This window comes from Anaerospora hongkongensis (assembly GCF_004339805.1).
Classification (GTDB): domain Bacteria; phylum Bacillota; class Negativicutes; order Sporomusales; family DSM-15969; genus Anaerospora; species Anaerospora hongkongensis.
Genome location: NZ_SLUI01000010.1, coordinates 57,672 through 115,342, shown reverse-complemented (window position 1 = coordinate 115,342; position 57,671 = coordinate 57,672). Strand labels below are relative to the sequence as shown.

Sequence of the window (57,671 nt, the reverse complement as noted above, 5' to 3'; positions counted from 1 at the left end):
CTTTACGAATGCGGCCGACAAAAACCTCATTTCGGTCTGAAGTATATAATGGCATCGGATAGATCATTTCATCTGGGTTATCTTCAACAATAACCCCCGGAAAAGCTGCAAGAAGCTGTTTTGCATCTTCAACGGATAAAGGACCTTCAAGCTCAATATTAATAGATTCTGAATGGCTGCGGAAAACAGGAACACGGACAGTTGTTGCCGCTATGCCGATAGTAGAATCTCCGAGAATTTTATGTGTTTCATGAACCATTTTCATCTCTTCTTTTGTATAGCCATTTTCCAGAAAAACGTCAATTTGCGGTAAGAGATTAAAGGCAATCTGATAGTGTTTAGGCAAGCTTGCGCTAGGCAGGATATTGGCAACGATAGGACGGTTATCGATTGTTGCCTGCACCTGTTCATTTAACTCATCGATAGCCTCTTTACCTGCCCCGGAAACTGCCTGGTAGGTTGATACAATGATCCGTTTTATTTTTACCCGGTCATAAATAGGCTTTAATGCCATTGCCATGATGATTGTTGAGCAGTTTGGATTTGCTATAATGCCCTGATGATCATGAATTGCCTGAGGATTAACCTCTGGAACGACAAGCGGAACATTCGGATCCATACGGAATGCACTTGAATTATCAATAACAACTGCTCCCCGTTTCACTGCCTCAGGAGCAAGTGCTTTACTGGCTGCTCCACCGGCAAACAAGGCAATCTCCACATTCTCAAATGATTCAGGTTTTGCTTCTTCTACAACATACGTCTGTCCCATAAAGTCAATGGTTTTACCAGCGGAACGTGCTGATGCCAACAATTTTAAATTGGCGAAGGGAAATTCTCTTTCTTCAATCAATTTTAAGAATTCTTGCCCGACTGCTCCAGTAGCGCCTAAAATTGCTACATTATACTTTTTCATCATTACCACTCCATTCAGCATTTAATCCATTACATGTTCCAAACCACACACCAGGCCGCTTATTGTCAGCACTTTTTTACAGGCTAGTACAACGCCCGGCATAAAGGACTCACGGGAAATTGAATCATGACGTATGACAAGTGTCTGTCCCAGGCCGCCAAATATTACTTCCTGATGGGCTACATAACCTGGCAGGCGTACGCTGTGCAGGTGGATTCCAGCAAGATTTGCCCCTCTGGCTCCAGCTAACTTTTCTTCTTCATCAGGATGACCCTGCTGAAGAACTCCCCGCTTCTGAGCAATAAGCTCGGCTGTGCGCAAGGCAGTGCCCGATGGAGCATCCAGCTTTTGATCATGATGCAGTTCAATTATTTCAACATGGGGAAAATATTTAGCGGCGTCTTGCGATAATTTCATCATTAAAATAGCACCAACTGAAAAGTTTGGTGAAATAAGTGCATTGACTCCGTTTTTTGTACATAATTCACGGATTTCCGTTAGATTTTCTTCTGACAGGCCAGTAGTACCAACTACGGGACATACTCCGCTGTTCAAAGCAATCCGGATATTGTTCAGTACTGATTCCGGCCTAGTAAAATCAACCATGACTTGTGGTTTTGTTTCATTAATTATTGTTTGCAAATCGTTACCGATAATTACGCCAATTTTTCCAATACCAATCAAGTCACCAGCATCGGTTAAGTCAGATTTTACATCAACAGCCCCAACAAGCTGCAACTGATCATCTGTATGTACTGCCTTTAAAACCTCTCTACCCATTTTTCCATAAGCTCCACAAACCAATACGCGAATCACAAAAGCCACCTCCGAAAATTAAAATAAGGCAGTCGGTAGAGCTAATCTCACCGACTACCTTATATAGGCAGAAATAAAGGACATAGAAAAATACAGTGATTTCCCTTTATCCTAGTGAGATAGCGCTCCACCAAAGAACAACCTTCAGTGACAGTTTTAGCACCTATTCGATGTAAAACCAGTGTGAAAGACCGGCATCATTTCACACTTCGGCAATCAACCCTTTTCTTCCAGTTCATCGACACCACTCTTCCTGAAAGTACTCCTGTTGACCGCACCTCTACCTTAACCCTGTACAGGATGAGGTCTATTTATTTTACGTTCATTGTATAATAATGGTTACATGGAAGTCAACAAAGTTTTGAACTTTTTATTTGTATTTTACAGTTCATCTAAAAAATTCCTGTTTCCTCTTGCCGCATTCCCTGATTCCCAAAAAGCAAATTCTCTTAATAAAATAAGGCCGCCTATTATTTCAGGCAGCCTTTAATGCTAAGTGTTACGCCCGCATTTCCATGCGCAAACGGTCGGCAATCATTGCCATGAATTCCGAATTTGTCGGTTTGCCTTTTTCGAGTTTTACGGTGTAGCCGAATAGGCGGTTAATCATATCAATATTCCCTCTGTTCCAGGCAACTTCGATCGCATGACGAATTGCTCTTTCAACCCGGCTCGGAGTAGTGGAATATTTTTCGGCTATCATAGGATATAAAACTTTTGTAACTGCCCCAAGCAGCTCGACTTCTGATATAATCATCATAATAGCATCACGCAAATATTGATAGCCTTTAATATGTGCTGGTATCCCTATTTCTCGGATGATATTGGTAACTTCTACATCAACCGACTTTGCTTTGATCGCCTGCGCCGTAACCTGCGGACGCTGTGCGGTTATCATCCCGGCAAGCTGCCTGATTCGGCTAACTAAAACTTCCATATTAAATGGTTTTAGCACATAATAATCAGCACCTAATTCAACAACACGCTGCGTAATTGTTTCCTGACCAAAGGCAGTCAACATAATAATCTTAGGCCGTTTGCCACCGGCAGTATTAATCCGTTCTAATACACCAATGCCATCCAAATGGGGCATAATTATATCCAGAATAATGACGTCCGGCTTCTTTTCCTCGATGATCGATATGATTTGTTCGCCATTATAAGCAACCCCTACGACTTCAATATCAGGCTGCTGGCTGAGATATTCGTTCATGATTTCGGAGAATTCTTTATTATCATCCGCAAACGCCACTTTGATTCGTTCTTTGAGCACTTGAACATCCTCCCTGCATCGTTTTACAATTTTCAAATTCGACAAAGTTACGTCAATTCCTTCCTTTACTGGAAAAAAATCCAAATTTCTTCACATTGTATACTATATTTCACTTTGCTGTGAGAAATAGTACGTTTAACGGCAAAAAAGACCATTATTCCCACTCAATGCAGAGCGCGGTCGTAATGATCTTTCCTGTTTTTTAAGAAATCAACAGTTCTGCTTGTTTTTGATAGCTGAATAATTTATAAGCGGTTTGCTTATTTTTGGGAGGAATGAGCCCACTTTCCATTAGCATCCAATCAATGAACGTGCCATAGCCGCGAGTTGGATCATGAACAAAAACATGAGTAACTGCGCCGATCACTCTGCCATTTTGAATAATAGGACTTCCGCTCATCCCTTGAACGATTCCGCCTGTTTTATCCAATAGCCGCGGGTCGGTAACTTTAATAACCAGGCCTTTGCCTTCGGGGGCTTCTTGATAGTTAACTTTTTGTATTTCAATTGAAAACTTCTCGATGGTTTGACCATCAACAACAGTCAGTATTTCCGCCTCACCTGTTTGGATCTGACTCATAGACGCAACAGGCAAAGCTTCAGGATACAAGTTATTTTCGATCGGTGTATTCAAGTTTCCATAAATACCAAACGGGGTATTTTTTTTAATATCTCCCAACAACTGGCTTTCTTCAATGAAAACACCAATTTTTTCACCAGGCTGTCCTCTTTTGCCATGCTGAATTCCTGAGACGGTTGCTAAAACGATTTTTCCCTGATTACAGTCAATCGGCTGGTTAGTATCGCTGTCAGTGATTACATGTCCTAATGCACCATAATTTTGCGACTGGGGTTCAAAAAAGGTTAATGTACCAACGCCGGCCGCACTGTCGCGAACGTATAATCCTATCCGGTATCTTTTGGTATCCTTGCATAAAACAGGTGTTAAGCTGACATGCAGGCGATTATCGCCACGTTTAATTAATACATCAATAGGCTGTTTGTTCCTGCCGCTCTCGTCAATAAGCTCAGCCACTTGCGCATCACTTTGCACAGGATTGCCGTTAATGCTGAGCATCACATCTCCTACGACAATTCCACCGTCTTTAGCAGGCGTGACGTATTGATCATTGGTACTTAATACCGGCGATATACCTACCACTATAACGCCTTGAGAATGCAGCACTACTCCAATTGAATGACCGCCAGGAACAATTTTAAGCGATGGCAGCACATCTACTTCCACTGTGCGTACGGGAATCAAACCCAATAATTTAAAATCCACAGTTGCTTTGCCACGGTTGACTGATTCTAAAGAGACAGGACGGGAAAGCGAAAAAGCGGATAACGGTGATTGCAGACGAACGGCTTCATTTTTACCGTCGTCTACGGTGACTGTTAAGGGGAAATTGACCGTAAACAAGGCCGTTTCGCCCTCAATAACGCGCATGTGCGGAGGAAGGCCGTAAATATGACGGAATTGTGGAGAAAAAGCAAAGGCAACAATGAGTGTTGCAATGAACAGGCCTACTATTGATCGCCGGCAAATGCCTTTCATATTTGTGCCATCACTCCCTTTGGTTACTAATTTAATCCTTTGACTTGCTGTTGTTTTTTTTGATCGTAAATTAAAGATTCCCGAAAAAAAAGCGGATTATTCCGGAGTTATTAGCATAGATTGTCAAATATGGCTGCTAACGTTGATTTTACACGTAAATAAAGCGCAAGCTCACGCTTGCGCTTTATTTTTCCATATTTCTTTTTTTATTTTAGCTGCAGCGACCAATTGGGCGGTGTTTTCCAATGCAATTGGCGTGATGCTTTTACCTGCGATCATACGAGTGATTTCCATAATTTGTTCATCAGCGGACAGCTGATGAACCGTTGTATACGTCCGATCCCCCTCGGTCACCTTCGTAATATAAAAATGACCGTCGGCCATACAGGCCATCTGTGGTAAATGAGTTATGCACAGTACCTGCTTATTACAAGCTGCCATAGCTACTTTTTCAGCAACCATCTGAGCAGTTTGTCCGCCAATACCGGCATCAATTTCATCAAAAATCATGACATCAATATCATCACGACTAGCGCATACTGTTTTAATAGCAAGTGCAACCCGCGACAATTCGCCGCCTGATGCGATTTTATGCAATGCCTTCAGTTCTTCGCCTAAATTAGCGGAAAACAGCATTACCACTTGATTATTACCGGTCCCCGTATACTCATTTGTTCTGGTGATCTCAAAAAGCAGCCGGGCATTGGGAATTCCTAAATCCGCTAAATGGCCGCAGATTTCTTTTGATAATAGTTTACTTGCTTCACATCGCAGCCGATTCAGTTCATCAGCTGCTGCCTCTAATTGTTTGTGCTTTGTTATCCTGTCTTTTTCAAGTTCGGCAATTCTTTCACCAGCATTATCAATTAGCGCCAATTCTTCCAGTGCTTGTTTGTAATAGCTGACGATCTCTTCAATAGAAGCACCATATTTTTTCTTCAGCTTATAGATGATATCCAGACGATCTTGCAGTTTGGCAAGCCGCTGCGGATTAAACTCAAAATTATCACAATAACTGCTTATTTCCATCGCCGCTTCATCCAGTTGATAAAAGGCTTCCTGAATCATAGTCAGCGAAGCTGTTAACTTGGGATCATACCGGACAACAGTCTCGATTTCTTTTTTTACATCAACCAAAGCTGCAATAATGCCGGAACTTCCTTTACTGCCTGTATTTAATAGTGCATGAGCATGTTGAGCCGATTTGGCAATTTTTTCAGCATTCCCCAAAACCGTGACCTGTGCCTCCAGCTCCTCTTCTTCACCAACTTTAAGAGCAGCTGCAGCAATTTCCTGGGTTTGCCAGGTAAGCATATCGATACGCTGTTCCCGCTCGCGTGATCGTTCACTCAACTGGGCCAGCTCATCTGTTATACGAAGCCACTGCTTATAGACCTGCCGATAGCGGCCAAGCTGATCACTAATTCGTTCGTCAAACGCATCCAGTAATGCCATATGAGCCCCCGGACGAAGCAGCGCCTGGTTTTCATGCTGGCCATGCATATCGACAAGCAGCTCGCCAAACTGCCGCAAAACTGCAAGCGGAGTCTGGCAGCCATTCATCACAATTGTATTTTTTCCGTTTCGGCTTACGCGGCGGCTGATAATAAGAGTATCTTCCTCAAAAATAATACTTTGTTTTTCCATCAGGGCTTTGACGGCAGCGTTGGCAGCGATTTCAAAAACGACTTCAACACGAAAAAAGTCGCAGCCCGTACGAATTGCATCAACTGATGCTCTCCCGCCGAGAACAACACTAATCGCATCAATCAAAATTGATTTTCCCGCGCCTGTTTCACCTGTCAAAATGTTGAGTCCGGTAACAAATTCGATTTCTACCTGCTCAATTAAAGCAAAGTTGACAACTTGTAATGACTTTAGCATACAAATTCTCCTTTAAGATAGCCAAACTATTGCAATAACCGGTGAAATTTAGCCAGTACTTGAGGAGCTGCCTCTGGCGGCTTTACAACAATAAAAATTGTGTCGTCACCTGCGACCGTTCCCATAATTTCCGGCCAGCGAACATGGTCAATCGTTGAGGCCACGGCATTGGCTGCACCAGGCAGCGTACGGAGAACAACAATATTTTGACTATAGTCCATGCCTACGATTGAGTCTTGAAATATTCGTTCCATGCGTGACTGGGAAAAAATGAGATTTTGTTCAGGCGGTGCAGCATAACGATAACGGCCTTCTCCTGTCGGGACTTTAATCAACATCAATTCTTTAATATCACGGGAAACGGTGGCCTGTGTGACTTCTATCCCGTCTTTCCGAAGTGCCTCAGCTAATTCTTCCTGCGTTTCTACAACATGATTTTCTACTAACTCTTTAATCTTCGCGTGACGCAAAGCCTTCACGCACTTCACCCCTCTTTTTTTCCACTACGTATAAAACAGGCGGTTCGTTTACTTGATTGAGCATTTGCCAGCAGCCTACATGAAATTCCGATTGCGGCAAGCTGCTTACATGTTTAAAAACCTGATTATTTTCTTCTTTGCCTGGTGTATGTCCCGGATAAGCTACTATTGTAATAATACCATTTTTATTCAATAGTTGAATACTTTTGTTGATTGCCTCAATAGTGGTTTGTCCACGCGTTGTGACCGCATGATCAGCGCCAGGAAGATAACCAAGATTAAACGTTACAATATCAACCTTTTCCTTAACATATTGATCGATAGTACAGTGGCTGTCTAAAATACATTCTACTTTGGTAAGGCAGCGATTGTCGAGCAGCAATCGCCTGGTATTGTTAATTGCCTGTTCCTGTATATCGAAGGCCCAAATACGTGCATCCTCGCGGGAATGCTGCGCTAAAAAAAGCGTATCCCTGCCATTGCCGGCAGTTGCATCCACAATACACTTTGCCTGAGTTAAGCGCATCAAAACAGCTTGGTGCGCCATATTAAGTGCTCCTGCAAAACTCATATTCAATCATCTCGCCGCAGTTTGCTGTGAAGAGTCTCGTAAAAGCCATTATCCAAAAAACGTACCAGCCGTGCCCTGAGCGGCGAGCGACGCACTAAAATACTATCATCAGCCATTAAGCTATAGACCTTCTGCCCGTCAACAGTCAGTGCCACGTCATCATGAGTTGCTGCCTGAAAGCTGATTTTTACTATTTCTTCTTCAGAAATGATAAGTGAGCGTGCATTAAGAGAATGAGGACAAATCGGTGTTATAACAGTAACTTTTAGATTAGGACTAATAATAGGGCCGCCGGCAGATAAAGAATAGCCGGTTGATCCTGTCGAAGTAGCGACAATTAAGCCATCGGCAGGATACGTTTCCGTAAACTGTTCATCAATAAATAAATTTAAGCGAATAAGTCGGGAAAAACCACCTTTTGCCACAACGACGTCATTAAGAGCAGGCGGTAATGCTATCGCTTCCTGATCACGGGTTATTACCGTTTCGAGCATAAGCCGTTCTTCAATTCGATAGTCTCCGGTAAATAACTGGTCCAAACCGGCTTGAATCTTAGATACCTCAATATGCGTCAAAAAGCCAAGCTGTCCAAGGTTAATACCGCAAACCGGTATTTCAGCAGAAGCAACTTCTTTTGCAACGTTTAATAACGTGCCGTCACCGCCTAAGGTAAGTGCTAACGAAATTTTATGAGGCATCTCTTTCCGGCTGCAGGCTAACTCAGGGTAATGAAGTTCGATAGCCTCTTCTTCCGGTATTAGTACTTTTATGGCGTATTTCGCACAATGCTCTATAACATGCTTCAAAATGGTACTAACAGCTGCCTTCTTCGGGTTAGGATAAATACCGATTATTTGCACAGCAGTTCTCCCCTATCCTATAAGTTGGGAATGTGACTCTTCTACGATTTCATCTACTTTTGTATGTGTTATCGTTTCTTCTGTTCCTTGATTTGTTAATAAAACCAGGTATTCAATATTTCCTTCCGGCCCTTTTACCGGAGAATAGGTAAGATTAACAGGATATAGCCCAAGTTCTTGTGCTTCATCTAACACTTTTTTAATCACACTTTTATGTACCAGCGGGTCTTTTACAACGCCTTTCTTGCCTACCTTTTCCCGGCCGGCTTCGAACTGCGGTTTAATTAATGCAACCACTGTACCGCCTGGAGCGAGCAAACTCTTCACTACCGGCAATACTTTCGCTAACGAAATAAAGGCGACATCAATTGATACAAAATCCAAAACCTCCCCCAGAGACTCTACCGTCACATGGCGGATATTGGTACGTTCCATATTAATGACACGGTCATCCGTCCGCAGGGACCAGGCTAACTGACCATAACCAACATCAATTGCGTACACGCGTTTAGCGCCATTTTGTAAAGCACAGTCAGTAAAACCACCTGTAGATGCACCAATGTCGGCCATAACTTTTCCTTGCAAATCAAGGGAAAAGCTGGCAAGTGCTTTTTTTAACTTTAATCCGCCGCGGCTGACATAGCCAATACTGTCACCGCGAACAGTAATATCTGCCGTTACCGGTACAAGAGTGCCGGCCTTATCAACTTTTTGGCTATCCACATAAACCAGACCGGCCATGATACTGGCTTTTGCCCGCTCACGGCTGGCAACCAGCCCGCGGCTGACAAGCAACACATCCAAACGCTCTTTCATTAACGCACTCCAAACTGCTGGTGAAAAGAATACACAGATTCAGCAATACCTTCAGGCGTCATACCATACTTAGCCAACAGTTCGCTCCGTGACCCCTGTTCGATAAATTGGTCCGACCAGCCGAGTCTGAGGATCTTTACCCAATTAAGATTATTTGTGTTAATATATTCCAGCACTGCCGAGCCGAAACCACCCGCTAAGCTGTTATCCTCTACCGTCACAATAGCACCCGTTTCACGTGCCAGGCGGCGAATCAACTCGCCATCAAGCGGCTTAAGATAACGGGCGTTAATAACCCGGCAGGAAATCCCCTTTTGGGCTAATAACCCTGCAGCCTGCAAACAGGGGTCAACCATTGCACCGATGGCCAGCAGGGCCATCGTCCCCTCGTGAATCAGCTCTTCGGCTTTTCCTACTGGCAGGATCTCAAGCTCTTTCGTAATATCCGCGCCTGTGCCGCTTCCACGGGGATAGCGAATTGCAACAGGAGCATTCGTATGAACTGCGGTTGTCATCATATTGCGCAATTCTGCCTCATCTTTGGGAGCCATAACAATAATGTTGGGAATATGCCGCAAGAAAGAAAAATCGAAAACGCCATGATGCGTAGGACCGTCTTCCCCAACAATTCCTGCCCGGTCTAGTGCGAATATTACCGGCAGTTTTTGAAGGCATACATCATGTAAAACCTGATCATAGGCTCTCTGCAGAAAAGTAGAATAAAGCGCAACTACAGGTTTTTTACCCGCAGCAGCAAGTCCTGCAGCCATAGTTACGGCATGCTGCTCAGCAATGCCTACATCCCAGAAACGCTTAGGATATTGACTTGCAAATTTTTTCAAACCCGTACCTTCCGGCATTGCCGCTGTTATAGCAACAATATCAGGATCTGATTCGGCAAGCTTTATCAACGTGTCGCCAAAAACTCCCGTATAAGTGGGATTGCCATTACTTTTACTAATCGCCCCTGTTTCAACGCAAAAGGGACCAACCCCATGAAATTGGGCAGCATTGCACTCGGCCGGCTGGTAGCCTTTTCCCTTTTGAGTGATGACATGGATAAGAACAGGCCCGTCAATATTCTTGGTCTGCTGGAGTACCTCAATTAAAGAATTAATGTTATGTCCGTCAATTGGTCCTAAGTATGTAAAACCCAGCTCTTCAAAAAAAACGCCAGGTACAAGCAGATACTTTAGGCTGTCCTTCACTCTTTCGGCAGTTTTGGCAACACTGTCACCAATTGCCGGGATACGTCTAAGCAGATATTCTATATCATGCTTTACTTTCGAATACGTAGATGTTGTCCGCATCTTGGACAAATACTCTGATAAAGCACCTACATTCTTTGCGATCGACATTTCATTATCATTTAAAATAACAGTCATCCGCGTGCCCAAATGTCCGGCGTGATTCAGGGCCTCAAAAGCCTGACCGCCAGTTAAAGAACCATCGCCAATAATCGCCAGAACATGGCTTTTCTGCCCCGAGAGGTCTCTGGCCAACGCTAGTCCGAGCGCTGCCGAAAGGGAAGTACTCGAATGTCCTGTTCCAAAAGCATCATGCTGACTTTCATTGCGTTTGGGAAATCCGCTGATGCCGTTTAGCTGACGGATAGATCCAAATTTTGTGCGCCTGCCTGTAAGTATTTTATGAATGTAGGCCTGATGACCGACATCCCAGATAAATTTATCCTTAGGGCTGTCGAAGACTTTATGAAGTGCTAAGGTAAGCTCAACAACCCCTAAATTCGGCGCCAAATGGCCGCCATTTTTGGCGATTGTCTGAATAATTAAATGCCGTATTTCACCGGCTAGTTTCTCTAATTGTGAGAAGGATAATTTTTTTAAGTCTTGCGGCTGCTCTATCGTGTCCAGCACAGTGACCAAATGGGATCCCCTCTTTTCCAATCAAGCATCATCTTCTACAAACTGATACCTTATTTATAATATACACTAAACATATAAGCGATAAAAAATCCTAGTACAGCCCCGGCCAAAACTTCCAGCGGTGTGTGTCCCAGTAATTCCTTCAACCGTGTATCATGAACCGTATGATCGGTTTTTAGCTCTTTCATTAGTTTATTCAATACTTTTGCCTGTTTGCCTGCAGCACGCCTGACGCCTGCTGCATCGTACATGACAATACTGGCCAAAATTACAGCCACTGCAAATAAGGAAGACTCGACCCCGTCATGAAAGCCAATTGCTGCTGCCAAACTGACTACCAGCGAAGTATGGGAACTTGGCATTCCTCCGGCCCCAACCAGTCGCTCTGCCTTAAATTTTTCATGTTTCCAAAAAGCAGTAATTGTTTTTAAGATTTGAGCAATTGCCCATGCCGTGAATGCAGTCATAAGAATGACGTTTTTACCAATAGCTGCCCAGAATTCTGCCACTAAGATACACCTCAACTGTCCCGATTCAGCAAATGTTTGACTAAACTTCGTAATATGTCTGCTTCTGATCCAAAATCCTGCAAACTGGCCAAAGCCCGATCTACCGCCTGCTGCGCTAATTGATTGGCGCCTTCAAGGGAATATATCGTCACATAAGTAGCCTTATGATTGCGCACATCACTTCCCACGGGTTTGCCGATTTTTTCCTGGGTACCGACAACATCTAAAATATCATCCGTAATTTGAAACGCAAGACCAAATTGTTCTGCATATATGGTCAAATTCTCCAGCTGGGCGGCAGATGCACCTGCTAAAATGGCGCCTGAACGGATGGAAGCTCTAAATAACGCGCCTGTTTTCGCCTGATGCATAAATTGCAGCGTCTGAGCATCCAGTGTTTTACCCTCAGACAGCAAATCCACTGCCTGACCGCCGACCATACCAACTGCACCGGCAGCCCTTGCCACTTCTTTTGCCACTTCTAGTAATACAGCAGGCTGAACACCAGGCTGCGATAAGCAAACCTCAAACGCGGCCGTCAGCAGCGCATCACCTGCTAAGATAGCCATCCCCTCACCATATACAATATGATTCGTTGGCTTTCCACGACGGTAATCATCATCATCCATTGCCGGTAAGTCATCGTGAATCAGGGAATAGGTATGAATCATTTCCAGGCTGCACGCAGCCTGCAGATAATTACTGCCCGCTGCTCCTACCGCATCAGCAGCAGCCATCAATAATATGGGCCGAAGCCTTTTCCCGCCGGCGAAAAGACTGTAGCGCATAGAATCGAATAATACTTGCGCATAGGCATGTTCGGCTGGAACTAGCTGTTTTAACGAAGCATCCACTAGTTCTGCTTTTTCACTACAATACTGTTTTAACATTTACTCTTCTCCTCAGAAAACAGCAGCGGTTTTTCAACAAGTATCCCCTGCTCCTTTTGCAATATCTTATCAATTTGCTTTTCTGCTACAGTTAGTTTTGTAAGGCAAAGCTGAGAAAGCGCAACGCCTTGGGCAAACTTGTCCAAAGAATCTTCAAGCTTCAGTTCGCCTTTTTCCAACAGTTTTACAATTACTTCTAATTTTCCAAGAGCTTCTTCAAAACATACGTCTTTGATATCATTTAATTTAGCCTCCATAGCCATTAAGCCTCCTTTGTCGAGCAAACTCTAGCATATACTACCCCTTGGGCCAAAAGGATTTCCAGCTCTTGCTCACTGCTGATTTGACTCGCGTCGCGGACAATCTGTCCTTCACTGGTACGCGTTATACTGAAGCCTCTGGCCAGTACGGCAAGGGGGTTGAGCAGAGCCAGCTTTTCTGCTTGAATAGAAAATGAATGGTTCTTAGCGGTTAACTGCTGCTCCATGGTTTGTATAAGACGCTGACGCAGCAAATCCACCTGCTGCTGCTTATCGGCAAGTAAATTCATCGGTCGCTGTAAGGCAGCACTTTGCCTGCACTCCATAACCTTGCGCCGCTTCTCTTTAACAATTGCTTGCATATGTGTCCCCATTAGACTTTCTAGGGTCTGTATATACCTGCGCAGTTCATAGATATCGGGCACAACGATTTCGGCTGCCTGGGAAGGGGTTGCCGCCCTCCGGTCAGCAGCAAAGTCCGCCAAAGTAAAATCTGTTTCATGACCAACTGCGGATATTACCGGAATTTGCGAAGCTGCAATTGCCCGAACTACCCTCTCATCATTAAAGGCCCATAATTCTTCTAAAGATCCGCCGCCGCGGCCGACAATTAATACATCTACCTGCCCATACAGATTAAACGCTTGAAGAGCGTCAACGATCTGTCCAGGTGCTTCTCCTCCCTGGACCTGAACGGGAAACAGCACCAACGCAATTCCGGGATGCCGTCTCTTTGCAACTGTGATAATATCGCGTACCGCAGCCCCTGTTGGTGAAGTGATAATGCCTACTGCACGCGGCAAAACGGGAATAGGCCTTTTGCGCATTTCCTCAAAAAGCCCTTCAGCAGTTAATTTTTCTTTAAGCTGCTCATAGGCCAGGCTTAGTTCGCCAACTCCCTCTGGAACCATCTGATCAGCATATAATTGATATTGACCATCACGTTCAAACACGGTAACTGTGCCGCCGACAACCACTTTCATACCGTCCCGCGGCTCATATTTTAAAAACTGGCTCCTGCTGCGAAACATAACTGCTTTAATCGTAGCATCGCTGTCTTTCAAAGTAAAATAACAATGCCCCGAATAGTGGCGTTTAAAATTTGAAATTTCACCACGCACATAAATAGAATTCAGGGTACGGTCTCTGTCTAAAATATGTTTTATGTAACGCGTAACATCCCCGATTGAGAAAATCTGCATAAATTCACCTTAAATTAACAGTTATATTCTAATGATATACTAAATAGCAAAAAAAAAATAGAGGCTGATAAAAAAGCCCCTAGTACCTTTGCAGCTCTAAAACCGTAGGATGATGGCGAGGCTATTTTTCGCAAACCAAGGCAAAGAAGCGCGGCATACCGGACGTATGCTGACTGACGACAACGAAGGGTTGCGAAAAATAGACCGTCAGCATTCACTGGAGCAGGGCTGACAAGGTACTAGTACCTGCGGCCAAAGTAGCGTTGTGCTGAGTAACCGCTGATGGTGCCCACCACAAACCAGAAGACATATCCCGGTGGTACTATATGACCAACTATAACTCCAATTACTGCCCCAATAAGGGTATACAGCAGCATGGCAGTCACCTCCGGCATTTGCATTTGGTATATACTATGCAAACTCAAATCCGGCTGCTACAACTGCCGGGAGGCAAAATATGCCGCACCTACGGCATTGTCTGAACTATAGGCTGGCTGGGGAATATAGAGTTGGACTTGCTTATTACTCAGTTTATCCTGCAAATAGCGACGGATGAATAAATTGGCTGTCACGCCGCCCACAATCAGTACCTGTTGCAGCTGGGTCACAGTAACAGCTTGGCTGATCAACTGATAAATCGATTCGGCAATACACAGTTCCACTCCTGCAGCTACCGCCGCCCCGGCTTCTCCTTTAGCAATCAGCCGCTGTGCGTGGGATTCTGGTCCTGAAAAACTAACGTGTAAGTTTTCAGCAGCAACCGGAATAACACTGGCCTCTCCACGACCGGTACCAGCAAGTTTTTCCAAGTGAGGCCCGGCAGGAAAGGGAAGCCCCAGTGCAACTCCCACCCGGTCAATAAACTGCCCGGCATGCAAATCCCGGCTTTCTCCCAGAATGGTTATTTGGGGGTTAGTTTTTCCGCCAATAACTTTTACAATTTCCGTTGTTCCGCCAGACAAATGTAATGCTAAAAAATCATCCGCCAGCGGTCCGGCAGATGACCAAAGTCCAGCATATATATGATTCTCCTGATGACTAATACGATGAACCGGTGTCTTTACCGCCATGCCGATTACCTGAGCATAACCTTGTCCCACTAAAAATGCTGGCATATAAGAATCAGCTGTTGGACGCGGCTGGCAGGAAACACCAATCGCCGAAAACTCATACGAATCCGGCAATTCGGCAATGGCCTGTTCCAGTAGAACCGGTAAGTTCCTAGTGTGCTGAAAGACCATTTCCGATTGAGCAAGACCCCTGCCGCCAGACTTTACTGTTAATATACGGCGGCAGTCGGCAAGTAAATTGCCCTTATGATCCATGATGGCAATGGAGGTTGTATAGCAGCTGGTATCGATGCCAAGGTAAACTTTCATCATTAGCCTTTTTTCTTAACCAATGAACCGAGAATGCCGTTAATAAAGCGGCTTGAATCTTCTGAGCCAAAGGTTTTTGCCATTTCAACTGCTTCGTTGATCGCAACATTAGGAGGTAATTGCTCTTCACTAAATTTCATTTCATAAATAGCAATACGGGCGATATTTCGATCTACTGCAGCCATTCGATCCAGCTTCCATTCGTTCGATGAAGATGAAATAATGGCATCAATTTCCGCAAGGCTATGCTGCGTCCCATTGATCAGTTTTTGCGCATACTGCCTGGAACTTTCACTAATTCCCTCATGTTCGTTAATAACTGCTTCCATCGCTGTTTCTGTATTGACCTGATTAAAATCCAATTGAAATAAAGCTTGCACTGCAACTTCTCTAGCTTTTCTACGACTCATAAGTCCCTCTTTCCGTTACCTGTGGTAACTTGGCGGTAATAATTTATCCAGAATATCCATAATATCTTCTTTTTCATCTATTCGCTTGCCAACAACATAGCCGGCGCCAACACAAAACACGATAAATACCGTTTTGAAAAATCCAAAATGCAGTACCAGTATCCCAAAAAGGAAACCAAATACTGCCCCTGTTAGTTTACCGCCATGGTGCTGCCATATTTCCATTAAGAGTTGGTTATTCATTATGCCACCTCTATTCAACGCGATGTTTTGTTTTAAAATCATTCGAAATATTTTCTACTAAGATCCTCACATCAGCAATTTCAACACCAATCGTATGTTTAATATGCTCATGAATGCGCTGCTGTACTTCGGCGGTAACCGCAGGAACATTGCTTTCGGGACTGACAATTGCTTTTACATCTACAGTGAGTCCCTGTGCAGATTGACCTACAGTAACCTTAACTCCCCGCACACCTTTAGCATGGCGGACTGCTTTACTGACCAGATTCTCAATAGCATCAATCGATATATGTACATCACCCATTGGATTGTGATGCACCAGGGTATCTTTCGCAATCCGTGAACGGGATCCTGCCAAAAGCAGCCGGACACTGATCAGCAAAAAAAGTGCTCCCGCTAAAGCCGCTTCCCATTGTCCATAAATATAGTAAAGGCTTGTCCATACTAATTCCAAAGGAATGAGGCGAAGTCCCATTAAAACTACGCCTAACGACAAAAAGGCCAGGACAAATGTATATATTGTGAGTATCACTCTATCAAATATACCCATGTTAACTCCTTTCTAGCGAACGCGAATATCTTTTTCTTCACCATCCTGGCCAAACCCGACCCCTTGGATGTGAATATTGACTTCAACAACATCAAGACCAGTCATTGACTCAATCGCTCTCTTTACGTTTTCCTGAACGCGAAGAGCAACATCAGGAATACGAACTCCATATTCAACAATGATATACAGGTCCACGGCTGCTTCTCGTTCCCCTACTTCCACTTTAACGCCCTTAGACAAGTTCTTTTTACCAAGCATTTCTGCTATTCCGCCTACTAAACCGGCACTCATTCCGGCTACACCGGTTACCTCAGTTGCCGCTAAGCCGGCAACAATGCCAACAACTTCATCTGCTATACGGATAGAACCGACATCATTATGTTCTGTGCGTTCAACTCTGTCTCGTTTCTCCAAAACCAACCCTCCCCTGCATAATCTATGGCACAATATATTACTGTTACTAGCAGTTTATAACTCTTCCAGTATACCAAACTTCTTCCAGTTTTACAATTTTGAGGCATATTATCACTAATATTCCTAGTATTGCCTGTTCGGTTCTAGAAAAAACAACAGCAGCCCAAAAACTTACGTCAGACTGCCGGCCATCGTTACGGCATTAAGGTTTAGCACTGATTGTAATATCCTCCGGCTTAATGCCTGTTACACGGCTTATTGCATCAGCAACCTGAATTACTTCCTCCCGTGATAAGGCAGATGTTTTTACTACTGCACTAACCGAGTTTTCTCTGACAAAGACCAATGCATCACTAAAACCACGGGCCTTAATCAGGTTTTCCATTTCCGATTCGCGCTGTTTATCCAGGGCCATTTTCAGCACCGATTCCTGCGCTTTTTGCCTCATATCTTCCGTCTTGGCATTTTTCAGAATATCACGAATGAGATCAGAACGTTCACTGCGAACTTTGTCTCTTTCCAAACGATATTCCGTAAAGAAATCGGGGGCACTTACCTGAATGGCACTATTATCCGGCGTAACCTGCTTAGTTACCTGCATAGCATTGGTTCGATCCACTTTTGCTTGTTTCGCAGAGTCTGCAGCAGTAAAAACGACGACCGCTGTTATAATAACAAAAGCGGCTCCAACAAACAACACCATTTTTTTCCTGTTTGCCTTTTTTATTGATAAGATCATTAGTCTTAACCTCACTTTCTTTGTGGAAGTACTGTAATTTTATAGGGAGCAACTCCCATACCCGCTTCTACCGCTTTCGTCAAATTGGCTTTTACCGTTGAATCACCAGCACCCTCGGCAATTACTAATATCCCTTTAATAGATGGTTTCGTTTCTTTGACCATAACCGGATGATCGGCACCATTCTCTCTGCTCATTAAAATTTGTTCACTTTCTTTGCTTTCTGTAGTAGTCCTTACTCCGCCGCCAGTATCTTTTTCTTGAATTGTCTTATTTTCCTTTATTACATTTTTAGCATGTTCCTGCGAACCTGTATTTTCCAAAGTTATGCTGATAGCGACAGATCCAGCCCCCTTAACCTGCGACAAGACATTGGCCAGCTTTGCCTCTAATATATCTTCATAGCTGCGATTAATGACAGCGGCAGGAGGCTTAGTATCTTTACCACTCTCAGTACTTTCTTTTGGCTGCTGCCTGTCAAACACACCTCCGGCAACGAGCAGGCCCACCCCCAAAAGACCAATCAGGATTAACCGCATATTAATTACGCCGTCCTGTATTAATTGGGAAGGCCATAGCCGTTTCGCTTTGGCTGCCCACTCCCCCATTGTATTCATGCTCTCTTTTCCTCCTTAATTTAAGCGTTGGATGGTTAGTTGATCTTCACGAATCGTGTATAGTTCAGTTATCACACGCCGGATTTTATCACGCGTGACCGCTGATAATTCAGACCTGTTTTGAGCAGTAGGTGTATTAATCGTTATTTTTTGAATTTTACGGCCTGTATCTGCCACACCCGGCTGAACATATAGCGTAATATGCTTAATAGCACCTATATTTTTGCTGCCCTCCTGATCGTTAGTATCAACGGCAACCCTAACCTCCGCAATCCCTTCAATAGCCATTACCAGTGCGCGGATTTGATTCGCCAAATCTTTGCGGTACATTTCATGAGTTAACTGACTGCGACCTTTGGCAGCTTCCCGGGAAATTCGTTCCACCTCTGTTGATTTTGCCGCCGGATTGCCAAAGACAGCAACCGGTTCGGGCAGTAACTGGCTATGCAGAACATGGATTAATGGATTCAAAATAGACAGCATAATAAATAAACCCATAATCACCCGGACAAACCGCTGCATGCTGCTGGCGGGTAGCAAAAACTCTAAAAATGTGGCAAATAAAACGACCATTACAATGCTTTTAACCCATTCGGTTATTTCTGCCATCATGTCAAATCCCGCCTTATCGCAGCATTAAAGCCATACTGCCGGCTCCAATAATCATCGTAATTGCTAGAAACAACATTAATGCTACCGTAAGCAGGGCACCAAATACCAGTAGCAGGTTATTGCCGATGCCATCCAGGCATTTAGCCATCCGCTCATCCCCCATCGGCTCAATCAATGCACCTGCAACCTTGATAATGAGAATTAATGAAACAAGCTTAATCACCGGCAAAATGCACAGCAGAACAATCGTCAAAACACCGAAAATCCCGACAGCATTTTTTAGCAATAAAGAGGCTCCCATGACCAGCTCTACCGTATCTGCAAACATTTTGCCGACAACCGGAATAAAGGTAGCCGTGGCAAACTTTGCTGTTCTAAGGGCCAGGCCATCCGCAACACTGCCTGTGACTCCCTGGATGCTGATAATGCCGATAAAGATAACCATTGTTAGCCCTAGAATAATCATACTGGCTTGCTTAAATACACTAGCCAGATTATTGAGGCGGTATCGGTCCGACAAGTAATTTACACACTCTAGCACACCTGTTAAAAAAAGCAGCGGCAGCACAATATCTCTTACAATTACACTGACAGTATTGATTACAAACAACATTAGCGGCGTAAACAGCGATGCGGATGTTATTGCCCCCATGCCGGCCAGCAGCGAAATTAGCAGCGGCAGCAAGGCTTCCATAAATCCGATCATTGTCTGTACTGTCTGTCGGACAACGCCCAGCGCATTATAGAATGCCGTTAAGGCAATCACCGTAAGAAAAACAAAACAAATCCCATAGGCTAATAGCGAAATAGCAGATCCTTCGAACGAATTCTGCAGATTTTGCAGCAGCGCACAGAGAACCGCCAAAAACAGTAATTTGCCCATTAGATGAATATTGGCGGCAAACTCTTTAAACAGCCGGGAAATTAATGACTGCATAACCGTTTGCCAGTCATATGACAAACCGTTGCTGGCAATATCCTTTATCGTTTGCGGGGACAGCAGGGGAAGCTCTTCGTTTAGTTCATGATTTACATTGCTGATGAACTGATTAATATTTTCAGCAGATAAGGTATTGAATAATTTCATGCTGAGTTCTTCCGTTTCTGTGGAAGCGGCCGAACAAATACAGTAGTTCATTAGCAGCATAATTGTTATGATCACAACTCGCATACTAATTCCACCTTACGGCAATAATCGTACAATTGTATCCAGCACCAGAGCGATTATGGGGATTGCCATTATCATGACTAATATTTTTCCGGCAAATTCAATTTTACCGGCAACGGCTCCTTCGCCGGCATCCCGGCAGATTTGAGCACCGAATTCCGTAATATAAGCAATACCAATAATTTTTAAAATAGTATTTAAGTACATTTGGCTGATTTGTGCTTTTTCTGCCAAGTCACGGAATAAATTTAATACAACACTTAGTTTGGAAAGAACCATGAGAAAGATAATAGAGGCAAGCGTAATACTCAGTTGAACGGCAAGTTCCGGTTTTTGTCGCTTAATAATAAGAATGAGTAAGGTTACAACAAAACCTAGTCCAACAATTTGCACAATCTCCATGCCGTACACCCCTTAGAATAGCTTAAAAACATCCTGAACAGTAGTAAACAACCGGCCCAGTAATTGTACGACCCATACTAAGACTACGGCAAAACCGGCTAGAGTACATAAATGTGCCATATCTTCCTTGCCAGCCTGTTTTAAAGCGGTGTGAAATACCGAAATCAAAATTCCAACACCGGCAATTTTAAAAAGTAAATCCAGTCCCACTTGTAATGCTCCTTTCTATATCAGCATAATAACAGCTGCTAAACCACCGCAAACGCCCAGATACCGGTACATCTTCATATTGGGATCCCGTTTGGCAAGAGCTTCTGCTTCGACTTTTTGCAGTTGACCTTGAATCAATATTAATTTTTTTTCTTGTTCTTCGCGGTTCATCATGCCAAGATTACTACTAAACAACTGAATAATCTCCAGCTCTGTTTTCTCGAGCAAAAGCTGCTCTCTCATATCCTGATACATTTGCCAGAAGGCCAGATCAGGAGTTGTTCGTGCATTGTCCGTTAATGCACAGCCTGTACGGTGAAATAAGCGGGCAACCGGTCCGTCCACTCCGCCGGCGCTTAATCGAAAAGCCTCACCTAACGGTATGGCTGAAACACAAATATACGACTGCAGTGCCGCAAGGCAGCTAAGCAGCTGGCGTATTTGCCGGGGCCTTTCCGCATAACGCCAGGCCAAATGAAACCCGATAGCAATACTGGCAGACAATAGCAACACACTGCCGGCAATCTTTAACCACATATTTTCACTCCCCCTTTTCGGCTATATAAGCTTTCGCTGCTGCTGGCAGCGATAATCTGCTCAATAGTACCAGGGTGGGGATGATCACTTAAAACAACATACCTTTCAAAATAATGGTTCTGAATTAATTCACCCACATAGGGCCTGTTTTTTATGTCTTCCTGACTTTTTCCATGAACACTGGCCACAACAGCAACTCCGCTGTGCAAGGCTTCCCGGACGGCATTACAATCTTCAGCACGTCCAAGTTCATCTGTAATAATGACTTGTGGAGACATGGAACGAATCAGCATCAGCATTCCTACTGCTTTCGGACAGCCATCGAGAATATCAGCACGCGGCCCTAAGTCCATGGTAGGAATACCATCACGGCATGCGCCAATTTCTGAACGCTCATCCACAATACCTACCTGCCACCCTGGCATTTTCAGCCAGCTTATCCCTGTGCTGAAATACCGTGCAATATCGCGCAGTATGGTTGTCTTACCGCAGCGTGGCGGCGAGATAATTAAGGTACTAAGCGCAGTCCCTTCTGCGCTTACAAGATAAGGCATTATTGGTTTGGCACAGCCTATTACCTGCCGGGCAATGCGAATGGTAAGAGAACTAATATTTTTAAGAGTTTTTATCGTTCCTTGCTCAAGCAGCGCCTGACCGGCTACGCCGATACGATGACCACCATGTATCGTAATGAATCCGGAGCGTAATTCTTCCTCAAAAGCATACAATGAATTTCTGCTGATGATTTGCAGAGTCCGCTGCAAATCATCATGACTGCAGATTAGTGCCTGCTCTTTCAGTTCAGTTAGAGTTCCTGCCTCAGTAAGCATATGGTCAGTAACTCCCATGACAATCAGCACAGGCAAGCCCGTCCGTAGACGAATCTCAGTAATTTGTGTTTTGTATAGCGAAGATAGCTTTTGTATACCAGCCGCGATTCTTGGCGCAATAACCGGGCAAATTTGTTTTTCCAGAGCAGAATGATCGTCCATAGGCCACTCCTTTCTTTACATAGATATGGTCCAAGACGCAACTTTATGCTCAAAAATAAATAAAAAAAGACTTGGTATGTACCAAATCTTTTTTTATTTATTTTCCTATTTCAGGCCTTATACACCAGGGTGCATCGTATGGCGGGTATCAAGGTTGTCCAATTCATCTTCATCAAAGGCCAGAGTGTTATCATAGACTACTCCGCCGCAATGTGGGCAGGTTACTTCAATGGCATCCTCATCATCTAAAATATCGGCATCAAAGGTGACTTCCTCATGGCAAACAGGGCAGGCGACTTCAACGAAATCGTCTTCGTATTCTTCTCCTAAATCGGAATCTTCATAGGAGTCGACATAAACCTCATCTTCCAGATCAGTAAGATCTTCATCAATTGTTTCCATATACGTTTCCAAATCTTCTTGTGCCACATTTACACATTGGATTTCTTCGGCAAAACTGTCTAAAACATCGACGATTTTTAACAGCATTTTTCCTTCTGCAGAGTTTTCATTTAGATTTAAACCTTTAGTCAGTCCCTGCAGATAGGCTACTTGCTCTTTTAAGTTTCCCATAAATATAAAGCCCCCTTTTGCTATGCTGCTGTACACCGCTATTATTCCCGGCTTCAACAAAAAACATAACAATGGGGGCAAGCAAATTTATGCTCTCTCGATATATTCGCCGCTGCGAGTATCGATTCTGAGGACATCGTCGGTATTAATGAATAATGGCACCTTCACTGTATAACCGGTTTCCAGCTTAGCAGGTTTCGTACCGCCTGTTGCAGTGTCACCACGGATGCCGGGATCAGTCTCAACCACGCGCAGTTCAACGGAGTACGGCAGCTCGACACCAATTACGAGACCTTGAAAGAACATGACTTCAATGTTCATATTTTCTTTTAAGAAATTTTTAGCTGCACCCAATTGGTCACTGGTCATGATAATTTGTTCAAAGTTTTCATTATCCATAAAATTATATTCTTCGTCACTTTCATAAAGATATTGCATATCGCGACGATCAATATGAGCCTTAGGAAGTTTTTCGCCGGGATTAAAAGTACGTTCAACAACAGCACCAGTTTGGATATTTTTCATTTTAGCCCGTACAAAAGCAGCACCTTTACCTGGCTTAACGTGTTGAAAATCCACAATCTGCCAAACATTTCCATCATATTCAATTGTTACACCTGGACGAAAATCATTACTCGATATCATTGTTTAACCTCCTAATTATCGCTCTACTTGTATCAGTTGTTTACTGCTAGCTGTTAAAACATCACAACCTGCGGACACAACAACAACTGTATCTTCAATGCGGACGCCACCCCAGTCGGGAATATAAATACCCGGTTCAACAGTAACTGTCATGGCGGCTTCCAACACCGTGTCACCTCCTGGGGACAGACGAGGCTCCTCATGGATATTTAGTCCAACCCCATGACCCAAACCGTGACCAAAATAATTACCGTAACCGGCATTAGTGATAATATTGCGGGAAATCTCATCAATTTGTTTTCCCGTCCTGCCAGGCTGAACAGCTGCAACACCTGCGAGCTGTGCCTGAAGCACTGTATCATATAGCTGCCGTTGCTTGTCACTGGCTTGTCCCATAATAATCGTCCGGGTAATATCCGAATGATAGCCATTGTAAACAGCGCCAAAATCCATTGTGACAAAATCACCTTGTTCAATAACCTTATCTGATGCAACCCCGTGAGGCAAGGATGATCGCACACCTGACGCTAGTATAATATCAAAAGCTGATTTCTCAGCTCCTAACCGCCGCATGCTGTATTCTAATTCTAATGCCACTTCCCGCTCCGTCATGCCAGGGCGAATATAGGTTATGATATGGGAAAAGGCCTGATCGGCAATCCAAACCGCCTTTTTTAATGCCGCAAGTTCGGCTGCATCTTTCATCATACGCAATTCGTCTATTTTGTGCGGAACTAATTCAATACCGGAAAGGTCACTTTGCATGGCTTGATAGTCAGCCCAGGTAACATAGTCCATTTCGAACCCGAGCCTCTTAACGCCTAGGTCATTAACTGTCTGAGCAAGCGTTTTATAAATGGTAATTCCATGACGCACTACGTCAAAATCAGGAGCTTGGGTTTGTGCTTGCGTAACATAACGAAAATCAGTCAGCAATTTTGCATCACTGCCGGTAATCAGCAATAACCCTGAAGTACCGCTAAAACCGCTGAAGTACAGACGATTCTCCGGTTTTGTGATAATAAAGCCATCAAGCTTTTTGCTGGCACATAATTCGCGGAGTCGATTAAGCCGATGATTCATGACATACCACCATTCCTTATCGCAAATACAGCCTGTTTTGTAATCTGCAAAAGCTAAAGTCGTAATATGACATCACATACTGTTGGTGATATCAGCGGAGCATTACGCCGCATTATGATATTAACTTATACATATTACCATAATTTAAATCTTTTGACTAGAATAATATTCTAATTAATCGCTAAAACAGCTTCAGCAATTTCACGAAATATCGGAGCTGCAACGTCACCGCCGGACATACCGTCTTCGACGAAAACAACAATAACATAAGCTGGATTATCTAAAGGAGCATATCCGGCAAACCAGGCATGGCTCAAGCTTTTGCCGGACTTGTCATAATGGCCTGTTTCGGCTGAGCCTGTTTTGCCAGCTGATCCGCCTTTTTCAACATATGCCTCCTGGCCCGTTCCATATTGGGTAACAGCTGTCATCATTGCACGCAGCTGTACTGCTGTTTGCTTATCTAAGACCCTGGCGCCGCGGGATAAAGGAAAGTTCTTAATTACTGTGCCTTCCGGTGTAACAAAACGACTGACCAGACTTGGTCCAACTTTAATGCCATCATTAACAATAGTGCCAATCAGCGAAGCTACTTGCAAGGGAGTTGCCTCTAGGAATCCCTGGCCAATTGACAAATTGGCCAAATCTCCGGGATAAAGCGCTTCCGCTGCCGGTAAATTGCCATCGGCTTCACCATCAAAATGTAATTTCGTCCTGGTACCAAAACCAAGGCGCTTAGCATAGGTAATGAGTTCTTCAGCCCCCAGCTTTAAGCCTACATTGATTATTACAGGATTGCTGGAATACGCAATGGCATCAGTAAAGGATATTTTTCCCCTGGGTCCCTTTTCAAAGTCCCAGCCTTTAATTCGTATATTATTTACATCAACATAGCCCGGATCAAAGAATACATCCTGCGGCTTCACAACTTTGTTTTCCAAAGCGGCTGCAGCTAATACCAGTTTAAATACGGAGCCCGGCTGATAAGCAGCCAGTGCACGATTCATAAAAGGAGCTGTGCTGCTGGTCAAGTAACTGTCTAAATTATTTGCGTCAAAATTAGGACGGGATGCCATTGCCAGGATTTCACCGGTCGAAGGGCGCATAACGACTACCGCTCCCTTTTCAATCTGTTTATCCATAATGGCTTCCACTATTTTTTGAATCCGCGTATCAATTGTCAGGACAACATGGCTGGGGCCTGTGCCTTCACCGATGCGCAGCTTTTTATAACCAAGTCCCGGAATCAGCTGCTGCGTTGCATCTACCATAGCTGCCACATATTCCGGCTGGCTGCCGCGGAGTACATCGTCATACATAGCTTCCAGCCCGCTGACACCCTTGTTATCTGCCATATTGGTATAGCCAACGATATGCGCACCAAGCGAGGTAAAGCCGTACCGCACTTTTTCCGCTACCGCCAGCACCCCTGGCAGTTTTAGATGATTGATTTTTTGGGCCGTAACCGCATCTAAATCCGTCTTTAATTTAAAGGGCCGCTGATTTGACTGTAAGAGAGACATAATCTTCATCTCATCTTTACCGCTGATTGCTGCAAGCTGTTGGGCAATTTGCGCAGAGCTTTTTAACTGATCAGGAAAAATGACAATACTGAAATGCTGTGCCGTATTCGTCAGAGGTACCTGATTCCTGTCCAAAATCTCTCCGCGGGCAATATCCACCGGCACCTCCTGTACCCGGCTGCTTAAGCTCTCCAAGGTCAGCTTTGGGCCTTCGATCAGTTGTAGAAAAAATAGTCTGCCTAATAACAGCACTGTAAAAAAGCCAAAAAATACGCACATTTTACTAATGCGCGACAAATGAAATACCATACCGTCACCTCAGTGTTAGTATGGCATCAAAGCTGGAATTATTATACAAAGTCCACCTGAATTGGCAGGCTCATCAAAATAGCCTGTATTTCGGGGCGCATATCGGGAGTTGTGCGGATAACCAATAAGCCCTCGGCTCGGTCAATCGTGGTAACCACACCGAAATACTCATATCCCTCCATAATTCTGCTGATAAACGTAATATTGCAAGGCTCCACTTTAATATATAAGCCGTCACTCACTATCTTTCACCTTTCTGCGCAGCATAGCAAAAGGCACTACCGGTTGACTAACCGGCATTATCACTAATTGCTGAGGGTGCGGCGCCGCCTGGATAGGATTGCCTTCTATATCTGTCATAGACTGAATAACCTGGGTAAAATTAGGCTGCCCTGGTTGAGCAATCTCAATTTCCTCACCAAGCTTAATATTATTTCGCTGCTCCACCACAGCGACTTGACGTTCGGCATCATAGCTGCGCACGAGACCGACAAAGTCATGTGTCTGCGTATTGCTTGAACCGGAATAAATTTGATCATTTTCATTAGGCTTGCCAAAATAAAATCCCGATGTGTAAGGTCTGTGGGAAATCTTATTCAGTTCCTGCCACCATTCCTCACGAACAGCAAACTTCTCCGGATTGGCCTGATAAGCGTCCAGAGCGGCTCTATATACGCGTGTTACAGTTGCTACATAATGAACACTTTTCATACGGCCTTCAATTTTAAAACTGGTTAAACCTGAAGCCGCCAGCTGCGGGATATGCGCAAGCAGACATAAATCCTTGGAGTTAAACAGATAGGTACCGCGCTCATCTTCGAGCACAGGATAATATTGATCCGGACGCTTTTCTTCCACTACGTTAAATTTCCAGCGGCATACCTGTGCGCATTCACCGCGGTTAGCATCACGGTTCTGCGTAAAATAATTGCTGAGCAGACAGCGGCCGGAATAGGAAATACACATGGCCCCATGAATAAAAGCTTCCAGTTCAATATCCACTTTGTGCCGGATTAAGGAGATATCCTCCAAAGAAATTTCGCGTGCCAAAACAACACGACTTACCCCCAGCTCTTCCCAAAATTTAACGGAAGCCCAGTTAGTATTATTCGCTTGTGTACTAATGTGAATTGGCAGATCAGGCGCTACTTCACGAATCGTGCGAAATACCCCCAAATCGGAAATAATAACGGCATCAGCGCCAATATCACGAATGTACCGGATATAATCCGGCAAGGCCGGCAGGTCTTCATTATGAGGAAAAATGTTGACCGTAATATACGCTTTTTTACCTTGACTGTGAGTAAAAGCCACTGCTTCCCTTAGTTCCTCGTCCGTAAAGTTATCACTAAAGGCTCTAAGGCCAAAAGATTTTCCACCCATGTATACAGCATCAGCACCGTACAATAAAGCCATTTGCAGCTTTTCCATATTGCCTGCCGGTGCCAATAACTCAAAATGCTTCATGATTTGCTCTCCTCTAAAAGATATGATACTGCCAGTCCGTCTTCCGTTTGATAGAGCGTTGTTGAAAACCTCTGATCAGCAGACACTGTATGCAGATAACTGCGCAGCCTTTTGACAATCGTGCGGAACCGTCGAGGTGCAGCATCGTTTTCATTCATTACCATTCCGCGAAACAAAACATTATCAGCGACGATACAGGCCCCCGCCGTTAGTTTATCCATTAGTTTTGCCAGGTAGTCTGGATACTGCCCTTTCGCTGCATCAATAAAAACCATATCAAAGCGTTCCATTAACTGAGGAATAATCATACCGGCGTCCCCGCAAAGCAGCGTGATCTGCTCTTCAACGCCTGCCTGCCGGATATTATGTCGGGCAATTTCTGCCCTTTCCTCATTCAGTTCAATCGTTATAATACGGCTGGCTGCTGGTAATTGAGCAGCCATCACCAGCGTTGAATAGCCTATTGCTGTTCCAATCTCCAGTATTGTCTGGGGATTATTTTTTCTAACGAGCTCCGATAAAATGTCTTCTGCTTCCTGCTGGATAATAGGAACTTTATTTTTTATTGCGTAGTCTTTCATCGTTTTCAATTGAACAGCAATTGCTTCCATTATTGACTCACCTGCTCAATTGTAATCAGATGCTCTTCATAGGTCCTGCTAAAATGATGAACGCCTTTACTATCTGCCACGAAATATAAATAATCCGTAGCGGCCGGTTCGAGCACAGCCATAATTGAAGCCATTCCGGCATTGGCGATTGGCCCCGGCGGAAGTCCCATATTCAGATACGTATTATAAGGTGAAGGAATTTCTGTATCCTTAATCGATAATTCCGCCTTTGGATACCCTAAAATATATTGAATGGTTGCACAAGACTGAAGAGGCATAGCTTGTCTGATTCGATTCAAAAATACACCGGCAATTAAGGGACGCTCTTTTTCCACCCGGGCTTCTTTTTCCACTAAAGATGCCAAAATAACGACTTCACGCATGGTGAGTCCACGCTGCTTAGCCTTATCCCTCATTGCTGCCGTAAAATTACGATCAAACTCATTTGTCATTAGGCGCAGTAGTTCCTCTTCAGTTAATCCACGCGGCACCCGGTAGGTATCAGGAAACAAAAAACCTTCGGACGGATAGCTAACTTTTGCATCCGCTTCGATATAGGCAAAAGGCTGAAAATTCTTAGCAGCCGCTTTAAACTTTGCGGCATTCGCTATTTGCTTGCTCTCCAGTAAGGCAGCAATCTGATCAATTGTATAGCCCTCCGGAATCGTAAACTGCCGGTAAGCAACTTCCCCCTTAGCTAACATGGCAATCATTTTTTGCATATTCATATCCGGAGTAAAAGAGTATTCACCCGCCTGCAGTGAATTGGCCAAGCCCTGCCAGTGAACATACAGTCGAAAGGAAACTGTATTCTTAATTAATCCCTGCTGTCTTAACAGCGCTGCAATATCATTAGCCGACATTCCCTGCTTAATAATGATCGTAACAGGCTCACTGCTATTAAAGCTGATAGGCTGTGCCGCACCATATAATAATCCTGCAATAAAAAAACTAATCACCGCTACAGCTAAAATGGATTTGGTCATTACTGAGTTGGAAAGCTGCATTTAATATCACCTCATAAAAAAAACCGTGTCTACATTATACACAAATAGACAGAAAAAAAGAAGCCTCTAGGGCTTCTTACGATTCTAAGTCCTCGTCACCCACTAATTCTTCATAGGCCTGACGGACAGCTTCAAATTCTTCGTCAGTAGGATCCACATAAACATCTTCGCCATCTTCATCTGTATCAATGCGGGCAATAAAGACATCTGTTTCTTCTTCTTCGCAGCCGCAGTCATGATCACCGCACTCGCAATCGTCTTCAACTTGAAGCGGTACTAATATTGCAAAACGTTTGTCGCCAACGGGAACTATCATATCTTCACGGTAGTAGTACTCGTTACCTTCCTCATCAGTCATTACAACGACCAATTCTTCTTCTACATCTTCCAGGTCGTCTTTATCAAATTCAGCCATTCCTTGCCACCCCTTTGTTAAGATTAATGTAATTTTATCCTAGAAAAAATATCCTGTCAAGGAAGTTTAGGATAAGCTCTGTCGTGGCAGGCTGTCTAAATATCCTTGCAAAATAAATACAGCTGCCATTTTATCAATTACTTGCTTTCGTTTGTCCCGCCTGACATCGGCGGCAATCAACGCCTTTTCCGCCGCAACAGTTGAAAGGCGCTCATCCCAGAATTTTATTTCTACTCCAGGAAACCGGGTTGCCAAATCATTGGCAAATTGTTGTGTGATTTCGCCTCTTGGCCCGATCGTACCATTCATATTTTTGGGTAGTCCGACAACTATAGTCGTAACTTCGTATTGTTCAACTAACTGTTCAAGTCTTTCAAAGTCACGGACTATAGACGTACGGCGAATGACTTCAACACCTTGAGCGGTGCAACGCAGCAAATCGCTGGCCGCAACTCCAATCGTTTTATCGCCTACGTCAAGTGCTAGTATACGCATGGCTCCTCCGAATATTCTATTTATCTTTTACGTAAGCTCTAACCAATTCTTCCAGCAATTCATCCCGCTCCAGTTTGCGTATCAGACCGCGGGCGTTATTATGACTAGTGATATAGGTCGGATCTCCGGAAAGCAAATAACCAACCAGCTGATTAATCGGATTGTAGCCTTTTTCTTGCAAGGACTGATAAACAGTTGAAATAATGACGGCTGCCGCATTGTTCTCTTCATTATCAACACGAAACATCATAGTTTGATCAGATACATTGCTCATGCGCCATCCCCCTCTCAAGGTAGTATTTCTTTCTTCATTCCAATATATTCTACTAAAACTAATATTTTCCTATTACATAAAAAACAAGAAAAAATAGGGAGGACGAGGAAATCCTCGTCCTTTATTCGATTTTATTTTACTTGGCTTTTGGCAGTTTCAACAGCTATGCTAAGTGCTTCTGCTGTTTTTTCGGGTTCTTTACCACCGGCCTGAGCCATATCAGCCCGGCCGCCACCGCCGCCGCCGGCAGCTTTAGCCGCTGCTTTTACGATATTGCCTGCATGAATTCCCTTCGTCACAGCCTCTTTAGTCGCCATTGCAACAAAATTAACCTTACTGTCAACAACGGCACCAAGAATGACAACACCTTCACTAATACGGTCACGTACCAAATCAGCTATATTGCGCAAATTATCCATATCGGAAGCTTCAACTTGGCCAGCCACTACCATCATGGTGCCAAGCTGCTGACCATTCGCCAGTAAGTCATCAACCGCACTTTTCGCCAGCTTTGCATTCAGTGCACTAATTTCTCTTTCCAGCTCTTTGACCCGGCCGAGCAGTGTCTCAATACGGGCAGGTACATCTTCCGGACGAGATTTTAATGCCATTGAAGACTCAGCGAGAATATGTTCATGGCTGTTTACAAACTCAATGGCACCAAAGCCTGTAACCGCCTCGATCCTCCGAACGCCTGATCCAACGCCCGCCTCACTTACAATGCGGAACAAGCCGATCTCTGCCGTACTGCTGACATGCGTACCGCCGCAGAGTTCCATACTAAAGTCGTCAACCATAACAACACGTACTTGATCACCGTATTTTTCGCCGAATAGCGCAGTAGCTCCCATCTCTTTCGCGAGGTCCTGCGTTGTTTCTATTATACCCACATGCGAATTATCTAAAATCACTTTATTGACGATTGCTTCAATTTCCATCTGCTGCTCTGGCGAAACGGCAGCAAAATGGGAAAAATCGAAACGCAACCGATCTGGTCCGACTTGTGATCCAGCCTGATTGACATGAGTGCCAAGCACTGATTTTAAAGCGGCATGCAGTAGATGAGTAGCTGTATGATTCCGGGCAACGGCACGGCGTCTGGCGATATCAACGGTTAACGCTGCGGTTTCACCAGTTTTTACTAAGCCTTCGGTTACAGTACCCAGTTGATAAGTAGTCCCGTCGGGAAGTTTGCGCGTGTTAATGATCTCTACTTTTCCCATCGCACCAGTGATAAGGCCGACATCGCCTACCTGTCCGCCGCCCTCGGCATGAAATGGCGTAGCATCCAGAATAATGATGACTTCTTCACCATCATGGACTTCATCAACAACAATTCCATCTTTGGCAAGCAGGACAATTTTAGCGCTTTGGGCAGCTTCCTGATAGCATAATGTGTCGGTTGCTAGTTTGGAAAGGTCCGGTAAAGTCACTTGAGCCTCAATATCAGCTCTTGCAGCGCGTGCGCGTTCGCGCTGTTCTTTCATTGCCAGATCAAAACCCGTTTTATCCAGTTCCATATCTGCATCGGCAAGAATCTCCTGCGTCAACTCCCACGGAAAGCCATAAGTATCATACAGTTTAAAGCCAGTAGCTCCATCCAGTATTGTTTTCCCGTCCTGACGGAGCGTATGAATATGACCGGTAAGCAATTCAAGCCCCTGCGCCAATGTGGTATGAAACCGTTCTTCTTCCAATTGAATTACTTTTTTAATATAATCCTTCCGCTCCGCTAAGTCAGGAAACGGTTCAGCAAATATTCCTGCCACAATATCAACAATTGGTGCAAGGAACGGCTTTTCAATTCCCATCAAACGTCCATGGCGTACAGCACGGCGCAGAATGCGTCTGAGCACATAGCCGCGGCCTTCATTGGAAGGCAGTATCCCATCAGCAATCATCACCGTCATGCTGCGAGCATGATCGGCAATTACTTTTAAAGAGACATCAGTTTTGGGAGATTGTCCGTAAACAACATTGGCAATTTTGGCGGTATGTTCGATAATGGGAAACAGTAAGTCCGTTTCAAAATTGGAAGGCTTGTTTTGCAGCACAGAAGCAATGCGCTCTAAGCCGGCGCCGGTATCAATGTTCTTCTTTGCCAGCGGCGTATAGTTTCCGGCTTCATCCCGGTCATACTGGGTGAAGACCAGATTCCAGATTTCCAGATAACGGTCGCAATCACAGCCAACTTTACAATCGTCCTTGCCGCAGCCCCGTTCTTCGCCAAGATCAATATGAATTTCCGAGCAGGGACCACAAGGCCCAGGGCCAATTTCCCAAAAATTATCCTCTAAACGGACAATTCGCTCGGCCGGAATGCCTATATCATTGAGCCAAATCTGATGAGCTTCATCATCTTCCGTATGTATCGTAATCCATAATTTATCCTTAGGTAATTTGATCTCTTCTGTTAAGAACTCCCAGGCCCAGGCAATTGCTTCTTTCTTAAAATAGTCACCAAAAGAAAAGTTACCTAACATTTCAAAAAAAGTATGATGACGTGCTGTGCGCCCAACGTTTTCAATATCCCCGGTTCGAACACATTTCTGACTAGTGGAAATACGTGGATGGGGAGGCTTCATTTTCCCGGTAAAGAAAGGTTTAAAAGGAGCCATACCTGCTCCAATTAACAGCAAGGTAGGATCATTTTCAGGAATTAGCGGATAGCTTGGCAGCACTAAATGATCTTTGCTCTTAAAAAACTGCAAATATTTATTGCGTAATTCATTCCCAGTCATTATTTATCATCCTCCACGACATAAGGCACCATATTCTTCTGGAATTATACATTAATTTATAATATCCGTCAATAATTGGAAAGTATCCGCTAATAGCTAAATAAGTATACGGACTATATGGCGAATAAACACCTTGCCAACAGCAGCAGTCGGAACCCCCAGCAGCATTCCCGGTATTCCGCCTAATTCACCACCAACAAATAAAAAGAAGATAACCGAAAGCGGATGAAGTCCTACATTATCTCCCATAATTTGCGGACCGATAATGCTTCCCTCGAGCTGATGAATGGCAAAAAACAGTAGAACTACTTTCAGTGCCAGCCAGGGGGACACCAGTAATGCAAGCGTAACTGCCGGTGTTGCTCCAATAAATGCTCCGAAATACGGAATAATATCTAATATTCCGGCTAATATGCCGATTAATAATGCATAACGGACTCCCAGAATCTCGAGCCCAATGGTAACCAGCAGCCCCACAACAAGCGCAACCGTCAATTGTCCGCGAATGACACCACTTAATACTTTATCAATATCCCTGCATGTCAGAATGCATTCGTTATGCCAGCGGACGGGAATCAGCTGGAGCAGCTTTTCTTTTATCTCATACCAGTCATGCAGCAAATAAAACGCCAATATCGGTGTAATCACCAGGCCGATGGAATGGCTGACTAAACCAATTAAAGCATTTACTGCATCGGCAATAAACTGCTGAATATCATATTGCACGGCAATAAGCGCATTATCGATAGCAACTCTGAGAGAATAAGGCAAAACGGAATTCTGATATTGTGATTGAATAAATTGGATTAACTCCTCTCCTTTTTCCACCATATACGGCAGTTCGCGGCCGAAGTTCTCCAGTTCGCGAATGATAAGAGGAATACCGCGTGCTCCTACAAAAAATATTGTTGAAAAAACCAGGATATACAATACCAATATGGCAACAGTCCGTTTGAGACCTTTATGCTCCAGATAACATACGGCCGGATTGAGTAAATAAGCCAGAAAAAGGGCTATGATAAACGGGTACAGCCCGCTGCGTACTGACCATATAAAATAAACAGTTGCTATAATTGCTGTCACCAGAAGTGAAATCCGAATCGTACGTTTACTGATTACCACAGGGGGTTACACCTCATTGATGCCTGAGTTTGAAATCTTAGATACTATGATAAAAAGGAGACCTTCCAGTCTCCTTTCCCATACTGATCAAAGTTTTTTCATTAAACGCTTACGGGTATGACGAGCTTGGCGCATGATTTGGCGTGTACCGTCTTTAATCGCTTCGACACTTCGTTCTGCAATTGGTTTTTTCCGCGGTTTACTCATAGGACTTACAACAATTCCAAGAAAAGTACCAACGAGACTACCCCATAATAAACCGTGCCAAAATTTGTTCTGCATGTGCTCACCCCTCTTGTAAATTCATTATACTTTCCATCGGATCAGCATAAAGGGTTAGCGTTCCATCGGGTTCAACATTAAAAATTTTCGTGCTGGATCCTTGTACAATAAACTCTACACAACAATCCCAGCAATAAAACTGATCAGGACCTACCTTACCAATACCACGCTGCCCGCATACAGGACAAGTCGTCATTTCATCCACCTCACACTATTACTCCTGGGGTTCGGGATGAATAAGTTGGGCCATTGTTTCCGGAACAATCAGTTTGTCCCCGCCAACGACTTGCACTTGGGGCAGCGGCATAAGCCTCCGGCCATGAATCAAATCGGTTATAATTCCATCTGACACTTGATAAGCTTTAATTTCACCTGTTGATGCTTCAAAAAAAACATCAACCAGAACTCCAAGATTCAAACCCGCCTCAGTTAAAATCTGCTTATTCAGCAATTCCCTAAGAGAACAGGTTGCTTCAGATGAAACAATTTCCGCTATTGCCTGGTGACTGTTGCGCACAGTTACCGCATCACGCCCCAGACTAAACAGATCATGGAAAAAAAAACCTTGGGTGTCGGTGAACCTGCTTGATCCTGAAACCATAATACCGATAACTGATGCCATTCCAATATCCAATATTACTTCCCGTACCTCACCAATCTGAATACCGGTTTCAATTTCCAGTATCGGCAGGCCCAGCAAATCACGCATTTTTTGCATTTACCAGGCCTCCTTAACAGAAATGGTAGTACTAGTATTGCCGAAATTCGCCGATTTTATAAAAAACGCAAAAAACTTCTTGCAATTTCATTCTAGCGAATAACCTTATTAATGATTCCACCGCCAAATACACAATTTCCCTCGTAAAAAACAATTGACTGTCCAGGTGTAATGGCTCTTTGTGGCTCGGTAAAGCGGACATGAACACTGCCATTTGGTTGAGGAACGATGTGGGCAGCCGCCTCTTTGGCGCTATAACGAATTTTAGCAGTTAAGGTAATCGGTTCAGTTAACCTATCGACATTAATAAAATTTAAATCATCAGCGATTAGCTGACTGGCAAAGACGTCTCCATCAGAGCCGACTATCAACACATTCTTTTCTGTATCCAATGCCACTACATACAGCGGCTTTCCGGCAGTAACCCCCAGACCTTTGCGCTGCCCTACGGTATATAAAGGCAGCCCCCTATGCCTGCCTAAGACGTTTCCCTGCGTATCGATGATCTCACCGGGTTTTAGCGATGCAGGCGATTTCTCTTCCAAAAAGCTCTTATAGTCATCATTTGGAATAAAGCAAATTTCCTGACTATCCGGTTTATCGGCAACCGCCAGACCGAATTCCCGGGCCATTTGCCTTGTCTGCACTTTGGTATATTCACCAAGCGGCATTAAAAAGTGCTGCAACGTATGCTGGGTCAAATGGTAGAGCGCATAGGACTGATCCTTCGTCGTATCGACGCCTTTACACAGTGTATAACGCTTACGATTTTCATCGAAACCAATACGCGCATAATGTCCGGTAGCAAGGTATTGCGCATCCAAAGCCAGCGCCCTTTTTAGCAGGCCTTCAAATTTAACATACCGGTTGCAGACAATACAGGGATTGGGCGTCCGTCCGCCAGCATATTCCTGGATAAAGTAATCAACTACGGTTTCCTGAAACATCTGTCTGAAATTAAGCACATAATGAGGAATACCAAGTTTATCGGCAACTCTCCGGGCATCACTTACTGCCGAAAGTGAACAGCATCCCTGATGATCCTCTGCTTCACTTTCGGGAAGACTATCATCCCAAATTTGCATTGTTGCACCAATCACATCGTAGCCTTGATGAACAAGAAGGGCGGCAGTTAAAGAACTGTCCACCCCTCCGCTCATGGCTACAACCACTCTGGGTTTAGCACACATGAAATCACTGTCCTTTTTTGGCGATGTAATCTTTAATGGCTTCGTGCAGAGCATCAGCTGCAAGATTTGAACAGTGCATTTTTGCCGGAGGCAGTCCTCCAAGCGCTTCTGCAACAGCCTGGTTTGAAATTTCAAGTGCTTCCTCAAGCGTTTTGCCTTTCACCATTTCTGTTACCATACTGCTTGTAGCAATTGCGGCTCCACAGCCGAAGGTTTTAAATTTCACATCTTGAATGATATTATTTTCTACTTTTAAGTATATGCGCATAATGTCGCCGCATTTGGCATTCCCTACCTCGCCTACACCGTTAGCATCCTGAATGGCCCCTACATTGCGAGGATTCGTAAAATGGTCCATTACTTTATCAGTATACATACTAATCTCTCCCTAACTTTTAATGATGATGATGGCAGCTCGAGCAAGGATTCAACGGCTTGGGACCATCATCGCTGTTATATAACGGTGACATCTGTCTTAGTCTGTCTACAATTTCGGGAAGAACTTCCAGGCAATAATCCACTTCTTCTTGCGTATTGCCTCGTCCCAGCGTCAGGCGAAGTGAACCATGGGCTACTTCATGAGTAAGTCCCATTGCCAAAAGAACATGTGATGGATCTAACGATCCGGACGTACAGGCAGACCCACTTGAGGCAGCAATGCCTTTCAGATCAAGATTCAGTAAGAGTGATTCCCCTTCGAGAAACAAAAAGCTGAAATTAGCACTGCCAGGCAACCGTTTAGTCGGATGGCCATTTAATTTAGTGTGAGGAATTTTTTCCATAACGCCTTGTATTAATTGATCACGCAGCGCTGAGATATGGGCAATTTTTTTATCCATTTCGTTTTTGGCAATTTCGCACGCTTTTCCAAGTCCCACAATCCCCGGGACATTTTCCGTACCGGCACGCATATTTCTTTCGTGAGCACCACCGTGCTGAATCGCTTCAATGCGTACTCCCTTGCGGACGTACAACCCGCCGATACCTTTAGGCCCATGAAATTTATGACCCGAAAACGACAACAAATCAATATTTAATTCTTTCACATCGATTGGATAGCTGCCGACAGCCTGGACGGCATCCGTATGGAAATAAACTCCTTTTTCACGCGCTAATTGTCCAATCTCTTTTACCGGCTGAATTGTGCCAACTTCATTATTGGCAAACATAATGCTGATCAAAATCGTTTTATCCGTGATAGCATTTTTTAGTTCCTCTATCGATACCATGCCATATTCATCAACAGGAAGATACGTAACCGTAAATCCCTGCTTTTCTAAATATTCACAGGTATGTAAAATTGCGTGATGTTCAATGGCAGAAGTAATAATATGATTGCCTTTTTTCCGGTTGGCAAAAGCAATTCCTTTAAGAGCAAGGTTATCCCCTTCCGTGCCACCGCTTGTAAAAAATATTTCGTTACTGTTCGCATTAAGCAATGCGGCCACTTTATCACGGGCCTCATCAATCGCTTTCCGTGCTTCACGCCCAAAGGCATGAACACTTGAGGCATTCCCGAATTTTTCTGTCATATACTCAACTGTAAGCTTCGCTACTTCAGCGTCTACCGGTGTAGTTGCTGAATGATCAAAATAAATGCGTTTCATTTCATTCATCTCCTTGAAACTTTTCTTCCTGACATAGGTCTGCAAGCGTTATCGAGTCCAAAACCTGATTTATACTGTCGCGAACTTTGGCCCACACTCCGCGTGTCACACAAATTCCTGCCCGCTGGCAGTAATCATGTCCAGCGTCGTTAGACAGCAGGCAATCAACCGGTGCAATCGGTCCTTCCATTATACATATAATGTTCCCGACAGTAATCTGCCCTGGATCCTTTGTTAAAGCATAGCCGCCTTGCGCACCACGTATACTCTTTACATAACCGGCCTTACGGAGCGTTCCCATTAATTGCTCTAAATAGTGCTCGGAAATTCCTTGTCGTTGGGCAACACTTTTTAATGATATAGGTCCCTGACCGTAATGCAGAGCCAAATCATACATCGCAGCCACGCCATATCGGCCTTTCGTCGATAGTTTCACTGCAACCTCTCCTGTTTCCCGACTAATTCAATAGGTTTTCTTATAATAAAATATAGCAGAAAAGAAATTTGTTGTCAAAACAAAAAAAATCATACTGCTCAATCCTATTTTGGATGGATGGAGTTGATTTTATCCTTGTTTCGGCGCTTATCGAGAAGCGCGGCAAAATGACTTTCCATGCCCCTGCTTTTCGGTTCGTAATAAGTTGTCCCCTCGAGCTCCTCTGGTAAATAGGTCTGCTCAATCCATCCCCCTTCATAATCATGAGGATAAAGATAGCCAATACCGTTCCCCAGTTTTTTTGCGCCTTTATAGTGGGAATCCCGTAAATGCGGGGGAACCGCACCGCAGCTGCGGCTTTTTACATCTGCCATGGCCTGTCCAATCGCTGCATAGGCCGCATTGCTTTTCTCTGCACAGGCAATATACGCCACCGCCTGCGCCAGCGGGATCTGGGCTTCCGGCATTCCGATAAACTGAACAGCCTGGGCTGCTGCCATCGCAAGAATTAAGGCTTGCGGATCGGCATTGCCAACATCTTCTGCTGCGCAAATTACCAGCCGGCGCGCAATAAATTTAACATCTTCACCTGCTGCCAGCATTCTGGCCAGGTAGTGCAAGGCTGCATCCGGATCGGAACCTCTCATGCTCTTAATAAAGGCAGAAACAACATCATAGTGATTGTCCCCACTTTTGTCATAGCGTTGGATTCTTTCTCCGGCAACTGCTTTGACCGTTTCGACAGTTAGAATTTCATTTTGGGCTTTAGCCATAATTACCGTCTGTTCCAGGATGTTTAATGCCGTACGGGCGTCACCGGCACATATTCCGGCAATTGCACTGAGAGCTTCCTGCTGATACGCTGCCTTCTCCATTGCCAAGCCGTATTCTTTATGGGTTAGGGCTCTTTCCAGGATACCAACAATATCATCTGCTTCTAAAGCAGTCAGCCGTACAACCCGCGTTCGCGACAGCAATGGCGAATTGACTTCAAAATAGGGGTTTTCCGTTGTCGCCCCAATTAAAATAACGGTACCATCCTCTACATATGGCAGCAGGGCATCCTGCTGATTCTTATTAAAGCGATGGATCTCATCAATAAACAGGATTGTCCGTTTTTGATACAGGCGAAGCCGTTCCTTAGCTGCCTCGATAATTTTGCGGATATCTCCTACGCCGGAAGTGACAGCATTCAGCTTTTCATATGCGCTATTTGTGCTGGCAGCAATGATATGCGCCAAGGTTGTTTTTCCTGTTCCCGGCGGGCCGAATAAAATCAACGAAGGCAAGTTATCGCTTTCGATCATGCGGCGCAGGAATTTCCCTTGGCCGACAACCTCTTTTTGACCATAAAATTCATCTAAGGTTGTTGGCCGCATGCGTACTGCCAGAGGAGCCTGAGCAGCTGCTTTTGCCTCACCGGCGAAACTAAACAAATCCATGTAATCACCCTTTAACGATTCGCGCAGCTACCCCAATTACGTAGTCAATATCTTCACGTGTTACTCCATAATGAGTTACCATGCGAATTTTATATTCACCAAATTCATTCACTTTAATTCCATTAGCCCGCAGTTCGCCGGCAAATTCTTTTGCCGTCTTGCCAGTTGGTGCAACATCAAAGATAATAATATTAGTTTGAATTGTGGACACATCAATCTTTAATCCCATATCGGCCAGCGCATAGCCTAACTTCCGGGCGTTCTCATGGTCTTCGGCCAGACGGTCCACCATTTTCGTCAAGGCAAGGATCCCGGCAGCAGCTAAGATGCCGGACTGCCTGAGTCCGCCACCCAGCATTTTGCGGAAACGGCGCGCTTTCTCAATGAAATCACGTTTTCCCACAAGCAGAGAGCCAACAGGAGCACCTAATCCTTTGGACAAACAAAATTGTACGGAATCTGCGTAGCAGGTTAACTTGGCTGCAGGCACTGCCAGTGCCGTAGCTGCATTAAATATACGAGCACCATCCATATGTATGGGAATCTGATTTGCCGCTGCAACTTCCTGAATAGCCGCCAGCCCTTCCTTTGTATAGCAAGTGCCGCCCGCGCGATTATGCGTATTTTCCAGACAAATAAGACCGGTATCCGGCACATGAATATCAATACCACGAATTGCACTGCGGATCTGCTCCGCACTGAGTATCCCCCGGTCGCCTAACAGTGGACGCGCCTGAGCACCAGACAAACATGCTAAGCCAGCCACTTCATAGTAATAAATGTGAGATTCTACCTCACAAATAATTTCATCACTTTTCTTAGTATGAACCATTGCTGCAATCTGATTTCCCATCGTGCCGCTTGTCACAAATAAGCCCGCTTCTTTGCCGGTTAATTGAGCTCCCAAAGCTTCCAATCTTATAATTGTAGGATCTTCCTGATATACGTCATCGCCCACTTCGGCTTCATACATCGCTTTTCTCATTTCAGCGGTTGGGTGAGTTACAGTATCGCTACGCAAATCAACGAACTTCATTATTATCGCTCTCCCCTGTCTGTTTTTCTTGTTATAATTCTGGAAAAAAAAGAAAACTCCTATATATTTTTTATGAAAATAGTAAAAACCGCAATTTCATAGCAATGAACTGCGGTTTTTTTTAATGGTATCCCCACCATGCCGTTTTGACCGTTGTTTTGAACCTGCCTATGCAGGTGGGTGTCTTCCTGATTATTTTATGTTTCCCTAAAAGGGCCTGCATGCTGTAATCAGAGTTAGACTCCCGTCTTAAATGTGTTGGCTCAAAACATCAGTACTACACAAACACAGCAGGGCATTAAAATTGTTAGATTATTTTGTCTATATAATAACAAAATTTGATATGATTTGCAAGCTGACCGCCAGCGGAATATATTCCCAGCGACAGAGTCCGTTTTAGGATTTTTTAAGAACTACATCCGATTTAATATGTAATTCCTTTAACTGCCTGAGGGAAACCTCTGACGGAGCCTGGGTCATCGTATCAATCGCACTTTGTGTTTTCGGGAAGGCAATAACATCACGGATCGAATTACGTTTTGCCATCAGCATAACTAAGCGATCCAGACCAAAAGCAATACCGCCGTGTGGTGGAGTGCCATATTCAAAAGCTTCCAGGAGATAGCCAAATTTTTCATTGGCTTCTTCCGGTGTAAGGCCGATCGCGTTAAAGACTCTCTCCTGCAGCGTGCGGTTATAAATACGGATACTGCCGCCGCCAATTTCCGTACCGTTCAATACCATATCATATGCTTTGGCCTTAATACTGCCGGCATCGGTCTCAAGCTTGTCCATATCCTCATCACGCGGTGAAGTGAAGGGGTGATGCATGGCCACATAACGCTTTTCTTCCGCATCATATTCGAACATGGGGAAATCAAGCACCCAGGCAAAAGACAGCTTATCAGGATCAATCAGATCCAGCCGGCGTGCCATTTCCAAACGGAGCTGGCCGAGCGCGTTTGCGACAACTTGCGGCTGATCAGCAATAATAAGCAGCAAGTCACCTTCAACGGCTCCAGTGGTTGCGGTAATACTGCTGATAATATCTTCACTGAGGAACTTCGCAATTTGTGATTTTAAGCCTTCGGGGGTGTAGCCGATCCAAGCCAGGCCTTTTGCACCATGGCCGGAAACAAAATCAACCAGACCGTCCAGTTCACGGCGCGGTACATGAGCATAGCCCTTAACATTAATGGCCTTAATGCAGCCGCCGTTTTGCAATACACTTTGGAATACTTTAAATTCTGTAGTGCCGACAGCTTTGGTAATATCAATGATTTCCATGTCAAAGCGCAGATCCGGTTTATCTGAACCGTACTTATTCATTGCCTCATCATAGCTCAGACGCTGAAAGGGTATTGCAATATCCGCATTGAGAGATTCCTTGAAGATATGAACAATCATTTCTTCCATCATGTTCAGGATATCTTCACGGTCAATAAAGGACATTTCAATATCAAGCTGGGTAAATTCAGGCTGACGGTCGGCACGCAAATCTTCATCACGGAAGCAGCGGGTAATCTGAAAATACCGCTCCATGCCTGCAACCATTAGGATTTGCTTAAATATTTGCGGAGACTGCGGCAGTGCATAAAATTTCCCCGGATTGACCCGGCTGGGAACTAAATAATCACGAGCACCTTCAGGCGAGCTCTTCATCAGCATCGGGGTTTCAATTTCTACGAATTCCTTGCGATCCAGAAAATCGCGCATTGCCTTAGCAACGCGATGACGCAGCAGTAGATTATTCTGCATTTCAGGACGCCGTAAATCCAGATACCGGTATTTTAGGCGCAGATTTTCATCGACATCGATGTTATCCTGAATATAAAAAGGCGGAGTTTTTGCAGCATTCAAAATGCGTAAGTCAGCACCGTAAATTTCAATGTCCCCGGTAGGCATATTGGAATTGACCGTTGCGGCATCCCGTACTTTTACCGTACCTTTCACGGCTAAAACATATTCGGAACGAACGTCTTCGGCTTTATGAAAAGCCGCTTTATCCATATCAGGAGTGAAAACAACTTGAACAACACCGGAGCGATCCCGCAGATCAATAAATATTAATCCGCCATGATCCCGGCGACGTGCCACCCAGCCACAAACCACCACTTCTTGTCCAGCCTGTTTAAGTGAAAACTCACCACAACTATGTGTGCGTTTTAACCCTACCATTGTATCCATAACTAGCCCTTCCTCTCTGCCTTGAACTGCTGCTGAATGGTATCCATATCAATCAACTGCTGCTCACCGGTTTCCATATTTTTAAGCATCACTTTATTCTGCTGCACTTCTTCCTCGCCAATAATGGCGACAAATTTAGCAGGATATTTATTCGCATACTTCATTTGAGCCTTGAGGCTCCGGTTCAGGAAGTCCATATCGCAGGCTATTCCCTCCTGCCTTAGCTGACACAACAGCCGAAAGGCGGGAGCTTGCGCATTCTCTCCTAAGGGGGCAATATATAAGTCAATATCGTTTTTTGCCTGCGGCAGCAGGTTCTGCTTTTCCAGTGCGAGCAGAACGCGCTCCAAACCAATAGCAAAACCGATTCCTGGCGTAGGCTGTCCGCCGCATTCTTCGATCAGACCGTCATACCTGCCTCCACCGCATACAGCGCTTTGCGCCCCAAGCGGGGAATATTGTATTTCAAATGCAGTCTTGGTGTAGTAGTCTAAGCCTCGAACAAGCCGGGGATTTAAGACAAATTCCACATCCGCTGCAGTCAGCAGGTCTTTTAATTGAGAAAAATGCGCCTGACACTCATCGCATAAGCAGTCTACCATTTGCGGAGCTCCTTGTGAAAGAGCTGTACAGGCCTCTTTTTTGCAATCGAGAATTCTCATTGGGTTTCGATCAAAGCGCGACTGACAGTCACCGCACATAGCAGTAACTTTTTCTTTAAGAAATTCTTGCAGCCGGGTTCTGTATACCGGCCGGCATTGAGGGCAGCCGACTGAGTTAATATTCAGCTTTAGCTCATTAAGCCCAAGCTTCCGTAAGAATTGAACAGCTAATACGATAATCTCGGCATCAATTGCCGCTCCCTTTGAGCCGATTGCTTCAACGCCAAATTGATGAAACTGGCGGTACCGTCCAGCCTGGGGACGGTCATAGCGGAACATTGGCCCCATGTAAAACAGCTTTGTCGGCTGCGGTCCTGCATAAAGTTTGTGCTCCAGAAAGGCGCGTACAACAGCTGCTGTGTTTTCAGGACGTAACGTTATGCTGCGCTCGCCTCGATCCGTAAATGTATACATCTCCTTATCGACGATATCGGTAGTTTCCCCAATACCGCGCAGGAACAACTCGGTATGTTCAAACACAGGCGTCCTGATTTCGCTGTAACCATAAGTGCGGCATACAGTATAAGCGGTTTCTTCGATATATTGCCAATGGCCGCTTGTATCGGGCAATATGTCTTTGGTCCCTCGCGGCGCTGTCGTTAACATGTACTTATCTCCTCCTTACCAGCTGCAAAAAGATTATCTAGCAACAACTGCCTGTCTCCAAGATAAATAGGCAGATTGTTCATATACGCCGTTACATCTTTGGCATTATAACATTTTCTTAAGTCAAAGGTACGGCAGTTAACAGCCTTTGTTCCGGCTGCGGGACCGACGCCGATTACAGTTTGGCGTTCCTCCATAATCTGCATATTATAAAGGCATTCTTTACCTGGAAATGAATAACCGACATTTTCCAGGTTGCCGGTCATGTATTTTTGCCTGTATAAATAATACGGCTGCATACCCAGCTGCCGGGCATATGCTGCGGCAATCTCAACCATCCTGCCGGTAACTGTCTCATTAGGTAAGCTGTGCTCACTTAAGCTGGTTTTCAGACGAGATCCCTTTTTGAGAGCCAGCGTATGTATGGTTAGGTTATCAGGCTCCAGTGATGCAATTTTTTCCATAGTATCTATCATATCTTGTTCTGTCTCACCTGGCAAGCCAGCAATAACATCCATATTAATAATTCCGATATTTGCCTGGCGAAATTGGTGAAAAACAGTAACGATATCATCAACAGTATGATTTCTGCCAATCCTATCCAGTGTTTTTTGTTGCATAGTCTGCGGATTTACGCTGACGCGATTGACACCAGCGCTTCGCATTGCGGCAATTTTCCCTGCCGAAATGGAATCAGGCCTGCCTGCCTCTACGGTAAATTCCTTTGTATGTTCATTAATAAAGGTTTGCTTTATGCTTGTCAGCAGCTGAGCAAAATCTGCTTCGGAAAAACTGGTTGGCGTCCCGCCGCCTACATATACGGACATAACCGTAAGCCCATGCTTTTGAATGCTTGCCGCCGCATTAGTCATATCAGTATCCAGGGCTTGTAAAAAAGCATCTACTTGTGATTGTTTGGCTGGCAGCGTAAATCCCGGAAATGAGCAATATAAGCAGCGGGTGGGGCAGAACGGTATACCAATATAAACACCGATGTTCCTGCCTGTTCCTGCCAGCTGCGCTAAAAGAGGTCTCTGTCGAACAGCAATATTGGTCACCAACTGTGCTTTGTCAGCACGAACCCCATAATGGTGGCCAAAAGTATGTATGATCCTCTCTACTGGCTGCTCCTGATCCAGCATCCGATGAGCAAGTTTGGTTGGCCGAACACCGCGCAGTATGCCCCACGGACCGGGATCATACGAAGTAAATTCCTTCATTATTTTGAGCAGGCTAAGACGAATAGATTGCTTGACGGTTGGCTGTGTACCGTTTCCGGCAGCTTGGATATTGCTGTGTTCTGTTTTTGTCAGGGTTTTACCATATTCATTTTGAAACTCAATTTGAGTAACAACTTGATAGGCTGAGCATTCAACAGTTACAGAAAACCGGCCAATTCTGCCTGTTTCAGTTGCCGGGCCAACCATAAATAAGGCCATGACGTCCTGAACATCACGGGAGTATTGCTGATCTCCCGTAAATTGATACTCATTATTCATGTTCGCGTTTTTTCTGGCAATCCTGGCAATAACCGTAGAATTTTACTTGATGATCGACGATTTGAAATTTGCTTTTGCGGGCAATCACCGTTTCCAGAGTCTCCATCAAATCATCTTCAAATTCTTTAACCGTACCACAATCAAGACAAATTAAATGATGATGATGATGAAGTGTATTCGATTCATTAATTTCATAGCGGCTGCGTCCGTCACCAAAATCCATTTTTTGTAATACATCTAATTCACTTAACAGTTCCAGTGTCCGGTATACAGTTGCTAAACCAATCTCAGGAGCTTTCTGCCTGACAATGTGGTAAACATCTTCCGCACTAAGATGTTTTTCTTCATGATCAATAAAGGTTTGTAAAATAATCTGCCGCTGTGGTGTCAGCTTATACTGTTTCTCATGAAATTTTTCTTTTAAATCATTCATATTGATGGACATAAAATCACCTCACCTGCTTTCTCCATAATACCAAAGATGTCGAATAACCACTCGTAACAATGCCGTCACTGGTACTGCCAGCATCATCCCGGCCACGCCATAGATATGCCCGCCGATCAATAAGCTGATCACTACAACTATTGGATGCAGATCAATTGTGTGCCCCATTATATTAGGCACGATCAGGTGGTTCTCTATCTGTTGAATGAGTATATAAAAAACGATAACTTTGACGGCAAGTGCCGGCGATATGATATAAGCTAACAAAATTGCCGGTATAGCGCCAATAACCGGTCCAATAATGGGGATTGTTTCTGTCAGGGTTGCCAGCAGCCCCAGCACTAAAGGGTAATCCACGCCCAATAAGTACATGCCGCTAAAAACCAAAACCCCCATTATAATACTGATGACAATTTGGCCGCGGATGTACCCGCTGATAACATTGCCCATTTCACTTGTTACATTTTGCAGCTGCTGCCGGTACTGTGGAGAAAAAGCATTAATAAAACCCAATTGTAAGGAGCGCCAATCCTTCAATAAGTAATAAATCAGGACAGGCACAACCACCAGTTCAACAGCTTGTGAGGCAAATCCGAAAACGGCATTCAAAATTCGCTTTGCCATTTCAACAGAGAAAGACGCCATATTGGCTACGCCTTGATTTAGTAAGTCTCTCACATTATCCGGCAGTTCCATTGCGGTCGCCTGCTGCTCAATTACCACAATCAGGAATTGAATTCTTCTTACCAGGCCCGGCAAATCAATCACAAACTTATCAAATTCCTGAATAAAAGGAAACACAATGAACAAGGCAACAATAACAATTGCAAAAACGGCAACAACAAACGATAAAAGCACTGCAATCGACCGGGGCATCTGCCTTCTGCCCCAACGAGCAGGGAGTCTAACTAGCAAATCAACAACAGAATTTAATAAAAAGGACAGAATGAGCGCTAAAATGACCGGCAGATAAATGGAGGTAACCTTACTAAGCAGCCAAACTATCATTACAATAATAATAGTTCGCAGCCAAAATGAGGCTGTTTTCAGCACAAGCGTCTACTCCCTTTCACAAATTACTGAATGAAGGGATTCATTTTTCTTTCCCAGCCAATCGTTGTGTCAGGACCATGACCGGGATACACCTTCGTTTCATCCGGAAGCAGCATCAGCCGTTCTTTGATATTCGAGATTAACTGCCGGTACGATCCGCCGGGGAAATCAGTTCTGCCTATCGACTCGGCAAACAAAGTGTCTCCACTAAATAGAACAAGTTCACTTTTTAAACAAATACCACCCGGTGAATGGCCTGGAGTATGAATAACCTCCAGATTAAACTTACCAATTGCAATCGTATCGCCATCTGCCAGTATTTTATCAGCGGGCAGACAAGTTTGCCCCTTGCCGATAAAGCTGGAGAGGTTCTTTTGAGCATTCACCAGCATATCCGCATCATCGCCATGGATATATACGGGCACGCCAGTCGCTTCTTTCACTTTATTATTGGCTAAAATATGATCCGCATGTCCATGAGTATTGATAATGCATACAGGCTCGAGAGCTTCCCGGCCAATAACAGCAATAATTTCCTCAGCATCCCCGCCAGGATCAATGATAGCTGCTTCTTTCGTATCCTCACAATAGGCAATATAGCAATTTGTGCCTAAGCTTCCTACTTCCATACGAATAATTTTCACAAATTCCACTCCCTAGAATAATCGTTTGCTATCTAAAAGCATCGTTACAGGGCCGTCATTTTCCAGCGCAACGATCATTGTCGTTTGAAATTGGCCATTGCTGACAGTCACACCAGCCTCACGGCACGCGCGAATAAAAACTTCATATAATGTCTTTGCTTGCTCCGGTTTGGCGGCACTGTCAAAACTTGGCCGCCGCCCTTTCCGGCAATCACCATACAAAGTAAATTGAGAAACAACCAGTAATTCTCCCTCGCTGTCTTTAAGGGACAAATTCATTTTTCCCGAGTTATCCGGAAAAATTCTTAAGTTTACAATTTTTTCCGCCAAATAGCAGGCATCTTCCTCTGAATCGGTACCAGTGACCCCCAGCAGAACCGTCAGTCCGGGACCGGCAGCTGCAATTATCGTGCCGTCGACAGTGACGCTAGAGCAATTGGTTCGCTGAACAACAGCTCTCATGAAAATCCCCCTGTCCCTTGTGTCAGCCGATGGACGTTAAAGATATCTTTCACACGCCGCATCTTAGTCATAATATACTCTAGCTGCGTAAGATTCTTAATGTCAATACTGATTGTTATCGTTGCAATCTTATTTTTATTCACTTTAGCATTAACAGAATTAATATTGGTCTTGCTTTCCGATGCCACCATCATTATATCAGATAATAAGCCCGGACGGTCAGAACCGGTTACCTCAACTGTAACCTTGTACACATCGTTGGGAGCAATATCCCAATCCACTTCAATCATTCTTTCATATTCAGTCGGATCTGTCGGGATATTAGAGCAGTCAGCCCGATGGACTGATACGCCTCTGCCTCTGGTTATATAGCCGGTAATCACATCCCCGGGAACAGGATTGCAGCACCGCGCAAGCCGTACCAGTAAACCAGCTTCTCCCTTAACTAGTATTCCGTGCCCGGCTTTTCGATTAACGCTTTTCGGCTTTAAATCAGCTAACAACTGTGATAAATCAGGCGGAGTAGTGCTTTTTAATTCTTTTTTATGAGCTTCAATGAGCTTTGCCATAACACCATGCAGTGTTACACCCCCAAAGCCTAAGGCCGCTAATAAATCATCTTCACCACCGGAAATATTCATTTTTTTGGCAATCTCATCCAACCGATCACCTTTGGCCAGTTCTTTCCATTCATAGCCGAGTTTTTTACTTTCCCGTTCAATCGCCTCGCGGCCTTTCGCAATGTTTTCTTCCCGGTTTTCTTTTTTAAACCATTGCCGGATTTTACTGCGAGTCTCGGAAGAACCGACAATATTCAGCCAGTCTCTGCTGGGGCCGCTGCTCTGCTTACTGGTAATAATTTCAACAATATCTCCATTATTCAAACGGTATTCCAACGGGATGATTTTACCGTTTACACGCGCTCCCACGCATCGGTGTCCCACATCCGTATGAATTCGATAAGCAAAATCGATCGGCACAGAACCGGCTGGTAAATCAATTACATCGCCTTTAGGAGTAAAAACAAAAACCTCATCCGTAAACACATCCAGTTTGAGGGCATCCATAAACTCCCGTGGATCTCGCATCTCTTGCTGCCATTCAATCAGGTGCCTCAGCCAGGAAAGTTTTTGATCGAAATCTTTATCGGCACCTTTAGCGCCTTCCTTATACCGCCAATGAGCCGCTATGCCATATTCAGAAATGCGATGCATTTCCCAGGTGCGGATCTGTATCTCCACAGGCTGTCCACGAGTGCCAATCACAGTCGTATGCAGCGATTGGTACATATTTGATTTTGGCATCGCGATATAATCTTTAAAGCGATACGGAAGCGGCTTCCACAAGGTATGGACAATTCCCAGGGCGCCATAGCAATCCTTCACGCTGTCAACTACAACCCGAATAGCATAAAGATCATAAATTTCGCTCAAATCTTTATTGCTCTTCTTCATTTTTTTGTAGATACTGTAAAAATGCTTGGGTCGCCCTTGAATATCGGCCTTAATGCCGAGCTCTTGCAGCTTTTCCGATAAAACATCTACGGCATCATTGATTATTTCTTCCCGTGCCTGCCGTTTTTGTTTCATCTGATCAACGAGATCATAATAATGCTCTGGTTCCAAATAACGAAACGATAAATCCTCAAGTTCCCACTTCATGTTAAAAATCCCTAACCGGTGGGCAAGCGGGGCAAAGATTTCCATAGTTTCCTGAGCAATGCGTTTTTGCTTTTCAGGACTCATATGCTTTAACGTACGCATATTATGAAGCCGGTCAGCCAGTTTAATCAAAACTACACGGATATCTTTTGCCATAGCCAGAAACATTTTCCGATAGTTTTCCAACTGCTGTTCTTCTTTGGACTTATATTCAAAACGGCTTAATTTCGTAACTCCGTCAACCAGCAGAGCGACTTCCTTGCTAAATTGCTTTTCTAAGTCATCAAGCGAAACTGCCGTATCTTCCACTACATCATGCAGCAATGACGCACTGATCGTCAAAGCGTCTATTTGTAAGTCGGCAAGAATTTTAGCAACACCCAAGGGATGACAAATGTACTCCTCACCTGAAGCGCGAAACTGTCCCTTGTGAGCATCAACCGCTAAATTATAAGCTTTTTCAACTAATGCTATTGGAGCATCCGGCTGATAGCCTAGAATTTGTTTGTAGATTTCATCGATTGTCATTGCTGTATTTTCACTGCCCATTCGCGCACCTCAACATTCAAGCATTAATATTGGGCAAGTGATACAATCCGGCAATCAGGGAACATTTCACGGCCCTTTAGATATGTCAATTCAATCAATACGCCAAGACCAACGACTTCGCCGCCCAATTGCTCTACCATCTTAGCCGTGGCCTGAGCTGTACCGCCGGTAGCCAGTAAATCATCCACAATCAGGACTTTTTGCCCAGGCGTAATCGCATCACGATGAACTTCGAGTGCATCTTTCCCGTATTCCAGACTGTACTCATAATGCAGCACTTCTCCGGGCAATTTGCCAGGCTTGCGAATCGGAACAAAACCGGCATTCAGCTTATAAGCTACAGGAGCACCTACGGCAAACCCCCGGGCCTCAGGCCCGACGACAACATCAATCTTCTCATTGGCAAATGCCGCAGCGATATCATCAATGGCCAGCCGAAATGCCTCTTTATCCTGCAGTAAGGTGGTGATATCCTTAAATCGAATACCAGGTGTCGGAAAATCGGGAATAACCCGAATCTTGCTTTTATAATCCATTAATGCCACTCTCCTTATATTTTTCGGGTATTACAGGTCGATTAATCCAGGAAAGCAAATCAGCTGCTGTCGAATTCATAACATCTTCTGCAAAGTTCTGAAAGGTTTCCCTCTCTTGCAAGCCCTCGCAGTAAGTCACGGACTGTTCTATATCCAGTTTATGACCCGGAGCCTGATTAAAGTATATTGTTCTTTTGGAGCCTCTGGTTTCACGCCACAATAGATGCAGCTCCTCCAAAATCCGGATTGATGTTGCAGCAGCAGTTTCATTGGTACAAAAGCCAAACCGTGCATTCACCTTTTCGCTAATCTGGCTATTCGTTAAATCACAGGCTCCTGTGCCTTTGTGCAGGCTTTCCTTTAAAACTACATACACCTTGCCAACTGTGCTGCGATCGGGAGCAATATCATTCAGTATCATTGTATTAAGCCTAATGTCATCCTGCCCAAAAATAAGATGAACAAAACTGCGCTCTCCATCCCGGCCAGCTCTGCCGCATTGCTGATTAAAAGCGGTCTGGTTAAACGGCAGATGATAAAGAACAACGTGGCGAATATCCGGAAAATCAATTCCTTCACCAAATGCACTTGTCGTAACAATTGTTCGCAATTGCCCCATGCGAAACCATTCCTCGACTTTCATTCGCCACTCATTGCTTAACCCTGCGTGGTAAAAGCCGATTTGGTCACTGCATTCCGGCAGCATAGTTCTAAGCCTCTCGGCAATAGTTACGGCCTGCTTACGACTGTTAACATAGATCAACGCTTTATCTTTGCCAGCAAGAAACGGAAGCAGATAGCTGAGTTTATCCGCGGTCCGCCTTTGATCTTCTAACAGAAGATTAGCACGGATTGTTCTATCGATAATGACATCAGTAAGCTGCAATGTGCTCACTATGGCCTCACAAGTATCGTCATCAGCAGTAGCGGTTGCCGCTAAAGCTAACGGGTTTCCCAGTGACTGTTTTAGCTGCCCAAGGCGTTGATAAACCGGTCGTTGACGTTTGCCGCTTAAAGAAATATGATGACTTTCGTCAATCACTAAAAAGCCAATATGCTCTTTTACCTTTTCAAATACCTTCAAGTTTGCTTCCAGAAACTCGGGTGTAGTAAGCAAAATATCAACATTCTGCTTGTTCAAAGCCAGAAACAGCTCGGTCCTTTCATCCGGCGACAAGGTACCATTCCCTTTACGAATAGCGAGTCCCAATCCATCCAGTTTACGGATTAAATTTTGATACTGGTCATTGACCAGCGCTCTGAGGGGATAAACGATAACTGTCATTTTATGCTCTTGCAGGGCCAGAAGTGCAGCATGCGTCTGAAAAATTGCCGATTTTCCTCTGCCGGTTCCCATAATTGCCAAAATACTTTCCCGATTGGCTAAGCGGGACAAAACCTGCTGCTGGCTGCTGTGGTACGAACGGTCACCCAGTAAAGCCCGCTGTACTGCCTGCCGGTCAATAGAAGCTGCCGTACGCTCAACAGGCAAAGCGGCCTCCTGGCGGATAACGACAACATTAACACCATACAATCGCTCTTGTCCGCCGGTTACTGCTGAAACCGCACATTGATACCCCTGTCCTCTGTCAAGTTCAGGAGCCATTTCAGCCGCTAGTTCGGCATTCAAATAACCGATTGTTTGACCATCTTGCCGGTCAAGGCGGATTGCATGCCTGTCATGGCTGTTGTGCGGTTCTCTGACAAGAACCAGCTCATCACCCGGCTGCAAGGTCTTAATTATATTCTGACGGTCTTCGAAGGTAACACCGGCTACTTTTGTAGCAAAGCGCGCTGCCTGTAAAATATTTTTATAGCGGCTCTCACTTAGGCCTTGAGCAAACAATTCGTCAAGCGGAGAACACTTTTTCTCAACTATCTTTAAGTCGTGAGCACGCAATTGAATATTTTTCTTACCCTGCCATTCATTAAACTGAGGAATAAACGCCAGATCAATAAGATCATTGCGCAGGAAAGTATGATTCAAATCTCCCATATCCCAGCCGATAACGTCGACAGAGCTTTGATCGTGGCATACTTTTAATTTTAAATGCCGCCCGTCTTGACCGATTGAACGTATATCGGCCAGCCGGAGCTGGCTGCTGGCAAATACCGGGCTCGGATTTCCCATGCCATGCGGTTCCAGACAAGCCATTTCCTCTAAAAAGGATGCATTCACTTCCTCTAGAGCAATAAGTGAATCTATTTGAATTTTAGGAAAATAATCTTCCTCTTGTAAGTGATTGACCGCAAAAGCAATCAGACACTGTCGCAGCTTATTAATATGTTTCTCCTCGATACTAAGCCCTGCCGCCTGCCGATGTCCACCAAACTGAATTAAATAATCAGCAGCGTCTTTTAAGGCTTCATACATATCAAAACCGGGAATGCTGCGGCAAGAGCCTTTGCCAATGCCATCTTTAAGCGAAATCATGACAACCGGGCGATAATATTTTTCTACCAGACGGGAGGCAACAATGCCAATAACACCTGGATGCCAGTTTTCGCCTGCTAATACCAGCACCTTATCGAGGGGAACTGCAGCTGCTAATTGATCTGCAGCCAGCAAGATTTCCTTTTCCACAAGCTGCCGGGTGATGTTCTCCTGATTCAGCATAGCAGACAGTTCAGCTGCATGTTCTGCGTCATTGGTGATCAGTAATTCTACTCCGGCTGCGGCATGACTGATCCGGCCTGCCGCATTCAGACGCGGTGCAAGGACAAACCCCACTTTGCCGGTATCAACGCGCCCAGTTACTCCGCAAACCTCCTGCAAAGCCTTGAGTCCCGGATTCTCTGTTGCAGCCAGCTGCCTTAAGCCTAGTCTGACAATTGCCCGGTTTTCCCCCACTAAAGGAACAATATCTGCGATCGTTCCAAGTGCAACGATATCCAGGTGCTCCGTAAGCATTGCTTTATCCGGATGATAATGCGCCCATAACGCCTGACAAAGTTTAAAGGCGACGCCTACACCGGCCAGTTGTTTATCCTGATAAAGACAACCAGGCTGCTTCGGATTGAGTATTGCATAAGCGGGAGGGAGTATGTCCGGCGGCTGATGATGATCGGTGATAATAATATCTACCTCATGCTGCACCGCTGTCACTTCTTGTACTGCACTAATGCCGCAGTCAACGGTAATAATCAGCTTTGTCCCCGATTGAGTCAGGGTTTCCAGCGCAGCTGCATTAAGACCGTAGCCTTCACTCTGCCGCTCTGGTATGTAGTACTCCACCTGGGCACCCAAACTGCTAAGAACACGGTACATTAAAGCGCTTGCCGTAATGCCATCGACATCATAATCACCATAAACCGTTATTTTCTGACCTTCAAAAACAGCTTGACTGATACGGTCTACTGCTTTCGCCATATCTTTCAGCTGGTATGGATCTCCAAGCCGCTCTACGCCACTAAACAAAAACTCCCGGGCACTTTCCTCATCAAGAATACCCCGGTTAATTAGAACCTGAGCAACTGTTTTCGAAATTCCCAAACTGCTGCTAAGAAAAAGACTTAACTCCGTCTGCGGTGGAGCCAAGCGCCATAATCGGCCTAATTTGGCCATAGAAGCCTCCATATTGTGGTAATATTATATCGAATGAAGCAAAATTATGCAAATAAGGCTGTTATATTTCTAACTCTGCAATTGAGAGAACAAGAATCTTGCATAACTTACAAGTAATTCTCTTCACTTTTGCAATAATCCTCTAAAAAAAAAGAAAAAGCCGGAATCACTTGCCATTAATTCTACGTTCGGCCCACGTAGCTTTAACAAGTGCCTGCTTTTCTAATTCTTCAAGAATATATGCTCTGCCACCGGCAGCTTTTGATAGTTCTTCCAAATATCCGCGATGCGGCTTTAATCCGATGCAAGTAAAAGCATAGCCGCTATCTTTTATTTTTGCTGCTGCCGTCAGCGCATCGGCCAGAGGATCTCTTGTCTTATCCGGCAGTGTCGGTACGCCATCCGTAATTAATACAATCAGAGGATTGACTGCACGGGCTTCCTGCAAATAGGACAGGGTTTGATTCAGCCCTAATGCCAGCGGTGTCGAACCAATAGAATTGATCCGGCTCAAACACTCTTCGGCCAGTTGGTAATTTCTGGTTAGCGGCACCTGGATGATCGCTTTGTCTTCTTGAAAAGTAACCACACTAATCCGGTCATTCGAAGCAAGAAACAAGTGCCGGGCTAAAAACTTGGCAGCTTTAATGCGCATGCCTGCCATACTGGCACTGGCATCAACCAGGAGGCAAAAATCTGTTTTATTCCTGCGGTAACGTAATTGCTGCTGGATATCACGGCACGTTATACGGAAATCGTTATTTTCTAATATGGATCGTCCCGCAGCAGCATGGACTGTTTCAGCTATCGCTAATTCTCCGGCTATATTGCCGGACAGCCAGCTTTCCGTCCGGCTGCTGCCGGTTCCGGAGGAGCCGCTCTTTTTAAGAAGTGTCAGACTTTTTCCACTGACTTCGCTTGCCGGCTTTATCAGGCGGATGGAACGACGGATATAGGCATCAATATCCGTCATATTCAGCTTTAAATACTCTTTTAACGCTTGTCCATACTCCGTCAATTTGATTTGTGAACGGTTGGTTTCAACTACTCCCATACCAACCATTCGTTCCAGGGTGTCACTTCCATTACCGCGGTCGTTCAATTCTTTCAATAATTTACTGTGCTTCATCCCCTGGTCAATATCATCAAAAACCTTTTGCAAGTCTCTTGGTGAATCAAATTGCTCAGTTAATTCCTCCGTATCCTGAAGCAGCTGATGTTCCTTAACAATTGGCGACATCTCCTTGCAGTTTTTTTCCTGCAGAAAAGAATCGGACTGATGATCGGCATAAGGTGACATATCACTTTTACCGCCGCCGCTTCGGATATGAACAATTCTTTCATTACGCCTCAACTCTAAAGAAGTGGTGAGGATTGTCTTTTCAATGGAATTAACTAAATAAAACAGACATGCAATATGTTCACGTGGAATAAGTGTCGCAACGTGCACATGATTTTCATGGGCTTTCTTAAGCGAAAGTTTTGTTCCCCTGTTTAAATCTCCGGTCACTCTTCCACCGCCTGTTCCGGTTTGGATGTCAATATGGTGGGGATTTACACCCTGCTCCCTGTTGGAAAAGATAAGGATATGCTGCATAGAATAATGCAGGTTGTACAGTTCTACAGCCTGCTTTACCGCTGCCGCCACTTGCCGGTGATCAACTAGACCTGTCTCGTGAAAAATATCCAGATGAAATATTTTTCCTTGGTCAGTGCGGTGATAAAATGTTTGCCCGGCATCTGCATCCTGCACAATTTGAATTTCTTCAACCTGCTCAGGATGATAAGTGTGCATTTTCTGGCTGATAACAGTGCTTTGCCCGATACGAACTCCACGCTGTTTATCTATGGCATTACTAATTTGTTTTGCCGGATGAGTAAGGCGGAGTAAAATTTGATTATCATAATCCAGCTCCCACTCAACCACGATTTTCATCCTCACTGATGAATTTGTCTACAGGCAGCTTCGCTAAAGGCGTTGCTTTAGCTCGTGGGGCATGAATAGTCATCTGCAGCGGATCCGCTGTCTGCTGCTGAGGACTGCTGCCACGTCCGCCGCTCGAACCACCGCCGGTACCGGCCTGCGAATTCTTGGGCTGCGTCTCAGGCGCTTTATTTGTTGATGCCCGTTTTTTGAGGTTTTCCCATAAACTACGCCACCAGGACAACTGTTCCGGGTTAGAACCGCTTTGCTGCTTGCCAATAGCAGCCGGCGTTGGTACTACCTCGTTTGCCTGTTGTGATACTGGAAGCACCGGATGATTTAAATGCGTTAAATATTTCAGAATATTGGTTACCGTGGCATGATCGACACGGTGCCCCAGCGTGAGCGGCACTACCTGGATGATCTCATCCAGCGTGACCTGCGGTTTTCCACCACGTACTGCCTGCAAGGCGGCTGCCATTTCCATAGCTTGTACTGCGCGCAGACTTTCCAAGCTAAAATCCACGTAAATAGAAGCTAATACATTTCGGATTTCTTTGCTGACGGAAATTTTCTCCAGCCCTACAGGAATGGAAAAGGCCGGATAGTCGCTTGGGGTTATATCACTTTTGCACCGGTTTTCCAGTATCGAGTGAACAGCTAAATAATCATTAGGTCGTCCCATCGTCACCAATGCATCGAAGCGGTC

General features: G+C 44.6%; 62 protein-coding genes, 1 other RNA gene and 1 riboswitch (2 of these 64 cut by a window edge). All 63 genes read right to left on the bottom strand.

Translation table 11 applies throughout. From position 1 onward, the window contains the following. Nucleotides 1-916, bottom strand: the 5' portion of a protein-coding gene (locus EV210_RS15335; protein WP_132082293.1) for an aspartate-semialdehyde dehydrogenase. 116 nt of this gene lie to the left of the window's left edge; only the first 916 of its 1,032 coding nucleotides appear in the window; the start codon lies at nt 914-916; its stop codon lies beyond the left edge, outside the window. Nucleotides 917-937: 21 nt separating this feature from the next. Next, nucleotides 938-1,732, bottom strand: coding sequence for a 4-hydroxy-tetrahydrodipicolinate reductase (dapB, locus tag EV210_RS15330; protein ID WP_132082225.1), 795 nt, complete (start codon nt 1,730-1,732; stop codon nt 938-940). 112 nt (nt 1,733-1,844) lie between these two features. Beyond that, nucleotides 1,845-2,023, bottom strand: a riboswitch (Lysine riboswitch). 208 nt (nt 2,024-2,231) lie between these two features. Continuing rightward, entirely contained in the window at nt 2,232-3,005 is a 774-nt protein-coding gene (gene spo0A / locus EV210_RS15325; RefSeq protein WP_132082224.1) for a sporulation transcription factor Spo0A, read from the bottom strand. 202 nt (nt 3,006-3,207) lie between these two features. Beyond that, a complete protein-coding gene (gene spoIVB, locus EV210_RS15320; RefSeq protein ID WP_132082223.1) occupies nt 3,208-4,563 on the bottom strand; it encodes a SpoIVB peptidase in 1,356 nt (451 codons plus the stop codon). A 171-nt stretch (nt 4,564-4,734) separates the two neighbouring features. Then, complete coding sequence (recN, locus tag EV210_RS15315; RefSeq protein ID WP_132082222.1) at nt 4,735-6,447, bottom strand: DNA repair protein RecN; 1,713 nt, start codon at nt 6,445-6,447, stop codon at nt 4,735-4,737. A gap of 26 nt (nt 6,448-6,473) precedes the next feature. Next, nucleotides 6,474-6,926 carry an arginine repressor gene (gene argR, locus EV210_RS15310; RefSeq protein ID WP_132082221.1) on the bottom strand — a complete coding sequence of 151 codons (453 nt, stop codon included), beginning with the start codon at nt 6,924-6,926 and terminating at the stop codon, nt 6,474-6,476. Next, complete coding sequence (gene mnmM, locus EV210_RS15305; protein ID WP_243650577.1) at nt 6,898-7,473, bottom strand: tRNA 5-(aminomethyl)-2-thiouridylate-methyltransferase MnmM; 576 nt, start codon at nt 7,471-7,473, stop codon at nt 6,898-6,900. Before mnmM ends, argR begins: the two co-directional genes overlap by 29 nt. A gap of 26 nt (nt 7,474-7,499) precedes the next feature. Continuing rightward, nucleotides 7,500-8,357 (bottom strand): NAD(+)/NADH kinase, encoded by an 858-nt coding sequence (locus EV210_RS15300; RefSeq protein ID WP_243650576.1) that lies wholly within the window; start codon nt 8,355-8,357, stop codon nt 7,500-7,502. A gap of 12 nt (nt 8,358-8,369) precedes the next feature. Next, nucleotides 8,370-9,173, bottom strand: coding sequence for a TlyA family RNA methyltransferase (locus tag EV210_RS15295; protein ID WP_132082219.1), 804 nt, complete (start codon nt 9,171-9,173; stop codon nt 8,370-8,372). Continuing rightward, a complete protein-coding gene (dxs, locus tag EV210_RS15290) occupies nt 9,173-11,059 on the bottom strand; it encodes a 1-deoxy-D-xylulose-5-phosphate synthase (RefSeq protein ID WP_132082218.1) in 1,887 nt (628 codons plus the stop codon). The genes EV210_RS15295 and dxs overlap by 1 nt, the downstream gene beginning before the upstream one ends. 50 nt (nt 11,060-11,109) lie before the next feature. Then, the gene (locus EV210_RS15285; protein WP_132082217.1) at nt 11,110-11,568 is read right to left on the bottom strand and encodes a divergent PAP2 family protein; all 459 of its coding nucleotides are present in this window, start codon (nt 11,566-11,568) and stop codon (nt 11,110-11,112) included. Between the two features lie 11 nt (nt 11,569-11,579). Next, entirely contained in the window at nt 11,580-12,458 is an 879-nt protein-coding gene (locus EV210_RS15280) for a polyprenyl synthetase family protein (protein ID WP_132082216.1), read from the bottom strand. Then, complete coding sequence (gene xseB, locus EV210_RS15275) at nt 12,452-12,715, bottom strand: exodeoxyribonuclease VII small subunit (RefSeq protein WP_243650575.1); 264 nt, start codon at nt 12,713-12,715, stop codon at nt 12,452-12,454. Before xseB ends, EV210_RS15280 begins: the two co-directional genes overlap by 7 nt. 5 nt (nt 12,716-12,720) lie before the next feature. Continuing rightward, nucleotides 12,721-13,920, bottom strand: a complete 1,200-nt coding sequence (xseA, locus tag EV210_RS15270) for an exodeoxyribonuclease VII large subunit (protein WP_132082214.1) — start codon at nt 13,918-13,920, stop codon at nt 12,721-12,723. A 239-nt stretch (nt 13,921-14,159) separates the two neighbouring features. Then, nucleotides 14,160-14,297, bottom strand: a complete 138-nt coding sequence (locus tag EV210_RS22710; protein ID WP_165898926.1) for a hypothetical protein — start codon at nt 14,295-14,297, stop codon at nt 14,160-14,162. Nucleotides 14,298-14,354: 57 nt separating this feature from the next. Next, a complete protein-coding gene (locus EV210_RS15265; RefSeq protein WP_243650574.1) occupies nt 14,355-15,302 on the bottom strand; it encodes a Kae1-like domain-containing protein in 948 nt (315 codons plus the stop codon). Then, nucleotides 15,302-15,709, bottom strand: coding sequence for a transcription antitermination factor NusB (gene nusB / locus EV210_RS15260; protein ID WP_132082213.1), 408 nt, complete (start codon nt 15,707-15,709; stop codon nt 15,302-15,304). The genes EV210_RS15265 and nusB overlap by 1 nt, the downstream gene beginning before the upstream one ends. Before the next feature lie 15 nt (nt 15,710-15,724). Next, nucleotides 15,725-15,952 (bottom strand): DUF2273 domain-containing protein, encoded by a 228-nt coding sequence (locus tag EV210_RS15255; protein ID WP_132082212.1) that lies wholly within the window; start codon nt 15,950-15,952, stop codon nt 15,725-15,727. 10 nt (nt 15,953-15,962) lie between these two features. Further along, nucleotides 15,963-16,502, bottom strand: a complete 540-nt coding sequence (gene amaP / locus EV210_RS15250) for an alkaline shock response membrane anchor protein AmaP (protein WP_132082211.1) — start codon at nt 16,500-16,502, stop codon at nt 15,963-15,965. 12 nt (nt 16,503-16,514) lie between these two features. Further along, the gene (locus tag EV210_RS15245; RefSeq protein WP_132082210.1) at nt 16,515-16,916 is read right to left on the bottom strand and encodes an Asp23/Gls24 family envelope stress response protein; all 402 of its coding nucleotides are present in this window, start codon (nt 16,914-16,916) and stop codon (nt 16,515-16,517) included. 202 nt (nt 16,917-17,118) lie between these two features. Beyond that, on the bottom strand, nt 17,119-17,655 hold the full coding sequence (locus EV210_RS15240) for a SpoIIIAH-like family protein (protein ID WP_243650573.1): 537 nt from the start codon (nt 17,653-17,655) through the stop codon (nt 17,119-17,121). 11 nt (nt 17,656-17,666) lie between these two features. Continuing rightward, nucleotides 17,667-18,272, bottom strand: coding sequence for a hypothetical protein (locus EV210_RS15235; RefSeq protein ID WP_132082209.1), 606 nt, complete (start codon nt 18,270-18,272; stop codon nt 17,667-17,669). A gap of 15 nt (nt 18,273-18,287) precedes the next feature. Continuing rightward, on the bottom strand, nt 18,288-18,884 hold the full coding sequence (gene spoIIIAF, locus EV210_RS15230; protein WP_132082208.1) for a stage III sporulation protein AF: 597 nt from the start codon (nt 18,882-18,884) through the stop codon (nt 18,288-18,290). 13 nt (nt 18,885-18,897) lie between these two features. Beyond that, entirely contained in the window at nt 18,898-20,055 is a 1,158-nt protein-coding gene (gene spoIIIAE / locus EV210_RS15225) for a stage III sporulation protein AE (RefSeq protein ID WP_132082207.1), read from the bottom strand. A gap of 12 nt (nt 20,056-20,067) precedes the next feature. After that, nucleotides 20,068-20,454 (bottom strand): stage III sporulation protein AD, encoded by a 387-nt coding sequence (gene spoIIIAD / locus EV210_RS15220; RefSeq protein WP_132082206.1) that lies wholly within the window; start codon nt 20,452-20,454, stop codon nt 20,068-20,070. 12 nt (nt 20,455-20,466) lie between these two features. Further along, nucleotides 20,467-20,664 carry a stage III sporulation protein AC gene (gene spoIIIAC, locus EV210_RS15215; RefSeq protein ID WP_132082205.1) on the bottom strand — a complete coding sequence of 66 codons (198 nt, stop codon included), beginning with the start codon at nt 20,662-20,664 and terminating at the stop codon, nt 20,467-20,469. Nucleotides 20,665-20,679: 15 nt separating this feature from the next. Next, nucleotides 20,680-21,201: a stage III sporulation protein AB gene (locus tag EV210_RS15210; RefSeq protein WP_132082204.1), complete on the bottom strand. Its 522-nt coding sequence runs from the start codon at nt 21,199-21,201 to the stop codon at nt 20,680-20,682. Continuing rightward, complete coding sequence (gene spoIIIAA / locus EV210_RS15205; protein ID WP_132082203.1) at nt 21,192-22,193, bottom strand: stage III sporulation protein AA; 1,002 nt, start codon at nt 22,191-22,193, stop codon at nt 21,192-21,194. Before spoIIIAA ends, EV210_RS15210 begins: the two co-directional genes overlap by 10 nt. A 117-nt stretch (nt 22,194-22,310) precedes the next feature. Next, nucleotides 22,311-22,766 carry a CD1247 N-terminal domain-containing protein gene (locus tag EV210_RS15200; RefSeq protein WP_132082202.1) on the bottom strand — a complete coding sequence of 152 codons (456 nt, stop codon included), beginning with the start codon at nt 22,764-22,766 and terminating at the stop codon, nt 22,311-22,313. Between the two features lie 87 nt (nt 22,767-22,853). Continuing rightward, nucleotides 22,854-23,411, bottom strand: coding sequence for an elongation factor P (efp, locus tag EV210_RS15195; protein ID WP_132082201.1), 558 nt, complete (start codon nt 23,409-23,411; stop codon nt 22,854-22,856). Nucleotides 23,412-23,426: 15 nt separating this feature from the next. Next, complete coding sequence (locus EV210_RS15190; protein ID WP_132082200.1) at nt 23,427-24,494, bottom strand: aminopeptidase P family protein; 1,068 nt, start codon at nt 24,492-24,494, stop codon at nt 23,427-23,429. A gap of 170 nt (nt 24,495-24,664) precedes the next feature. Next, nucleotides 24,665-26,326, bottom strand: coding sequence for a peptidoglycan D,D-transpeptidase FtsI family protein (locus tag EV210_RS15185; protein WP_132082199.1), 1,662 nt, complete (start codon nt 26,324-26,326; stop codon nt 24,665-24,667). A gap of 41 nt (nt 26,327-26,367) precedes the next feature. Next, nucleotides 26,368-26,568 carry a DUF4911 domain-containing protein gene (locus EV210_RS15180; RefSeq protein WP_132082198.1) on the bottom strand — a complete coding sequence of 67 codons (201 nt, stop codon included), beginning with the start codon at nt 26,566-26,568 and terminating at the stop codon, nt 26,368-26,370. After that, the gene (locus tag EV210_RS15175) at nt 26,561-27,793 is read right to left on the bottom strand and encodes a peptidase U32 family protein (RefSeq protein ID WP_132082197.1); all 1,233 of its coding nucleotides are present in this window, start codon (nt 27,791-27,793) and stop codon (nt 26,561-26,563) included. The genes EV210_RS15180 and EV210_RS15175 overlap by 8 nt, the downstream gene beginning before the upstream one ends. Next, nucleotides 27,790-28,404, bottom strand: coding sequence for an O-methyltransferase (locus tag EV210_RS15170; RefSeq protein ID WP_132082196.1), 615 nt, complete (start codon nt 28,402-28,404; stop codon nt 27,790-27,792). Before EV210_RS15170 ends, EV210_RS15175 begins: the two co-directional genes overlap by 4 nt. Continuing rightward, nucleotides 28,404-29,411 (bottom strand): endolytic transglycosylase MltG, encoded by a 1,008-nt coding sequence (mltG, locus tag EV210_RS15165; RefSeq protein ID WP_132082195.1) that lies wholly within the window; start codon nt 29,409-29,411, stop codon nt 28,404-28,406. The genes EV210_RS15170 and mltG overlap by 1 nt, the downstream gene beginning before the upstream one ends. A gap of 76 nt (nt 29,412-29,487) precedes the next feature. Then, the gene (locus EV210_RS15160; RefSeq protein ID WP_132082194.1) at nt 29,488-29,826 is read right to left on the bottom strand and encodes a DUF1292 domain-containing protein; all 339 of its coding nucleotides are present in this window, start codon (nt 29,824-29,826) and stop codon (nt 29,488-29,490) included. Between the two features lie 66 nt (nt 29,827-29,892). Continuing rightward, nucleotides 29,893-30,321: a Holliday junction resolvase RuvX gene (ruvX, locus tag EV210_RS15155; protein WP_132082193.1), complete on the bottom strand. Its 429-nt coding sequence runs from the start codon at nt 30,319-30,321 to the stop codon at nt 29,893-29,895. A 16-nt stretch (nt 30,322-30,337) separates the two neighbouring features. Beyond that, nucleotides 30,338-30,595: an IreB family regulatory phosphoprotein gene (locus EV210_RS15150; protein ID WP_132082192.1), complete on the bottom strand. Its 258-nt coding sequence runs from the start codon at nt 30,593-30,595 to the stop codon at nt 30,338-30,340. Nucleotides 30,596-30,726: 131 nt separating this feature from the next. Beyond that, nucleotides 30,727-33,336, bottom strand: a complete 2,610-nt coding sequence (alaS, locus tag EV210_RS15145) for an alanine--tRNA ligase (RefSeq protein WP_132082191.1) — start codon at nt 33,334-33,336, stop codon at nt 30,727-30,729. Between the two features lie 96 nt (nt 33,337-33,432). Further along, on the bottom strand, nt 33,433-34,458 hold the full coding sequence (locus EV210_RS15140) for an AI-2E family transporter (protein ID WP_132082190.1): 1,026 nt from the start codon (nt 34,456-34,458) through the stop codon (nt 33,433-33,435). Nucleotides 34,459-34,545: 87 nt separating this feature from the next. After that, complete coding sequence (locus EV210_RS15135; protein WP_132082189.1) at nt 34,546-34,740, bottom strand: hypothetical protein; 195 nt, start codon at nt 34,738-34,740, stop codon at nt 34,546-34,548. 4 nt (nt 34,741-34,744) lie between these two features. After that, nucleotides 34,745-34,936: a hypothetical protein gene (locus EV210_RS15130; protein ID WP_132082188.1), complete on the bottom strand. Its 192-nt coding sequence runs from the start codon at nt 34,934-34,936 to the stop codon at nt 34,745-34,747. Between the two features lie 18 nt (nt 34,937-34,954). Then, complete coding sequence (locus EV210_RS15125; RefSeq protein WP_132082187.1) at nt 34,955-35,458, bottom strand: PRC-barrel domain-containing protein; 504 nt, start codon at nt 35,456-35,458, stop codon at nt 34,955-34,957. Nucleotides 35,459-35,550: 92 nt separating this feature from the next. Beyond that, nucleotides 35,551-36,648 (bottom strand): tRNA 2-thiouridine(34) synthase MnmA, encoded by a 1,098-nt coding sequence (mnmA, locus tag EV210_RS15120; RefSeq protein ID WP_132082186.1) that lies wholly within the window; start codon nt 36,646-36,648, stop codon nt 35,551-35,553. Nucleotides 36,649-36,652: 4 nt separating this feature from the next. Next, on the bottom strand, nt 36,653-37,024 hold the full coding sequence (gene nifU, locus EV210_RS15115; protein WP_132082185.1) for a Fe-S cluster assembly scaffold protein NifU: 372 nt from the start codon (nt 37,022-37,024) through the stop codon (nt 36,653-36,655). A 19-nt stretch (nt 37,025-37,043) separates the two neighbouring features. Next, nucleotides 37,044-38,255, bottom strand: a complete 1,212-nt coding sequence (gene nifS, locus EV210_RS15110; RefSeq protein ID WP_132082184.1) for a cysteine desulfurase NifS — start codon at nt 38,253-38,255, stop codon at nt 37,044-37,046. A 1-nt stretch (nt 38,256) separates the two neighbouring features. Then, on the bottom strand, nt 38,257-38,691 hold the full coding sequence (locus EV210_RS15105; RefSeq protein ID WP_132082183.1) for an RrF2 family transcriptional regulator: 435 nt from the start codon (nt 38,689-38,691) through the stop codon (nt 38,257-38,259). A 104-nt stretch (nt 38,692-38,795) separates the two neighbouring features. Continuing rightward, complete coding sequence (locus tag EV210_RS15100) at nt 38,796-40,133, bottom strand: replication-associated recombination protein A (protein ID WP_132082182.1); 1,338 nt, start codon at nt 40,131-40,133, stop codon at nt 38,796-38,798. Between the two features lie 4 nt (nt 40,134-40,137). After that, on the bottom strand, nt 40,138-41,169 hold the full coding sequence (locus EV210_RS15095) for a GntG family PLP-dependent aldolase (protein WP_132082181.1): 1,032 nt from the start codon (nt 41,167-41,169) through the stop codon (nt 40,138-40,140). A 126-nt stretch (nt 41,170-41,295) separates the two neighbouring features. Further along, nucleotides 41,296-41,469: non-coding RNA, 6S RNA (gene ssrS, locus EV210_RS15090), on the bottom strand. Nucleotides 41,470-41,565: 96 nt separating this feature from the next. After that, complete coding sequence (aspS, locus tag EV210_RS15085; protein ID WP_132082180.1) at nt 41,566-43,356, bottom strand: aspartate--tRNA ligase; 1,791 nt, start codon at nt 43,354-43,356, stop codon at nt 41,566-41,568. A 2-nt stretch (nt 43,357-43,358) separates the two neighbouring features. Continuing rightward, complete coding sequence (gene hisS, locus EV210_RS15080; RefSeq protein ID WP_132082179.1) at nt 43,359-44,624, bottom strand: histidine--tRNA ligase; 1,266 nt, start codon at nt 44,622-44,624, stop codon at nt 43,359-43,361. Next, nucleotides 44,618-46,123 carry a coproporphyrinogen dehydrogenase HemZ gene (hemZ, locus tag EV210_RS15075; protein ID WP_243650572.1) on the bottom strand — a complete coding sequence of 502 codons (1,506 nt, stop codon included), beginning with the start codon at nt 46,121-46,123 and terminating at the stop codon, nt 44,618-44,620. The genes hisS and hemZ overlap by 7 nt, the downstream gene beginning before the upstream one ends. Beyond that, a complete protein-coding gene (locus tag EV210_RS15070) occupies nt 46,116-46,568 on the bottom strand; it encodes a Fur family transcriptional regulator (protein ID WP_132082178.1) in 453 nt (150 codons plus the stop codon). Before EV210_RS15070 ends, hemZ begins: the two co-directional genes overlap by 8 nt. 9 nt (nt 46,569-46,577) lie before the next feature. Next, nucleotides 46,578-47,621, bottom strand: a complete 1,044-nt coding sequence (locus EV210_RS15065; protein WP_243650571.1) for an AI-2E family transporter — start codon at nt 47,619-47,621, stop codon at nt 46,578-46,580. A 23-nt stretch (nt 47,622-47,644) separates the two neighbouring features. Then, nucleotides 47,645-48,265 (bottom strand): MBL fold metallo-hydrolase, encoded by a 621-nt coding sequence (locus EV210_RS15060; protein WP_132082177.1) that lies wholly within the window; start codon nt 48,263-48,265, stop codon nt 47,645-47,647. A gap of 12 nt (nt 48,266-48,277) precedes the next feature. After that, entirely contained in the window at nt 48,278-48,727 is a 450-nt protein-coding gene (dtd, locus tag EV210_RS15055; RefSeq protein ID WP_132082176.1) for a D-aminoacyl-tRNA deacylase, read from the bottom strand. Beyond that, nucleotides 48,724-50,937, bottom strand: coding sequence for a RelA/SpoT family protein (locus EV210_RS15050; RefSeq protein WP_132082175.1), 2,214 nt, complete (start codon nt 50,935-50,937; stop codon nt 48,724-48,726). Before EV210_RS15050 ends, dtd begins: the two co-directional genes overlap by 4 nt. 23 nt (nt 50,938-50,960) lie before the next feature. Next, nucleotides 50,961-51,473: an adenine phosphoribosyltransferase gene (locus EV210_RS15045; protein WP_132082174.1), complete on the bottom strand. Its 513-nt coding sequence runs from the start codon at nt 51,471-51,473 to the stop codon at nt 50,961-50,963. Next, entirely contained in the window at nt 51,463-55,038 is a 3,576-nt protein-coding gene (gene recJ, locus EV210_RS15040; RefSeq protein ID WP_132082173.1) for a single-stranded-DNA-specific exonuclease RecJ, read from the bottom strand. Before recJ ends, EV210_RS15045 begins: the two co-directional genes overlap by 11 nt. Before the next feature lie 166 nt (nt 55,039-55,204). Beyond that, nucleotides 55,205-56,965: a vWA domain-containing protein gene (locus EV210_RS15035; RefSeq protein WP_243650570.1), complete on the bottom strand. Its 1,761-nt coding sequence runs from the start codon at nt 56,963-56,965 to the stop codon at nt 55,205-55,207. Beyond that, on the bottom strand, nt 56,958-57,671 hold the 3' portion of the coding sequence (locus tag EV210_RS15030; RefSeq protein ID WP_132082171.1) for a magnesium chelatase ATPase subunit I. The gene runs 636 nt beyond the window's last position; only the last 714 of its 1,350 coding nucleotides appear in the window; its start codon lies beyond the right edge, outside the window; its stop codon occupies nt 56,958-56,960. The genes EV210_RS15035 and EV210_RS15030 overlap by 8 nt, the downstream gene beginning before the upstream one ends.

What these genes read in the sequence shown, in the direction of transcription:
- spoIIIAF (WP_132082208.1), bottom strand. Translation starts at nt 18,884, where the DNA reads ATGATGGCAGAAATAACCGAATGGGTTAAAAGCATTGTAATGGTCGTT.
- hisS (WP_132082179.1), bottom strand. Translation starts at nt 44,624, where the DNA reads ATGTTAACGACAGCGCCGCGAGGGACCAAAGACATATTGCCCGATACA.
- EV210_RS15160 (WP_132082194.1), bottom strand. Translation starts at nt 29,826, where the DNA reads ATGGCTGAATTTGATAAAGACGACCTGGAAGATGTAGAAGAAGAATTG.
- EV210_RS15045 (WP_132082174.1), bottom strand. Translation starts at nt 51,473, where the DNA reads ATGGATTATAAAAGCAAGATTCGGGTTATTCCCGATTTTCCGACACCT.
- EV210_RS15135 (WP_132082189.1), bottom strand. Translation starts at nt 34,740, where the DNA reads ATGCAGAACAAATTTTGGCACGGTTTATTATGGGGTAGTCTCGTTGGT.
- alaS (WP_132082191.1), bottom strand. Translation starts at nt 33,336, where the DNA reads ATGACTGGGAATGAATTACGCAATAAATATTTGCAGTTTTTTAAGAGC.
- dtd (WP_132082176.1), bottom strand. Translation starts at nt 48,727, where the DNA reads ATGAGAGCTGTTGTTCAGCGAACCAATTGCTCTAGCGTCACTGTCGAC.
- EV210_RS15150 (WP_132082192.1), bottom strand. Translation starts at nt 30,595, where the DNA reads ATGAGCAATGTATCTGATCAAACTATGATGTTTCGTGTTGATAATGAA.
- spoIIIAD (WP_132082206.1), bottom strand. Translation starts at nt 20,454, where the DNA reads ATGGAGATTGTGCAAATTGTTGGACTAGGTTTTGTTGTAACCTTACTC.
- EV210_RS22710 (WP_165898926.1), bottom strand. Translation starts at nt 14,297, where the DNA reads ATGCTGCTGTATACCCTTATTGGGGCAGTAATTGGAGTTATAGTTGGT.
- EV210_RS15100 (WP_132082182.1), bottom strand. Translation starts at nt 40,133, where the DNA reads ATGGATTTGTTTAGTTTCGCCGGTGAGGCAAAAGCAGCTGCTCAGGCT.
- EV210_RS15050 (WP_132082175.1), bottom strand. Translation starts at nt 50,937, where the DNA reads ATGGGCAGTGAAAATACAGCAATGACAATCGATGAAATCTACAAACAA.
- EV210_RS15190 (WP_132082200.1), bottom strand. Translation starts at nt 24,494, where the DNA reads ATGAATCATCGGCTTAATCGACTCCGCGAATTATGTGCCAGCAAAAAG.
- nifS (WP_132082184.1), bottom strand. Translation starts at nt 38,255, where the DNA reads ATGAAACGCATTTATTTTGATCATTCAGCAACTACACCGGTAGACGCT.
- efp (WP_132082201.1), bottom strand. Translation starts at nt 23,411, where the DNA reads ATGATATCGAGTAATGATTTTCGTCCAGGTGTAACAATTGAATATGAT.
- EV210_RS15210 (WP_132082204.1), bottom strand. Translation starts at nt 21,201, where the DNA reads ATGTGGTTAAAGATTGCCGGCAGTGTGTTGCTATTGTCTGCCAGTATT.
- EV210_RS15295 (WP_132082219.1), bottom strand. Translation starts at nt 9,173, where the DNA reads ATGAAAGAGCGTTTGGATGTGTTGCTTGTCAGCCGCGGGCTGGTTGCC.
- EV210_RS15130 (WP_132082188.1), bottom strand. Translation starts at nt 34,936, where the DNA reads ATGACGACTTGTCCTGTATGCGGGCAGCGTGGTATTGGTAAGGTAGGT.
- recJ (WP_132082173.1), bottom strand. Translation starts at nt 55,038, where the DNA reads ATGGCCAAATTAGGCCGATTATGGCGCTTGGCTCCACCGCAGACGGAG.
- mltG (WP_132082195.1), bottom strand. Translation starts at nt 29,411, where the DNA reads ATGCAGCTTTCCAACTCAGTAATGACCAAATCCATTTTAGCTGTAGCG.
- EV210_RS15280 (WP_132082216.1), bottom strand. Translation starts at nt 12,458, where the DNA reads ATGTTAAAACAGTATTGTAGTGAAAAAGCAGAACTAGTGGATGCTTCG.
- EV210_RS15095 (WP_132082181.1), bottom strand. Translation starts at nt 41,169, where the DNA reads ATGAAGTTCGTTGATTTGCGTAGCGATACTGTAACTCACCCAACCGCT.
- recN (WP_132082222.1), bottom strand. Translation starts at nt 6,447, where the DNA reads ATGCTAAAGTCATTACAAGTTGTCAACTTTGCTTTAATTGAGCAGGTA.
- mnmA (WP_132082186.1), bottom strand. Translation starts at nt 36,648, where the DNA reads ATGTGTGCTAAACCCAGAGTGGTTGTAGCCATGAGCGGAGGGGTGGAC.
- amaP (WP_132082211.1), bottom strand. Translation starts at nt 16,502, where the DNA reads ATGGGTATATTTGATAGAGTGATACTCACAATATATACATTTGTCCTG.
- EV210_RS15175 (WP_132082197.1), bottom strand. Translation starts at nt 27,793, where the DNA reads ATGAAGCATTTTGAGTTATTGGCACCGGCAGGCAATATGGAAAAGCTG.
- EV210_RS15265 (WP_243650574.1), bottom strand. Translation starts at nt 15,302, where the DNA reads ATGATGAAAGTTTACCTTGGCATCGATACCAGCTGCTATACAACCTCC.
- mnmM (WP_243650577.1), bottom strand. Translation starts at nt 7,473, where the DNA reads ATGGCGCACCAAGCTGTTTTGATGCGCTTAACTCAGGCAAAGTGTATT.
- EV210_RS15240 (WP_243650573.1), bottom strand. Translation starts at nt 17,655, where the DNA reads ATGATCTTATCAATAAAAAAGGCAAACAGGAAAAAAATGGTGTTGTTT.
- EV210_RS15170 (WP_132082196.1), bottom strand. Translation starts at nt 28,404, where the DNA reads ATGGAAGCAATTGCTGTTCAATTGAAAACGATGAAAGACTACGCAATA.
- EV210_RS15255 (WP_132082212.1), bottom strand. Translation starts at nt 15,952, where the DNA reads ATGAATAACCAACTCTTAATGGAAATATGGCAGCACCATGGCGGTAAA.
- nifU (WP_132082185.1), bottom strand. Translation starts at nt 37,024, where the DNA reads ATGTATACTGATAAAGTAATGGACCATTTTACGAATCCTCGCAATGTA.
- hemZ (WP_243650572.1), bottom strand. Translation starts at nt 46,123, where the DNA reads ATGAATAATGAGTATCAATTTACGGGAGATCAGCAATACTCCCGTGAT.
- EV210_RS15235 (WP_132082209.1), bottom strand. Translation starts at nt 18,272, where the DNA reads ATGAATACAATGGGGGAGTGGGCAGCCAAAGCGAAACGGCTATGGCCT.
- EV210_RS15070 (WP_132082178.1), bottom strand. Translation starts at nt 46,568, where the DNA reads ATGTCCATCAATATGAATGATTTAAAAGAAAAATTTCATGAGAAACAG.
- EV210_RS15125 (WP_132082187.1), bottom strand. Translation starts at nt 35,458, where the DNA reads ATGCAAAAAATGCGTGATTTGCTGGGCCTGCCGATACTGGAAATTGAA.
- EV210_RS15185 (WP_132082199.1), bottom strand. Translation starts at nt 26,326, where the DNA reads ATGGTATTTCATTTGTCGCGCATTAGTAAAATGTGCGTATTTTTTGGC.
- xseA (WP_132082214.1), bottom strand. Translation starts at nt 13,920, where the DNA reads ATGCAGATTTTCTCAATCGGGGATGTTACGCGTTACATAAAACATATT.
- aspS (WP_132082180.1), bottom strand. Translation starts at nt 43,356, where the DNA reads ATGGATACAATGGTAGGGTTAAAACGCACACATAGTTGTGGTGAGTTT.
- EV210_RS15200 (WP_132082202.1), bottom strand. Translation starts at nt 22,766, where the DNA reads ATGGGAAACTTAAAAGAGCAAGTAGCCTATCTGCAGGGACTGACTAAA.
- spoIIIAE (WP_132082207.1), bottom strand. Translation starts at nt 20,055, where the DNA reads ATGCGAGTTGTGATCATAACAATTATGCTGCTAATGAACTACTGTATT.
- spoIIIAA (WP_132082203.1), bottom strand. Translation starts at nt 22,193, where the DNA reads ATGGACGATCATTCTGCTCTGGAAAAACAAATTTGCCCGGTTATTGCG.
- xseB (WP_243650575.1), bottom strand. Translation starts at nt 12,715, where the DNA reads ATGGAGGCTAAATTAAATGATATCAAAGACGTATGTTTTGAAGAAGCT.
- nusB (WP_132082213.1), bottom strand. Translation starts at nt 15,709, where the DNA reads ATGAGTCGTAGAAAAGCTAGAGAAGTTGCAGTGCAAGCTTTATTTCAA.
- spoIVB (WP_132082223.1), bottom strand. Translation starts at nt 4,563, where the DNA reads ATGAAAGGCATTTGCCGGCGATCAATAGTAGGCCTGTTCATTGCAACA.
- ruvX (WP_132082193.1), bottom strand. Translation starts at nt 30,321, where the DNA reads ATGCGTATACTAGCACTTGACGTAGGCGATAAAACGATTGGAGTTGCG.